The following is a 55,768-nucleotide window of genomic DNA, read 5'->3' as shown; positions in this document are numbered from 1 at the left end:
TCCGCCGCGATGGAGCGGCCGTTGCGGTCGGCGTGCACCACCGCCTGGTTGAGCAGCAGATCGGTGCCGATGTGCGCGTCGGTCAGCCGGATGCCGGCCGCGACGCGGCAGCGCGGCAGATGCAGATCGCCCTCGGTGCTCAGGCGGGCCGCCTCGATCCGGGGAATGGCGCAGCTCACCATGCGTACCGAGGTGAAGTGGGCCTCGGGGAAGAGGAGTTCGTTCTCGAAGCGGCAGCCGCTCAGCTCGACGTAGGGGGTGATCGTGCCGCCCGACAGATTGAGCGTGCCGGTGATCTGCACCCCGGTCAGCTTGAGCGCGGCGACCCGGCCCGGCAGCGCGGGCGGCCCGCTGAGCAGCAGCAGCGCCACGACCCTGGCCCGCACACTGCGCTCGGGACCCCACGCGCGCGCCGCGAACGGGTCGTCGCGCACCGGATTGCGGCTGCGCAGATCGTAGGTGGAGCCGTTGCGGAAGGCCCCCCACATGCCCAGCTCCGCCGGGCTGAGCCAGTCCGGTGCCTCCCCCGGATCGGGTGCCTCGGTCACTGCCGTCCCCTCGCCGTCCACCCTGACAGGAGGAACGCTAGTGGCCAGGGGTGACAGGGGGTGACGGCCGGGGCGCGTATCAGCCACTGATACGGGCGTCCAGTGCTCCGGAGCAGTCTGAGAGAATTGGACATGTGATCTCCCGAATCGATCTGCGCGGTACCGCCCTCCCCGAGGGCGGCGCCCTGCGCGACCTGCTGCCCCGTGCCGAGTTCGACGTGGAAGCCGCCCTGGAGAAGGTGCGGCCCATCTGCGAGGACGTGCGTCATCGCGGCACGGCGGCGCTGATCGAGTACGCGGAGAAGTTCGACGGCGTGCGCCTGGAGCAGGTCCGCGTGCCCGCCGAAGCCCTCAAGGACGCCCTGGAACAGCTCGACCCGCAGGTCAGGGCCGCTCTGGAGGAGTCGATCCGGCGCGCGAGGGCCGTCCACCGCGCCCAGCGCCGCACCGCCCACACCACCCAGGTCGTGCCCGGCGGCTCCGTCACCGAGAAGTGGGTGCCGGTCGGTCGCGTGGGCCTGTACGCCCCGGGCGGCCGCTCGGTGTACCCGTCCTCCGTGATCATGAACGTGGTCCCGGCGCAGGAGGCGGGCGTCGCCTCGATCGCGCTGGCCTCCCCGCCGCAGGCGGACTTCGGCGGCCTTCCGCACCCCACGATCCTGGCGGCCTGCGCGCTGCTGGGCGTCGACGAGGTGTACGCGGTGGGCGGCGCCCAGGCCGTCGCGATGTTCGCGTACGGCACCGAGGGCCCCGAGGGATGCGCTGCCGCGAACATGGTGACCGGCCCCGGCAACGTCTGGGTCGCCGCAGCCAAGCGCTACTTCACCGGCCGCATCGGCATCGACACCGAGGCGGGCCCGACCGAGATCGCGGTCCTCGCCGACGACACCGCCGACCCGGTGCACGTCGCCGCCGACCTGATCAGCCAGGCCGAGCACGACCCGCTCGCGGCCGCCGTCCTGGTCACCGACTCCCTGGCGCTCGCCGAGGCCGTGGAGAAGGAGCTGGCGCCGCAGGTCGCGGCGACCAAGCACATCGAGGACCGGATCAAGCCGGCGCTCGCCGGACGCCAGTCCGCGATCGTCCTGGTCGACTCCCTCGAGGACGGCCTCAAGGTCGTCGACGCGTACGGCGCCGAGCACCTGGAGATCCAGACCGCCGACGCCGCCGCCGTCGCCGACCGGGTCACCAACGCGGGCGCGATCTTCGTCGGCCCCTGGGCCCCCGTCTCGCTCGGCGACTACTGCGCGGGCTCCAACCACGTGCTGCCCACCGGCGGCTGCGCCTGCCACTCCTCGGGCCTGTCCGTGCAGTCCTTCCTGCGCGGCATCCACATCGTCGACTACACGCGCGACGCGCTCGCCGAGGTCACCCACCACGTGGTGACCCTGGCCGATGCGGAGGACCTGCCGGCGCACGGCGCGGCCCTGAAGGCGCGCTTCGGTTGGAAGGTGCCGACCCAGTGACCGGCATCGACGACCTCCCCGTCCGGGACGAGCTGCGCGGCAAGTCCCCTTACGGCGCGCCCCAGTTGGACACCCCCGTCCAGCTGAACACCAACGAGAACCCCTACCCGCTGCCCGAGCCGCTGGTGGCGCGGATCGCCGAGCGGGTCGCCGACGCGGCAAGGAACCTCAACCGCTACCCCGACCGCGACGCGGTGGAGCTGCGCACGGAGCTGGCGAAGTACCTCACCCGCACCGGCAAGCACCCTGTGGCGGTCGAGAACGTGTGGGCGGCCAACGGCTCCAACGAGGTCATCCAGCAGCTGCTCCAGACCTTCGGCGGCCCCGGCCGCGCCGCGATCGGCTTCGAGCCCTCGTACTCGATGCACGCGCTGATCGCCCGCGGCACCGGCACCGGCTGGATCCCGGGCCCGCGCCACGAGGACTTCACCATCGACCTCGCGGCGGCCGAGCGGGCCATCGCCGAGCACAGCCCGGACGTCGTCTTCATCACCTCGCCCAACAACCCCACCGGCACCGCGGTGGCCGCCGAGACGGTCCTCGCGCTGTACGAGGCGGCCCAGGCGGCGAAGCCGTCGATGGTGATCGTGGACGAGGCGTACGTCGAGTTCAGCCACCGCGACTCGCTGCTCCCGCTCATCGCGGGCCGCCCGAACCTGGTGATCTCGCGCACCATGTCCAAGGCGTTCGGCGCGGCCGGGCTGCGCGTCGGCTATCTCGCCGCGCACCCCGCAGTGGTCGACGCCGTGCAGCTCGTACGGCTTCCCTACCACCTGTCGGCCGTCACCCAGGCGACCGCGCTCGCGGCCCTTGAGTACACCGACACCTTGCTCGGCTGTGTCGAGCAGCTGAAGACCGAGCGGGACCGGCTCGTCACCGAGCTGCGCGGACTGGGCTACGAGGTGACCGATTCGGACGCCAACTTCGTCCAGTTCGGCCGCTTCGACGACAGCCACACCGTCTGGCAGCGGATCCTCGACCGGGGCGTCCTGGTCCGGGACAACGGAGTGCCGGGATGGCTGCGGGTCACCGCGGGCACCACGGCCGAGAACGACGCGTTCCTCGACGCGGTCCGTCAACTGAAGAAGGAGCAGAGCGCATGAGCCGCGTGGGCAGGGTGGAACGCACCACCAAGGAGACGTCCGTCCTCGTCGAGATCGACCTCGACGGCAGCGGAAAGGTCGATGTGTCGACCGGGGTCGGTTTCTACGACCACATGCTCGACCAGCTCGGCCGCCACGGCCTGTTCGACCTCACGGTCAAGACCGACGGCGATCTGCACATCGACACCCACCACACCATCGAGGACACCGCGCTCGCGCTCGGCGCCGCCTTCAAGCAGGCCCTCGGCGACAAGGTGGGCATCTACCGCTTCGGCAACTGCACCGTCCCGCTGGACGAATCCCTCGCCCAGGTGACCGTCGACCTGTCGGGCCGCCCCTACCTCGTGCACACCGAGCCCGAGAACATGGCGCCGATGATCGGTGCGTACGACACCACCATGACCCGGCACATCTTCGAGTCCTTCGTGGCCCAGGCGCAGGTCGCGCTGCACATTCACGTACCGTACGGACGCAACGCGCACCACGTCGTGGAGTGCCAGTTCAAGGCGCTCGCCCGGGCGCTGCGCTACGCCAGCGAGCGGGACCCGCGCGCCGCCGGAATCCTTCCTTCCACCAAGGGTGCCCTGTAAGCATGAACGGCCTCAACACCATCCTGATCGTCCTCGGCCTCTTCCTGGTCGGCGGCATCATCTCCTTCGTCAAGCAGGGGATGCCGAAGAGCCTGATCGTGGTCCTGTCCTTCGGCGCCGTGATGTGCCTGGCCGCCGGCATCCTGCGACTGGACGTGTGGTCATGAGCACGCCCGCCAAGAAGCCCGCCAAGAAGGTCGTCGTCTTCGACTACGGATTCGGCAACGTCCGCTCCGCCGAGCGGGCCCTGGCCCACGTCGGCGCGGACGTGGAGATCACCCGCGACTACGACCGGGCCATGAACGCCGACGGGCTGCTCGTGCCCGGCGTCGGCGCCTTCGCCGCCTGCATGAAGGGGCTGCGCGACGCCCGGGGCCACTGGATCGTGGGGCGCAGGCTCTCCGGCGGGCGCCCGGTCATGGGCATCTGCGTCGGCATGCAGATCCTCTTCGAGCGCGGCATCGAGCACGGCGTCGAGACCGAGGGCCTTGACGAGTGGCCCGGCACCGTCGAGCCGCTGAACGCGCCGGTCGTGCCGCACATGGGCTGGAACACGGTGAAGGCGCCGGGCGACAGCGAGCTGTTCGCGGGCCTGGACGCCGACGCCCGCTTCTACTTCGTCCACTCCTACGCCGTGCGCGACTGGAGCCTCGAAGTCACCAACCCCAAGATCCGTGCCCCGCGCGTCAGTTGGGCCACCCACGGGGAGCCGTTCGTCGCCGCGGTGGAGAACGGTGCGCTGTGGGCCACCCAGTTCCACCCCGAGAAGTCCGGCGACGCCGGAGCCCAGCTGCTCACCAACTGGATCGGAACCCTGTGATGGCTGTCCTCGAACTCCTCCCCGCCGTGGACGTCCGCGACGGCCAGGCCGTACGCCTGGTCCACGGCGAGTCCGGCTCCGAGACCTCCTACGGCTCGCCCCTCCAGGCGGCCCTCGCCTGGCAGCGCTCCGGCGCCGAGTGGCTGCACCTGGTCGACCTGGACGCGGCCTTCGGCACCGGGGACAACCGGGCGCTGATCGCCGAGGTCGCCGGCGCCATGGACATCAAGGTCGAACTGTCCGGCGGCATCCGCGACGACGCCTCCCTCAAGGCCGCTCTCGCCACCGGCTGCACCCGCGTCAACCTCGGCACCGCGGCCCTGGAGACGCCCGAGTGGGTCGCCAAGGTCATCGCCGAGTACGGCGACAAGATCGCGGTCGGCCTCGACGTGCGCGGCACCACGCTGCGCGGCCGTGGCTGGACCCGCGACGGCGGCGACCTGTACGAGACGCTGGCCCGCCTGGACTCCGAGGGCTGCGCGCGCTACGTGGTGACCGACATCGCCAAGGACGGCACGCTGACCGGCCCCAACCTGGAGCTCCTGAAGAACGTCTGCGCCGCCACCGACAAGCCGGTCGTGGCCTCCGGCGGGGTCTCCTCCCTCGACGACCTGCGCGCGATCTCCGAACTGGTCCCGCTCGGGGTCGAGGGCGCGATCGTCGGCAAGGCCCTGTACGCGAAGGCCTTCACGCTGGAGGAGGCGCTTGAGGTGGTGGCGGCATGAGTGACGAGATCCGCAGGACCTCCTGCGGCGACGCCTCCGAGGAGCGCTTCGGCTCCTCGCGCGTCGTGGAACTGCCGGGCGGCCTCGTCCTGGTCGGCGGCTGCACGTCGACGACGGCGGGCGGCCGCATCGACGAGGCGGGCCCCTACGAGCAGGCCGTCACCGCGTTCGGCCTCGCCATCAAGGCGCTGGAGTCCGTGGGGCTCGGCCGCCAGGACGTGGTGCGCACCCGTACGTACCTCACCCATGCCCGTGACGTCGACGAGGTGGGCCGCGCCCACAAGGAGCTCTTCGCCGACGTGCGCCCCGCCACCACGATGCTGATCGTGTCGGGGTTCGTCGACCCGAGCCTGGTCGTACAGGTCGAGGTCGAGGCGTACCGGGGAGGTACGGCGGCATGACTCTGGCGGTACGCGTCATCCCCTGCCTGGACGTGGACGGCGGCCGCGTCGTCAAGGGCGTCAACTTCCAGAACCTGCGCGACGCGGGCGATCCGGTCGAGATGGCCAAGCTGTACGACGCCGAGGGCGCGGACGAGCTGACGTTCCTCGACATCACGGCGTCGTCGGGCAACCGCGAGACGACCTATGACGTGGTGCGCCGCACGGCGGAGCAGGTCTTCATCCCGCTCACCGTCGGCGGCGGCGTACGCACCGCCGACGACGTCGACAAGCTGCTGCGGGCCGGCGCGGACAAGGTGGGCGTCAACACGGCCGCCATCGCCCGCCCCGATTTGATCCGCGAGATCGCCGAGCGCTTCGGGCGCCAGGTGCTCGTCCTCTCCGTCGACGCCCGGCGCACCGAATCCGGCTCCTTCGAGGTCACCACACACGGCGGCCGCAAGGGGACGGGCATCGACGCGGTCGAATGGGCGCACCGCGCGGCCGAGTTGGGGGCGGGGGAGATCCTGCTCAACTCGATGGACGCGGACGGCACGAAGGACGGCTACGACACGGAGATGATCGCGGCGGTCCGCCGTCACGTCAGCGTGCCGGTGATCGCCTCCGGCGGCGCGGGCGGCCTCGCCCACTTCGCCCCCGCGATCGAGGCGGGCGCCGACGCGGTCCTGGCCGCGTCGGTCTTCCACTTCGGGGACCTGCGCATCGGCGAGGTCAAGAACGCCTTGCGCGAAGCGGGCCACCCGGTCCGCTGACCCCGGGCCGCCCCGGGACACGGCACGGTGTCGCCGCGCGCGCCCCGGGGCCTGGGGCGCAGCCCCGGTGGAACACCCGGTCTCTCCCTCTTGCCCCCGGAGGGTTTCGGGAAGGGGCGGGGTGGGGAATGCCCAGCCGACCAGGTCGACGAGGCGGCCGAGCCCCAGGGCAGTGACGGGCGCGAGCGGTGGTGGCGTCCCGCGTCGGACGGCGTCAGCTACCGGCGCGAGGACTTCACGGACGCCCCCGAGAAGGTGGCCGCGCACACCTCGGTGACCCGGCTCCTGGTGGAGCAGCGCATGGAGCTCTACCGCGCCTTCCTCGACCAGCTGTCCGCCTGGAGCGCCGAGTGGACGGGCGCCGCGTTCAGCGGCGAGTACGCCACCCGGCTGACCCCCGCCGACGTGCGGGAGATGGAGGACGAACTGGACGCCGTGGTACGGAAGTTCAAGGAGCGCGGCGAGGCCGCGACGAAGGCGGGCGACACCGAGGGACGCGAGAACGTCGCGGTCCACCTGTACGGCTTCCCGTTCCGCGCCTGACCGTTCGGTGTCCGGCCGTTCGGTGTCTGGCCGTTCCGCGTCTGACGGTTCGGTGTCCGGCCGGCCGGTGTCTGGCCGTTCCGCGTCTGACCGTCCCGCGTCCGGCCGTTCCGTGTCCGACCTTTCCGCCCGCGTTCGAGAGGCCTGCCATGCCGAGCGCCACCCTCATACCCCCGGCCACCGCCGCACGCCCCGCCCACCGCGACGGCAACGTCCTGCGCTGGCTCGCCGCGTACACCTCGTCGCTCGTCGGCGACAGCGTGTACTACATGGCACTGGCCTGGGCCGCCGCCCGCTCCGGCAGCGCGGGCCAGGCCGGGCTCGTCCTCGCGGTCGGCGCCGTGCCCCGGGCGGTGCTCATGCTCGGCGGGGGAGTGATCGCCGACCGGTTCGGGCCCCGCCGGGTCGTCATCGGCAGCGACGCCGCCCGCAGCGTGATCATCCTGGCCATGGCCGGAGTGCTGCTCGTCACCGGGCCGCACTTGTGGCTCCTGATCGTCCTCGCCCTCGTCTTCGGCGCCGTGGACGCGGTGCTGCTCCCCGCCATCGGCGCGCTGCCGCCCAGGATCACCGGGCCCGGCGAACTCGCCCGGGTGCAGGGCCTCAAGGGGCTCGCCGCCCGGATCGCCAACATCACCGGGGCCCCGCTCGGCGGGCTCGCCGTGGCGCTCGGCGGCACCGCCGCCACCTTCGCCGTGGCGGGTGCCCTGTTCGCGGTCTCGACCGCGCTGCTCGTGCGGGTCCGTATCGCCCGGCTCGACGGCGACGGGGAGCCGATCAGGGAGCACCCGCTGCGCGAACTCACCGACGGCCTGCGCTACATCCGGGGCCACCGGGTGCTCGCCCCACTCATGCTGGTCATCGCCGTCGGCGAACTGGGCTTCGCGGCGCCGCTCAACATCGGGCTCACGCTGCTCGCGAAGGAGCGGGGCTGGGGCGCGGCCGGCATGGGCTGGATCGTGGCGGCGTTCGGCGCGGGCGCGGGGGCCGCGTCGCTGCTGCTCTCCGTCCGCGGCCGCGTCCCGCGCGCCGGCCTCGTCCTGCCGCTGTCCCTGCTCGGCGGCACCACCGCCATCGCGGGCCTCGCTTACGCCCCCTCGGTCGTCCTCGCCGCCGTCGCGGGGATCTTCATCGGCCTGCTCGCCGGGCTGAGCGGCGCCCTGTGCGGGGCGCTGACGCAGACCACCACGGAGCCCGCCTACCTGGGCCGGGTCACCGCGGTCGCCTCCCTGTTCACCATGGGCATCGCGCCGCTCGGCTATCCGCTGGCGGGCGCCGCGATCGGCGCCTGGGGCACAGGACCGGTCTTCCTGGCCGGCGCGGGCGTGTGCGCGACGGGCGCGCTGATCGGCCTCGCCTCCCGCCACCTGCGCCGCGCGGAACTCCCGGGCTGAGCGCGTCGGGCCCGGCGCGCGGTCCACGCCCGGCGGGATCCGCGCCCGGACCCCGCCCGGCGCGTCAGATCCCGAGCTTCGCCTCCAGCGCCCGCGAGGCCGCCTGCTTCTCGCCCTCGATCTCGACCCGCGCCGCGTCCTGGCGCCCGTACGCGAAGAGCGTCAGCTCGCCCGGCTCGCCGGTGACCGTCACCACCGGGGTGCCCTTGCGGGCCACCGCCGTCTGCCCATCGGGGCGGCGCAGCACGATGCCCACCGGGGACCTGCGGCCCACCACCCGGGCCGCCTTCTCCAGGCGGGACCAGAGCGCGTCGGAGAACACCGGGTCGAGTTCGCGGGGCGTCCAGTCCGGCTGCGCCCGGCGCACGTCCTCGGCGTGGACGTAGAACTCCACCGCGTTGGCGCCCTCGTCGACCTGCTTGAGGCTGTACGGCGAGAACTTCGGCGGACCGGTGCGGATGAGCTGGATCAGTTCTTCGTACGGCTTCTCCGCGAACTCGGCCTGCACCCGGTCGAGGCGGTTCTTGAGCGCCCCGATCAAGATCCCTCCGGCCGCGTCGAGGCGCCGTTCGCGCACCACGACGTGGGCCGCGAGTTCGCGGGCCGTCCAGCCCTCGCAGAGGGTCGGCGCCTCGGGGCCGGCCGCCTCCAACAGGTCGGCGAGCAGAAGCCGTTCACGCTTGGCATGGGTCGACATGTCCGCCAGCGTACGGCCGCCCGGGGCGTCCGGACAGTGGACGCACCGCCGGGCCCCCCGGCGGCCACGGCAGAATGGGAGCATGACCAGCAATCTCGACCCCGCCATCGCCGCCCGCCTCAAGCGCGGCGCGGATGGTCTGGTCCCGGCCATCGCCCAGCAGTACGACACCGGTGAGGTGCTGATGCTCGGCTGGATGGACGACGAGGCCCTGCACCGCACCCTGACCACCGGCCGCTGCACGTACTGGTCGCGCAGCCGTCAGGAGTACTGGGTCAAGGGCGACACCTCCGGGCATGTCCAGCACGTGAAGTCGGTGGCTCTCGACTGCGACGCGGACACGGTCCTGGTCAAGGTCGACCAGGTGGGCGCGGCCTGCCACACCGGGGACCGCACCTGTTTCGACGCCGACGTACTCGACCTCGGGAAGTAGCCACCAGCCATGGACCTCGACACCTTCCGCAAGCTCGCCGTGGACCGCCGCGTCATCCCCGTCCACCGCCGTCTGCTCGCCGACGGCGACACCCCCGTCGGCCTCTACCGCAAGCTCGCGGGCGAGCGCCCCGGCACCTTCCTGCTCGAGTCGGCGGACCGGGGCACCTGGTCGCGCTACTCCTTCGTCGGCGTGCGCTCCGCCGCCACCCTCACCGCACGCGACGGCGAGGCCCACTGGATCGGTACGCCTCCCGTCGGCGTCCCCACTTCGGGTGATCCGCTGGCCGCCCTGAAGGCGACCGTCGAGGCCCTGCACACCCCCCGGGACCTGGCGGCCGGGATGCCGCCCTTCACCGGCGGCATGGTCGGCTACCTCGGCTACGACATCGTGCGCCGCCTGGAGAAGATCAGCGAACACGGGCGCGACGATCTCCAACTCCCCGAGCTGACCATGCTGCTCACCTCCGACCTCGCGGTGCTCGACCACTGGGACGGCTCGGTCCTGCTCATCGCCAACGCGATCAACCACAACGACCTCGACACCGGGGTGGACGAGGCGTACGCGGACGCGGTGGCGCGGCTCGACGCGATGGAGGCCGACCTCGCCAAGCCGGTCGAGTACGCGCCGGTCGCGCTGCCCGCCTCCGAACTGCCCGCGTACACCGCGCTGTGGGGCGGCCGCGACTACCAGGGCGCCGTCGAGGACATCAAGGAGCGCATCCGGGCCGGCGAGGCCTTCCAGGTGGTGCCCTCGCAGCGCTTCGAAACCCCGTGCGCGGCAAGCGCGTTGGACGTCTACCGGGTGCTGCGGGCGACCAACCCCTCGCCCTACATGTACCTGTTCCGCTTCGACGGCTTCGACGTCGTCGGATCGAGCCCCGAGGCGCTGGTCAAGGTCGAGGACGGGCGGGCGATGGTCCATCCCATCGCCGGGACCCGGCCGCGCGGCGCCACCCCGCAGCGCGACCAGGCGCTCGCCGACGAGCTGCTTGCCGACCCCAAGGAGCGCGCCGAACACCTCATGCTCGTCGACCTCGGCCGCAACGACCTGGGCCGGGTGTGTGAACCCGGCTCGGTGGAGGTCGTGGACTTCATGTCGATCGAGCGGTACTCGCATGTGATGCACATCGTGTCGACCGTGACCGGCCGGGTCGCCGAGGGCCGTACCGCCTTCGACGTCCTGACGGCCTGCTTCCCGGCCGGCACGCTCTCGGGTGCCCCCAAGCCGCGGGCGATGCAGATCATCGAGGAGCTGGAGCCCAGCCGCCGAGGGCTCTACGGCGGCTGCGTCGGCTATCTCGACTTCGCCGGTGATTCCGACACCGCGATCGCGATCCGCACCGCCCTGCTGCGGGACGGCACCGCGTATGTGCAGGCCGGAGCCGGCGTGGTCGCCGACTCCGACCCGGTCGCGGAGGACGAGGAGTGCCGCAACAAGGCGGCCGCCGTCCTGCGCGCCGTCAACACGGCCAACCAGCTGGGCGCCCGGGCCTGAGCCCGGGGCGCCGGCGCCCGCGTATCAGCCGGTGAACGCGGCGGTCCCGTTCGGGGTGCCGAGCCCCGACGGGCCGTCGTAGCCGCCGGCTCCCGTGCACAGGTAGGACGGTGAGCAGCTGCCGTTGGACCCGCTCGTCACGTCGTTGAGCGAACCGGTGTGGGCGTAGGGGAACGAGGCCGGCGTGGAGCCCGACGAGGGGGTGCCCGCCAGCGCGTACACCGCGGCGATCAGCGGCGACGAGGCGCTGGTGCCGCCGAACACCTCCCAGCCCGGGTCGCCGCCGTAGGTGTCGTACACCGCGACGCCCGTGGCCGGGTCGGCGACCGCCGAGACGTCCGCCACCGTCCGCCTGGCGCAGCCGGTGTCCTTCTGCCAGCTCGGCTTCGCGTCGTAGGCCGAGCAGCCCGAACCGGCGCCGCTCCATACGCTCTCGCTCCAACCCCGGCTGGTGGAGGCCGGCTTGAGCGAGGTGCCGCCGACGGCGGTGACATAGCGGGAGGAGGCCGGGTACTCGACGCCGTAGCCGCCGTCGCCGGAGCTCACGGTGATGGCGACACCCGGGTGGTTGAAGTACTGGGTGTCGTAGGAGGTGTCGGAGGAGGACTCGCCGCCGCCGTAGCTGTTGGAGACGTACTTCGCGCCGAGCGAGACCGCGGTGTTGACGGCCGTGCCGAGGTTGGCCATCGAGGAGGACTTGGCCTCGACGAGCAGGATCTTGCAGTTGGGGCAGGCCGCGCTGACCATGTCGAGGTCAAGGGATATCTCCTCGGCCCAGCCGGCGTTCGCGCTCGGCAGCGTCGACGTGCCGGTCTGGCCGACCTTCTTGAAGCAGCCGTTGGCCGTGGTGCAGGCCGGAAGTCCGTACTGGGAGCGGTAGGCCGCGAGGTCGGACGCCGCGTTGGGGTCGTCGTAGGCGTCGACGATCGCCACCGTCCGGCCCGAACCGGCCGTCGCCGAGGGCAGTTTGTACGCGGACTGGAGCGAGGAGGGGCCGAGGCCCGAGGGTGCCGCCGCGCCGGTCGCGGTGCGCTCGGCGGCCGCCGGGGCGAGCGTGCCGCCGGTCACCTTGAGCGCCTGGCAGGCCATGACGTCCCGGTGCGTGGGCGCCGCGCAGGAGCGCACGGTCGTGACATGGGCCGCGTTCGCCGCGACGGAGGGGCTGGTGGCCGCCTGGGCGAGGGGAGTTGCCAGGGCGAGCGCCGCCGCGGCGAGCGCGGCGGATACGGCGGTGGGGGAGAGGGTTCTGCGCAACGTGACTCCTTGGGGATGCGGGTGGACCCGGAGTGCGTGGGGGGTGCGCCGTGCTGTCCGTGCGGCGTGGTGCGCGGCACGGACCGCGGTGAACGTAGACCTGACGCGCCCATGCCAACAAGCGCGCGGTGCGAATCTCTATCGCCGCTTTGCCTTCGAGGATGGTTCGGGGGGCGTTCTCGGCCCGTTCGGGAGAATGCGCTGACTGTTCGATGGCCGAGCGCTTGCCCGTTCTTGGTTTCCCGCGCGTCCACCGAGGGCCCCGGGTGCGGCTCCGGGCCGCGCGCAGGCGATAGTGGAGTACGTGAGTGCCGCATCCCTACCCGAGCCCCGTGCCGAAGCAGCCGCGCCGTCCGCCCGCGGCGGCGGCCGCCGCAGCCTGGCCGCCGCGCTGCTGGCCGGCGCCGTCGGCGCCGCCGTCGTCCTCATGGCCTCCGGGCAGACCTGGGCGCACGGCGACGCGAGTGTCGGCGGCGGCGCGCTGCCGCTGAAGGCGTCCGGCGGTGACATCACCGGCGTGCCCTCCGCCCTCGCGATCGTCGGGCTCGCCGCCCTGGTCGCGGTCTTCGCGGTGCGCGGCGCGGGCCGCGTCCTGGTCGCCGGCCTGCTCACGCTGAGCGGCGCGGGCGCCGCCGTGACCGCCTGGCTCGGTGTCGACGACAGCGCGGCCCTGGACGAGAAGGCGGCCAAGGCCAGCGGCGACGCCGCCGCCACCGTCACCGCGCTCACCCACACCGGCTGGCCCTACGCCGCCGTCGCGGGCGGCGTCCTGCTGCTGCTCGCCGGGCTCCTTGCGCTGCGCTTCGGGCCGGCCTGGCCCGCGATGGGCGGCCGCTACGAGCGCGACGGCACCCCGCGTCCCCGCAAGGCGCGCGCCGCGGTGGACCCCGAGCGCCCCGAGGAGATCTGGAAGGCGCTCGACCGGGGCGAGGACCCCACCCGCGAGAGCTGACCCCCGCACTCGGGCACACCTCGGCGTGCGGGACAATGGCGTGAGCGCCGGTTCGACGACAGCGGTGGCGGCGACACGGTCGCCGGCACCGCGCCGCCACCAGCGCCCGCCACGACGGCGAACCACGCACGGCACCCGCTACAACCGCGGAAACCGCGAACAACCGCGCGGCCACCGCGACCGACACGGAAACACTTACGAGGAGCATCCCCCATGGCGAAGAGCGGCCACGGCCACACCCCGGCAGCATGGACCGGGGTCATCATTGCCTTCATCGGATTCTGCGTGACCTGCGTCTTCATAGTGGCCGCCAACCCGGTGGGCTTCTGGGCCGGCATCGCCCTCCTCGCCGTCGCCGCCATCGTGGGCGGCGTCATGAAGATGGCGGGCCTGGGCACCCCGAAGGACACGCCCGAGATCCAGCGCATGCGTGAGGACGCCGCCGCCAAGGTCCGCGCCCGTCTCGAGGCCCAGGCCGGCTGAATCCTCCAGCCACCCCCGAAAGGCGCGGCCCCACCCGGGCTGCGCCTTCGGATCCGACCGGGGACAATCGCCGCGTGGACGCAGCCCAGCCGAACCCCGCGCCGTCACCGCCCCGTCCGGGCCGCCCCCCGGGCGCCGCGCCGCGCGCGCTCCTGGTGCCCCTGGCCACGCTCGCCGCGGTGGCCTCGGCGTTCGCCTACGTGGGCCTGGTCGACCCCAACGAGCCCGGCCACTACCCCGTCTGCCCGCTCTACGGCCTCACCGGCCTGTACTGCCCGGGCTGCGGCGGGCTGCGCAGCGCGCACGACTTCGTCACCGGCCACCTCGTCGCCGCCCTCGGCGCCAACGCGCTGGCCGTCGCCGGCTATCTCCTCTTCGCGGTGTGCTGGGTCCTGTGGGCGGTGCGCTCGGCCCGTGGCCGGCCCCTGCGGATCGAGCTGAGCGACCGGCAGTGGTGGCTCGTGGGGGCCGTCGTGGTGATCTTCTCCGTCGTCCGGAATCTGCCGTTCGGCTCCGTGATCGCGCCCTGACTGTGCGGCTGAGACGCAGGTGACGTCCACGTGCTGGGACGGGAATCAACCGGATGTGATCCCTTCGCCTCGGTACGGATACCATCGACATGGCTGATCGTGACCGTTTCCCGCGGTCACCCACGTCCTGACCGACATCACCGTCCCGGAAGGGGGCCGCTCGCGTGAGTGTGCTCGACGAGATCATCGACGGCGTTCGCGCCGACCTCGCGGAGCGGCAGGCGCGGGTCAGCCTCGACGAGCTGAAGGAGCGCGCCGAGAAGGCGCCCCCGGCCCGTGACGGGGTGGCGGCGCTGCGCTACGACGGCGTGAAGGTCATCTGCGAGGTCAAGCGCTCCAGCCCCTCCAAGGGCGCGCTCGCCGCGATCGCCGACCCCGCGGCGCTGGCCGCCGACTACGAGGCGGGCGGCGCGTCCGTCATCTCCGTGCTCACCGAGGAGCGCCGCTTCGGCGGTTCGCTCGCCGACCTGGAGGCCGTGCGCGCCAAGGTCGACACCCCGATCCTGCGCAAGGACTTCATCGTCACGGCCTACCAGCTGTGGGAGGCCCGGGCGTACGGCGCCGACCTGGCGCTGCTCATCGTGGCCGCCCTGGACCAGCCGGCCCTGGTGTCGCTGATCGAGCGCGCCGAGTCCATCGGGCTCACCCCGCTGGTCGAGGTGCACGACGAGGACGAGGCCGAGCGGGCGGTCGACGCCGGCGCCAAGATCATCGGCGTCAACGCGCGCAACCTGAAGGACCTCAAGGTCGACCGCACCACCTTCGAGCGGGTCGCCCCCGAGATCCCCGACCACATCGTCAAGATCGCCGAATCCGGTGTGCGCGGCCCGCACGACCTGATCGCCTACGCCAACGCGGGCGCCGACGCCGTACTGGTCGGCGAGTCCCTGGTCACCGGCAAGGACCCCCGCGCCGCCGTCGCCGACCTGGTCGCCGCCGGCGCCCACCCGGCCCTGCGTCACGGGCGGAACTGACCCATGGCCCTTGCCGTCCGCCTCGCACCCGGTTGCCGCCCCCGCGGCTGCCGCGCTCCGGCGCGCCGGGTGCGTGGACGGCGCGTGCGCTACGTGATCGGCTCGGAGCCCGGCCAGGTCAACGGCATGCGATGGCGCGGCGGCCCCGGTGCCGCCTGCGTGAGCGCCCCTTAGGGGCGCGAGGAACTGCGCGACCAGCCACAGTCGGACCTGTGGTCGCGCATCCACCTCATCACCTGCGGCGCTTGGGCGCATCCGCTCACCCAGCCAACCCAGGAACCGGGGCCGCGACGCCCCCGCGAGGTATCCGCATGTCCCACGAGAACGACTTCTTCGTACCCGACCCGGAGGGCCAAGTCCCCAGCCCCCAGGGCTACTTCGGCGCCTACGGAGGCAAATTCATCCCCGAGGCGCTGGTCGCCGCGGTCGACGAGGTGGCCGTCGAATACGACAAGGCCAAGCACGACCCCGCCTTCGCGGCGGAGCTCAACGAGCTGATGGCCAACTACACCGGCCGGCCGAGCGCCCTCACCGAGGTGCCCCGGTTCGCCGAGCACGCGGGCGGCGCCCGGGTCTTCCTCAAGCGCGAAGACCTCAACCACACCGGCTCGCACAAGATCAACAACGTGCTCGGCCAGGCGCTGCTCACCAAGCGCATGGGCAAGACCCGCGTGATCGCCGAGACCGGAGCCGGCCAGCACGGCGTCGCCACCGCGACCGCCTGCGCCCTGTTCGGCCTCGAATGCACCATCTACATGGGCGAGATCGACACCCGGCGCCAGGCCCTGAACGTGGCCCGGATGCGGATGCTCGGCGCCGAGGTCATCCCCGTCGCCTCCGGCAGCCGCACCCTCAAGGACGCCATCAACGAGGCGTTCCGCGACTGGGTCGCCAACGTCGACCGCACCCACTACCTCTTCGGCACGGTCGCCGGACCCCACCCCTTCCCCGCGATGGTGCGCGACTTCCACCGGGTGATCGGCGTCGAGGCCCGCCGCCAGATCCTGGAGCGCGCCGGCCGCCTGCCCGACGCGGCGGTCGCCTGCGTCGGCGGCGGCTCCAACGCCATCGGCCTCTTCCACGCCTTCATCCCGGACGCCTCCGTACGCCTCATCGGCTGCGAGCCCGCCGGCCACGGCGTGGAGAGCGGCGAGCACGCGGCGACCCTGACCGCGGGCGAGCCCGGCATCCTGCACGGCTCGCGCAGTTACGTCCTCCAGGACGAGGAGGGCCAGATCACCGAGCCCTACTCGATCTCGGCGGGCCTGGACTACCCGGGCATCGGGCCCGAGCACTCCTACCTCAAGGACATCGGCCGCGGCGAGTACCGCGCGGTCACCGACGACGCCGCGATGCAGGCCCTGCGCCTGCTGTCGCGCACCGAGGGCATCATCCCGGCCATCGAGTCGGCGCACGCGCTCGCGGGCGCGCTCGACGTCGGCAAGGAGCTCGGCAAGGACGGTCTGATCGTGATCAACCTGTCCGGCCGCGGTGACAAGGACATGGACACGGCCGCGCGCTACTTCGGCCTGTACGGCACCGACGCCGAGGTGGCCGCCGACGCCGCGGGCCTCGCCGAGATCGAGGGAGACGCCAAGTGAGCGGCAACGTGACCCTGCTGGACGCCACCTTGGCCAAGGCGAAGGCCGAGGACCGGGCCGCGCTCATCGCCTATCTGCCGGCCGGCTTCCCGACCGTCGACGGCGGCATCGAAGCGGTCAAGGCCGTCTTCGAGGGCGGCGCCGACATCGTCGAGGTGGGCCTGCCGCACAGCGACCCGGTCCTGGACGGCCCCGTCATCCAGACCGCCGACGACATCGCCCTCAAGGGCGGCGTGAAGATCGCCGACGTGCTGCGCACCGTCCGCGAGGCCCACGCGGCCACCGGCAGGCCCGTCCTGGTCATGACGTACTGGAACCCCGTCGACCGGTACGGCGTCGAGCGCTTCACCGCCGAGCTCGCCGAGGCCGGCGGCGCGGGCTGCATCCTGCCCGACCTGCCGGTCGAGGAGTCCGCAGTGTGGCGCGAGCACGCCGAGAAGCACGGCCTCGGCACGGTCTTCGTGGTCGCCCCCAGCAGCAAGGACCAGCGCCTCGCCACCATCACGGCGGCCGGCTCCGGCTTCGTGTACGCGGCCTCCCTGATGGGTGTCACCGGCACCCGGGAGTCGGTCGGCGCCTCGGCCGAGGACCTGGTGCGCCGCACCCGGGCCACCACGGACCTGCCGGTCTGCGTGGGCCTCGGCGTCTCGAACGCGGCGCAGGCCAAGGAGGTCGCCGCCTTCGCCGACGGCGTGATCGTCGGCTCGGCCTTCGTCAAGCGCATGCTGGACGCCCCCGACCACGCGGCGGGTCTCGACGCCGTACGGGAACTGGCGGGCGAGCTCGCCGAAGGCGTTCGCCGGGCGCACTAGCGCGCTCCTCGCACAGCTCACCCGTACGGGTGGAAGTGGGACCGGGGAGGCACGGGCGTGCCTCCCCGGTTCGTTGCTGCGGGTGTGAGTGACAAGAACCCCGATGCGAAAAGGGCCGCGCGTGACCGGCTCATCAAGGAACGAGAGCAGCGCAAGGCGGGCGAGCGGCGCCGCCGGCAGCTGATCGTGGCGGGCGCCGTGGTCGGCGTGCTGGCCCTGGCCGCGGTGATCGGCGTGATCGCCGCCAACGCGGGCGGCGGCGACAGCGCCAAGAGCGCGAGCACCGCCGGCCCGATGGTCGCCCCCAGCGGAGCCGATGCGAAGGACCAGCCGGCCATCCCGGCCGGCGCCGCCGACGCGCCCTCCACGCTCACGGTGTGGGAGGACTTCCGCTGCCCGGCCTGCGCCGCCTTCGAGAACGGCTTCCGCTCGACCATTCACGAGCTGGAGAAGAACGGCCAGCTCCGCGTCCAGTACCACCTGGCCACCCTGATCGACGACAAGACCCGGGGCGGCGGCTCGCTGCACGCGGCCAACGCGGCGGCCTGCGCGCAGGACGCGGGCAAGTTCACCGCGTACCACGACGTCCTCTACACCAACCAGCCCGACGAGACGGACGACGCCTACGCCGACAACAACAAGCTGCTCGACCTGGCCAAGAAGGTCCCGGGCCTGGACACCCCCGCCTTCCGCTCCTGCGTCCAGAACGGCACGCACAACAGCTGGGTGGTGAAGTCCAACGAGGCCTTCCAGGCGGGCAAGTTCAACGGCACGCCCACCGTGCAGCTCAACGGGGTGTCCATCTTCCCGATGAAGGGCAACGAGCAGATCAGCCCGGCCAACCTGAAGAAGTGGGTCGCTCAGGCCAACAAGGGCAAGGCGCCGGGCAAGACCACGGCCAAGGCCACGGCGCCCGCGTCCTGACCTCGGGGGCTCTCGTTACTCATACGTTGCCGGGCGGGTTGCCGCCGCGCCCGCCCGGCACGGTAGCGTCGACCCTGCCATGGAACTTGCCTTCATCCCCAGCCCGTCGACCGGGGTGCTCCACCTCGGGCCGATCCCGCTGCGCGGCTATGCCTTCTGCATCATCATCGGTGTCTTCGTCGCCGTCTGGTACGGCAACAAGCGGTGGATCGCCCGCGGCGGCCGCACCGGCACCGTCGCCGACATCGCCGTCTGGGCGGTGCCCTTCGGCCTGGTGGGCGGTCGGCTCTACCACGTCATCACCGACTACCAGCTCTACTTCAGCGAGGGCGAGGACTGGGTCGGCGCCTTCAAGATCTGGGAGGGCGGCCTCGGCATCTGGGGCGCGGTCGCGCTCGGCGCGGTCGGCGCCTGGATCGGCTGCCGCCGCCGGGGCATCCCGCTGCCGGCCTGGGCCGACGCGCTGGCCCCCGGTCTCGCCTTCGCCCAGGCGATCGGCCGCTGGGGCAACTGGTTCAACCAGGAGCTGTACGGCCGCCCCACCGACGTGCCCTGGGCCCTGAAGATCAGCGAGGGCCCGAACCGGATCGCGGGCACCTACCACCCGACGTTCCTGTACGAGTCGCTGTGGTGCCTGGGCGCCGGTTTCCTGATCATCTGGGCCGACCGCCGCTTCAAGCTGGGCCACGGCCGGGCGTTCGCGCTGTACGTCGCCACGTACTGCGTGGGCAGGTTCTGGATCGAGTACATGCGGGTCGACGAGGCCCACCACATCCTGGGCCTGCGCCTGAACGACTGGACGGCCGGCGGGGTCTTCCTGCTCGCGGTCGCCTACATCGTGATCTCGGCGAAGCTGCGCCCGGGCCGCGAGGAGATCGTCGAGCCCGGCGCCCTGGACGACGAGGCGCCGGTGTCCCTGGACAAGCCCAGCAGCGCGGGGGAGGCGGACAGCCCGGCGGAGCCGGAGACCGTGACCGGGGCCGGGACCAAGACCGCGACCGGGGCCGGGACCAAGACCGCGACCGGGGCCGGGACCAAGACCGCGACCGGGGCCGGGACCAAGACCGCGACCGGGGCCGCGACCGAGCCCAGGGACGAGCCGGTCACCGGGACGGTCTCCGAACCGAGGGACGAGCCGAAGGCGGAGTCGTCGGCGGCGCGACCGGAGCCGAAGAAGGCCTGAACGAGCCGGCCCGGGCAGCGGCAGGAAGCCCCGGCGGTACGAAGGCCCGTACAGCAGGAAGCCCCGGGCGGCACGAAGGCCCCGGCAGCGGGAAGGCCCGGGCGGCGCGAAAGTCCGTACAGCAGGAAGCCCGGGCAGCAAGCGCCCGGGCCCGCCCCTGCCACCCGCCCCCCGAGGCGCTACCCGTCGATCTCGGAGCGGTACGGCATCGACGTCGCCGCGCCCGGGCGCTGGACCGACAGCGCGGCCGCGCTGGACGCCCACGTCAGCGCGGCCGTCATCGGGCGGCCCTCGGCCAGCGCCACCGCGAGGGCGCCCACGAAGGTGTCGCCCGCGCCGGTCGTGTCCACGGCGGTGACGGGCGGCGCCAGCACCGCCACCGGCTCCGGCTGGGAGCGCGACGCGTACAGACAGCCCCGCGCGCCCAGGGTGATCACGACCTGGGGCACCTGCGCGAGGAGCGCCGCCGCCGCCCGCTCGGGGTCGCCCGAGATGCCGGTCAGCGTCGCCGCCTCGTGCTCGTTGGGCACCAACAGGTCGGTGTGGGCGAGGAGTTCGGGCGGCAGGGGCTGCGCGGGGGCGGGCGTGAGAATCGTGGGGACCCCGTTGCGGCGGGCCGTTTCGGCGCCTTCGAGTACCGCGCTCATCGGCAGCTCCAGCTGGAGCAGCAGCGACTGCGCCCCGGCGATCGAGGCCCGGTCGGCGTGGCTGAGCGAGGTGACCGACGCGTTGGCGCCGGGGATGACGACGATCGCGTTGCCGCCGTCGCCGTCCACCACGATGTGCGCGGTGCCCGAGGGGCCCTCGGTGGTGCGCAGCAGGTCGATGTCGACGCCCGCGTGTTCGAGGGTGGCGCGCAGCCGGTCGCCGAACTCGTCGGTGCCGACCGCGCCGATCATCGCGACCTCCGCCCCGGCCCGGGCCGCGGCGACCGCCTGGTTGGCGCCCTTGCCGCCGGGGACGGTGCGGAACTCGTGGCCGGTGACGGTCTCGCCGCTGCGGGGCGCGGTCGTGACGTAGGCGACGAGGTCCATGTTGGTGCTGCCGAGCACGGTGATCCGGGTCATGCCGGGATTGTCTCCCGAGGGCGCCCGGATATGTGCCCGCGCGCGGACGCGGCGCGTTCGGCGGGGCGGTCCGCCGGGGCGGTCCGCCGGGTCCACGGAGGTCACCCTTAGTGAGCCGACCCTCACTAAGTAAGGCCTTGCTTGCTGGCGCGGCCCTTACATCGAGCGTAGTTTCGACGCTGTTGAGGGGGCGCGGGACGTGGATGTGCCCGCTGCTAGACGCAAGGGGATAGCTGTGTCCATCATTGATACCGAAGCGACGCTGCACGAGGCGCACCGCGACAACCACACCCACCGTGACGTCAACGGTGGCTGGCTGCGCCCGGCCGTGTTCGGCGCGATGGACGGCCTGGTCTCCAACCTCGCCCTGATGACGGGTGTGGCCGGCGGCGCCGTCTCGCACCAGACCATCGTCATCACCGGGCTCGCCGGTCTCGCGGCCGGCGCCTTCTCGATGGCGGCCGGCGAGTACACCTCGGTCGCCTCGCAGCGCGAGCTCGTGGAGGCCGAACTCGACATCGAGCGGCGGGAGTTGCGCAAGCACCCGGCCGACGAGGAGCGCGAGCTCGCCGAGCTGTACATGTCGCGCGGCGTCGAGCCGGGCCTGGCCCGCGAGGTCGCCCGCCAGCTCTCGCGCGACCCCGAGCAGGCGCTGGAGATCCACGCCCGCGAGGAACTGGGCATCGACCCCACCGACCTGCCCTCGCCCCTGGTCGCCGCGGTGTCCTCCTTCGCCTCCTTCGCGCTCGGCGCGCTGCTGCCGCTGCTGCCCTATCTGCTGGGCGCGAGCGCGCTGTGGCCCGCGGTGCTGCTCGCCCTGGTGGGTCTGTTCGGGTGCGGCGCGGTGGTCGCCAAGGTGACGGCCCGCTCGTGGTGGTTCAGCGGCGTGCGCCAGCTGGCTCTCGGTGGCGCGGCGGCCGCCCTGACCTTCGGCCTCGGCCACCTCTTCGACACCGCCATCGGCTGACGGACGCCGCGCGGTAAGGACCACCTCGCGGGGGCGGAGCCGACCTGGCTCCGCCCCCGTGTGACATTCGTCCTGCCCGTGAGCGGGCCCCGGGCCGTAGAATGGCGGAGTATGCAGGCGGCCACATAACTAGTCGTTACTCGGCGGTTTCGAATCTGGTGGCCCCGGGCATAGGCCGTACACACCCAGCTCCCGCACTCCAGTGCGCCCCCGTGAGCAACGAAGCTCGCACCCGGGTGTCCGCATGCTGGAATGAACTATCCGGTTCCCGAGATACGTTCCATCATGTAACCTGCACCAAATTTCGCAGAGGGCCAACGTCGTCCCTCGGCTGTTCACATGCCACGACGACGACGGGAGTGCCGATGCGTTCCGACGCCTGGTCGCCCATGGACGGTCGCCCCGCCCAGCAGGGGATGTACGACCCCCGTAACGAGCACGACGCCTGTGGCGTCGGGTTCGTGGCCACCCTCACCGGTGTTGCCAGCCATGAGCTGGTCGAGCAGGCGCTGACCGTACTGCGCAATCTGGAACACCGCGGTGCCACCGGCTCCGAGCCCGACTCGGGAGACGGCGCGGGCATCCTGCTCCAGGTCCCCGACGCGTTCCTGCGCGAGGTCACGGACTTCGAGCTGCCCGAGGCCGGCGCGTACGCCGTGGGCATCGCCTTCCTGCCGCTGGAGGAGGCCGACGAGGCCGTCTCGGCGATCGAGACGATCGCGGCCGAGGAAGGCCTCACCGTCCTCGGCTGGCGCGAGGTGCCCGTCACCCCGGCCCTGCTCGGCAACGGCGCCCGCGCCACCATGCCCGCCTTCCGTCAGCTCTTCGTGGCCGGGGACACCTCCCCGACGGAATCGGGTCAGGACGCCCTGACCGGCATCGCACTCGACCGCAAGGCCTTCGTGCTGCGCAAGCGCGCCGAGCGGGAGGCCGGTGTCTACTTCCCCTCGCTCTCCGCCCGGACCCTCGTCTACAAGGGCATGCTGACCACCGGCCAGCTGGAGCCGTTCTTCCCGGACCTCTCCGACCAGCGCTTCGCCACCGCCGTCGCCCTCGTGCACTCGCGGTTCTCCACCAACACCTTCCCCTCCTGGCCGCTGGCCCACCCCTACCGTTTCGTCGCGCACAACGGCGAGATCAACACGGTCAAGGGCAACCGCAACTGGATGGTGGCCCGCGAGTCCCAGCTCGCCTCCAACCTCTTCAACTCCGGCGCCGGCAAGATCGACCGCATCTTCCCCGTCTGCACGCCGGACGCCTCCGACTCGGCGTCCTTCGACGAGGTGCTGGAACTCCTCCACCTCGGCGGACGCTCGCTGCCCCACTCGGTCCTGATGATGGTCCCCGAGGCGTGGGAGAACCACGAGTCGATGGACCCGGCCCGGCGCGCCTTCTACCAGTTCCACGCCACGATGATGGAGCCCTGGGACGGCCCGGCCTGCGTCACCTTCACCGACGGCACCCAGGTCGGCGCGGTCCTCGACCGCAACGGCCTGCGCCCGGGCCGTTACTGGGTGACCGACGACGGCCTCGTGGTCCTCTCCTCCGAGGTCGGCGTCCTCGACATCGACCCGGCCAAGGTCGTCCGCAAGGGCCGCCTCCAGCCCGGCCGGATGTTCCTGGTCGACACCGCCGAGCACCGCATCATCGAGGACGACGAGATCAAGGCGTCCCTGGCCGCCGAGAACCCGTACCAGGAGTGGCTGGAAGCCGGCGAGATCGAGCTGGAGGACCTGCCCGAGCGCGAGCACATCGTGCACACCCACGCCTCGGTCACCCGTCGCCAGCAGACCTTCGGCTACACCGAGGAAGAGCTCCGCGTCATCCTCGCGCCGATGGCCCGCACCGCCGGCGAACCGCTCGGCTCCATGGGCACGGACTCGCCGATCGCCGCGCTCTCCGCCCGCCCCCGGCTGCTGTTCGACTACTTCACGCAGCTGTTCGCGCAGGTCACCAACCCGCCGCTGGACGCCATCCGCGAAGAGCTCGTCACGAGCCTGCGCTCCACGCTCGGCCCCCAGGGCAATCTGCTGGAGCCCTCGGCCGCCTCGTGCCGCAACGTCACCCTGCCCTTCCCGGTCATCGACAACGATGAGCTGGCCAAGCTGATCCACATCAACGCCGACGGCGACATGCCGGGCCTGAAGGCCGTCACGCTCTCGGGTCTGTACCGGGTCTCCGGCGGCGGCGACGCGCTGGCCGCCCGCATCGACGCCATCTGCCAGGAGACCGACGCGGCGATAGAGGGCGGCGCCCGCCTGATCGTCCTGTCCGACCGGCACTCCGACGCCGAGCACGCGCCGATCCCCTCGCTGCTGCTCACCGCCGCCGTCCACCACCACCTCATCCGCACCAAGCAGCGCACCCAGGTGGGTCTGCTCGTGGAGGCCGGTGACGTGCGTGAGGTGCACCACGTCGCGCTGCTCATCGGATACGGCGCCGCCGCGGTCAACCCCTACCTCGCCATGGAGTCCGTCGAGGACCTGGTGCGGGCCGGCACGTTCATCGAGGGCCTTGAGCCCGAGCAGGCCATCCGCAATCTGATCCACGCGCTCGGCAAGGGCGTCCTGAAGGTCATGTCCAAGATGGGCATCTCCACGGTCGCCTCCTACCGGGGCGCCCAGGTCTTCGAGGCGGTCGGCCTCGACGAGGCCTTCGTGGCGAAGTACTTCATCGGCACCGCCACCAAGATCGGCGGCGCGGGCCTCGACGTCGTCGCCACGGAGGTCGCCGCCCGGCACGCCAAGGCCTACCCCGCCTCCGGCACCCCCTCCGCCCACCGCGCCCTGGAGATCGGCGGCGAGTACCAGTGGCGCCGCGAGGGCGAGCCGCACCTGTTCGACCCGGAGACGGTCTTCCGCCTCCAGCACGCCACGCGCACCAAGCGCTACGACATCTTCAAGCAGTACACGGACCGCGTGAACGAGCAGTCCGAGCGCCTGATGACGCTGCGCGGCCTGTTCGGCTTCAGCGGTGAGCGCCGCTCGATCCCCCTCGACGAGGTCGAGCCGGTCTCCGAGATCGTCAAGCGCTTCTCCACCGGCGCCATGTCCTACGGTTCCATCTCCCGCGAGGCCCACGAAACCCTCGCCGTCGCCATGAACCAGCTGGGCGGCAAGTCCAACACCGGTGAGGGCGGCGAGGACGCGGACCGCCTGTACGACCCGGCGCGCCGCTCCGCCATCAAGCAGGTCGCCTCCGGCCGCTTCGGTGTCACCAGCGAGTACCTGGTCAACGCGGACGACATCCAGATCAAGATGGCCCAGGGCGCCAAGCCCGGCGAGGGCGGGCAGCTGCCCGGCCACAAGGTGTACCCGTGGGTCGCCAAGACCCGGCACTCCACCCCGGGCGTCGGCCTCATCTCGCCGCCGCCGCACCACGACATCTACTCCATCGAAGACCTGGCCCAGCTGATCCACGACCTCAAGAACGCCAACCCGGCCGCCCGCATCCACGTGAAGCTGGTCTCCGAGGTCGGCGTGGGCACGGTCGCCGCCGGTGTCTCCAAGGCGCACGCGGACGTCGTCCTCATCTCCGGCCACGACGGCGGCACCGGTGCCTCCCCGCTGACCAGCCTCAAGCACGCGGGCGGTCCCTGGGAGCTCGGCCTCGCCGAGACCCAGCAGACGCTGCTGCTCAACGGCCTGCGCGACCGGATCGTGGTGCAGACCGACGGTCAGCTCAAGACCGGCCGCGACGTCGTCATCGCCGCGCTGCTCGGCGCCGAGGAGTTCGGTTTCGCGACCGCGCCGCTCGTCGTCTCCGGCTGCGTCATGATGCGCGTCTGCCACCTGGACACCTGCCCGGTCGGCATCGCCACCCAGAACCCGGTCCTGCGCGACCGCTTCTCCGGCAAGCCCGAATTCGTCGTGAACTTCTTCGAGTTCATCGCCGAAGAGGTCCGCGAGATCCTGGCCGGACTCGGCTTCCGCAGCATCGAGGAGGCCGTCGGCCACGCCGAACTCCTGGACACCGACCGGGCCGTGACGCACTGGAAGGCCCAGGGCCTCGACCTCGCGCCGCTGTTCCACGTGCCCGAGCTGCCCGAGGGCGCCGTGCGCCACGCGGTGACCCAGCAGGACCACGGCCTGGCGAAGGCGCTCGACAAGGAGCTCATCAAGCTCGCCGCCGACGCCCTGGAAGCCGAGACCCCCGAAGCCGCCCAGCCGGTCCGCGCGCAGATCGCGATCCGCAACATCAACCGGACGGTCGGCACCATGCTCGGCCACGAGGTGACGAAGAGGTTCGGCGGCGCGGGCCTGCCCGACGACACCATCGACATCACCTTCACCGGCTCGGCGGGCCAGTCCTTCGGCGCCTTCCTGCCGCGCGGCGTGACGCTGCGCCTGGAGGGCGACGCCAACGACTACGTCGGCAAGGGCCTCTCCGGCGGCCGCGTCGTCGTCCGGCCCGACCGGGGCGCCGACCACCTCGCGGAGTACTCCACGATCGCGGGCAACACCATCGCGTACGGCGCGACCGGCGGCGAGCTGTTCCTGCGCGGCCGCACCGGCGAGCGCTTCTGCGTGCGCAACTCGGGCGCCACGGTCGTCTCGGAGGGCGTGGGCGACCACGGCTGCGAGTACATGACCGGCGGTTACGCCGTCGTCCTCGGCGAGACCGGGCGCAACTTCGCGGCCGGCATGTCCGGTGGCATCGCCTACGTCATCGATCTGGACCGCGACAACGTCAACTCCGGGAACCTGGGCGCCATCGAGGCCCTGAGCGACACCGACAAGCAGTGGCTGCACGACGTCGTGCGCCGCCACTTCGAGGAGACCGGATCCACGGTCGCCGAGAAGCTGCTCGCCGACTGGTCCGCGCACGTGGACCGCTTCAGCAAGATCATCCCCACTACGTACAAGGCAGTGCTCGCCGCCAAGGACGCCGCTGAGCTCGCCGGTCTCTCCGAGCAGGAGACCACCGAGAAGATGATGGAGGCGGCGACCCATGGCTGATCCCAAGGGCTTTCTGACCACCGGGCGCGAGGTCGCCAGGACCCGCCCGGTGGGCGAGCGGGTCAAGGACTGGAACGAGGTCTACGTTCCCGGCTCCCTGCTGCCGATCATCAGCAAGCAGGCGGGGCGCTGCATGGACTGCGGCATCCCCTTCTGCCACAACGGCTGCCCGCTCGGAAACCTCATCCCCGAGTGGAACGACTACGCCTACCGCGAGGACTGGCGGGCCGCCTCCGAGCGCCTGCACGCCACCAACAACTTCCCCGAGTTCACCGGGCGGCTGTGCCCGGCGCCCTGCGAGTCGGCGTGCGTGCTCGGCATCAACCAGCCCGCCGTCACCATCAAGAACGTCGAAGTCTCCATCATCGACAAGGCGTGGGACACGGGCGACGTCCGGCCGCAGGCGCCCGAGCGCCTGTCCGGCAAGACGGTCGCGGTCATCGGCTCGGGCCCGGCGGGCCTCGCCGCCGCCCAGCAGCTGACCCGGGCCGGACACACCGTCGCCGTGTACGAGCGCGCCGACCGCATCGGCGGTCTGCTGCGGTACGGCATCCCCGAGTTCAAGATGGAGAAGGTGCACATCAACCGCCGCATCGAGCAGATGCGCGCGGAGGGCACCAAGTTCCGTACCGAGGTCGAGATCGGCCGTGACATCGACGCCGCCAAGCTGCGCAAGCGCTACGACGCGGTCGTCATCGCGGCCGGCGCCACCGTCTCGCGCGACCTGCCCGTGCCGGGCCGCGAGCTGAACGGCATCCACTTCGCGATGGAGTACCTGCCGCTCTCGAACAAGGTGCGGGAGGGCGACTTCGTCACCCCGCCGATCACCGCCGAGGGCAAGCACGTCGTGGTCATCGGCGGCGGCGACACCGGCGCGGACTGCGTGGGCACCGCCCACCGCCAGGGTGCGGCCTCCGTCACCCAGCTGGAGATCATGCCGAGGCCGGGCGACGAGCGGAACCCGAACCAGCCCTGGCCCACGTTCCCCATGCTCTACAAGGTGACCTCCGCGCACGAGGAGGGCGGCGAGCGGGTCTACTCCGTCTCCACCACCCACTTCGAGGGTGACGAGGACGGCAACGTGCAGTCGCTGCACCTCACCGAGGTCGAGTTCATCGACGGCAAGCTGACGCCGAAGCCCGGCACCGAGCGTTCCATCCCCGCGCAGCTGGTCACCCTCGCCATGGGCTTCACCGGCACCGACCAGTCCAACGGCCTGGTCCAGCAGTTCGGCCTCGAACTGGACGCGCGGGGCAACGTGGCGCGCGACGCCGACTTCGCCACCAACGTCGACGGCGTGTTCGTCGCCGGTGACGCGGGGCGCGGCCAGTCCCTGATCGTCTGGGCGATCGCCGAGGGCCGCTCCGCCGCCCGGGGCGTGGACCGCTACCTGACCGGCGCGAGCGACCTGCCCGCGCCGATCCGCCCGACCGACCGCGCCCTGACGGTCTGACCCCCATCGTCCCGTACAACGAGGTACGGAACTGACCGGCGCCCGCCCCACTGTCCCCGACCGGACGACTGGGCGGGCGTCGCGGCGTGTCCAGGATGCGTTCTGTGAAGGCGCTCGGCGCGTGGCGATGGCAGAGTGACGCCGACACATGACCAGGCAGCACATGACCAGGCAGAACTGACTGCCCATCAAGGGAGCGTCACTTCATGAGTGTTGAGTTCTTGATCACCGCGTTCATCATCGTGGTCTCGCCGGGAACGGGCGCGGTGTACACCGTCGGCACCGGCCTGACCCAGGGCTTTCGCAAGTCGGTCGTGGCGGCCTTCGGCTGCACGCTCGGGATCGTGCCGCACCTGGCCGCCGCGATCGCGGGCCTGGCCGCGATCCTGCACACCAGCGCCGTGGCGTTCGCGAGCTTCAAGTGGGCCGGCGTCGGCTACCTGCTCTTCCTCGCCTGGCAGACCGTGCGGGAGAAGGGGGCGATGAGAATAGACACGGAAGGCGACGGCGGGCAGCGGGAGCGGTCATCCGCGCAGATCACCGGGACCGCCATTCTGATCAACTTCCTCAACCCGAAGCTGTCCATGTTCTTCCTGGCGTTCCTGCCGCAGTTCGTCCCGGCGGACAGCGCGGGGTCGTTGGCGCCGATGCTGGAGCTGTCGGCCGTGTTCATGATCATGACGTTCGTCGTCTTCGTGATCTACGGTGCGTTCGCCGCCGGGGTGCGGGACCACATCATCTCCCGGCCCAAGGTGCTGGCCTGGATGCGGCGTACCTTCGCCGTCGCCTTCGTGGGCCTCGGCCTGAAACTGGCCACCGCCACCCGCTGACCGGGGTGCGGGCGCCACCTGGCCCCTTGCCAGGTGGCGTAACCTCGGCACACCGGCCCCGTCCCTGGGCGAGCGAACGGAGACAAGCCGCATGGCCACCGTGCCCCTGGAGCAAGTGGAGCGGACCGCGCCCGCGCTCGTCTCCCTCTACAAGAGCGCCGCCGCGTCCCTGGAACGGCACGGCCTGGACGACGAGACGGCGGCCGTCTATCTGGTCGTCGACCACTCCGGCTCCATGCGGCCCTACTTCAGGGACGGCAGCGTGCAAGAGCTCGCCGACCGGGTGCTGGGCCTCTCCGCCCACCTCGACGACGACGGCCGCGTCCCGGTGGTGTTCTTCTCCACGGACCTCGACGCCGAGACGGAGATCTCCCTGGACAACCACCAGGGGCGCATCGAACGGATCGTGGCCAACCTCGGCCACATGGGGCGGACCAACTACCACGTGGCGATGGACGCGGTGATCGACCACTACCTGGACAGCGGCGCGAGCGCTCCCGCGCTGGTCGTCTTCCAGACGGACGGGGGGCCCAGCAGCCGTCTCGCGGCCGAGGCCTACGTCTGCAAGGCGGCCGCGCTCCCGATGTTCTGGCAGTTCATCGGGTTCGGCGATCCGCGCGGCCACCACTTCGACTTCCTGCGCCGCCTGGACGAGCTGGCCGTCCCCACGCGACGGCGCGTGGACAACGCGGGGTTCTTCGCCGCCGGCCGCGACCCGCGCCGGATGACGGACGCCCAGCTGTACGACCGGCTGCTGGGGGAGTTCCCGCGCTGGCTGCGCTCGGCCCGGGCCGAAGGGATCGTGCGGTGAGGGTGTTGCGGGACGCGGCGCGGGTGAGGGTGGCGTGGAAGAACGGGGGCGGGGTGACGCGGAGCATCGCCGCGCATCCCGACGGCGCGGGGACCGGGGACTTCCAGTGGCGGGTCTCCCTCGCCGACGTCGGCGAGGGCGGCCCCTTCTCCGGCTTTCCGGGCGTGGACCGGATCCTCACCGTCGTCGAGGGGGCCGGCATGGACCTCACGGTGGGCGGCCGGCGCCGGCTGGTGGACGAGCCGTTCGTGCCCCAGCGCTTTCCCGGTGACGACCCCACCGACTGCCGCCTCCTGGGCGGCCCCGTCGTCAACTTCAACGTCATGTTCCGCCGGGGGTGCCCCGAGCCGTCGGTCGCCGTCGTACGGGGCGAGCTGAGCGTCGTGGGCCCCGCGCTGATCGTCGCGCTGGACGCCCCCGCCGACGTCGCCGGCGTACGCCTCGCCCGCTACGACGCGGTGCGGACGGGTGGGTGCGCGACACAGCTACGTGCCGCAGGCCACACCGCCGTGGTCACCCTCCCCCCACCTCCGGGGCTCCGCCCCGCACCCCGTCCGCCCTGACCGGCCCCGTCCTCAATCGCCGGACGGGCTGACTATGCGCATGCTGGCCCGCCCCAGCCCCGCCAGGGGCGCGGGGAACTGCGCGAGGAGCGACCACGGTCCGCAGCCGGGGCCCCTGGGGCTCCGCCCCAGACCCCGTTCGGCCTGAACGGCCTCGTCCTCAATCGCCGGACAGGCTGAGGTTGCCTGGCTGGGCCGGCATGAACCCTGCCCCGGATTGCCCACGGGTCAGCACCAGCCCCGCCAGGGGCGCGGGGAACTGCGCGACCAGCCACGCACGGCCCGCACGTGAAGCCTGTCAGGGGCGCGGGGAACTGCGCGCTCAGCCGCACGCGGCCCGCACGTGTGGGCCCCCAGGGGCGCGGGGAACTGCGCGAACCGGTGGGTGCGGGGGCCCGGGCTAGAGTCGCCGGGTACGTAACGCCCGCGCGAACCAGGGGAGTTCATGAACACCGACCACGACCGCACCCCCGTCACCCTCATCACCGGCGGAGCCACCGGCATCGGCGCCGCAACCGCCAAACGCCTCCTGGACGCCGGACACCGGCTTGCCGTCACCGGCCGCGACCAGGCCAAGCTCGACGCCTTCGCGGCCGAACAAGGCGCGGAGAAGCGGCTGTTGGCGCTCGCCGCCGACACCACCGACTTCGCCTCGATCGACGCCGCCGTCCAAAAGACGGTCAAGACGTTCGGCCGGCTCGACCACGTCGTCGCCAACGCCGGTTTCTCCACCCACGACAACCTCGCCGACGGCGACCCCGCGCACTGGCGCGACATGCTCCTGGTCAACGTGCTCGGCCCCGCCGTCCTGGTGAAGGCGGCGCTGCCCGCGCTCACCGAGAGCGGCGGCCGCGTCGTGATGGTGGGCAGCACCGCCGGCATCAAGAACACCCCGGGCAACATGTACTCCGTGACCAAGGGCGCGCTGACCTCCCTCGCCGAGAACACCCGCGTCCTGGTCACCGGCTCCGGCGTAGGCGTGACCCTGGTCGCCCCGGGTCGCGTGGACACCCCGTTCTGGTCGAGCCACCCCACCGGCGTCGTCCCGGGCGGCCCCGCGATGACCCCCGACCAGGTGGCCGAGGCGATCGTATGGGCCCTTGCGCAGCCGGCCGGGGTCGAGGTGAACCAGGTCGTGATCCGCCCCACCGGCCAGATCCACTGACGCTCAGCCCGCCAGGACCAGCGCCCTGCACTCCCCGGGCGTACCCCACGCGTTTTTGAGCGGACGCGCCTTGCGCAGCCAGAGCGACAGGTCGAGCTCCTGGGTGTAGCCCACCGCGCCGTGCAGACGCAGCGCCGTGCGGGCGGCGGCGTACGCGGCCTCCCCCGCGCTCACCTTCGCCGCGGCCACGTCGGCGGGCGCCAGACGCAGCGCGGCCCCGTACAGCAGGGGCCGGGCGAACTCCACCGCGACCAGCGTGTCCGCGAGCCGGTGCTTGACCGCCTGGAAGGACCCGACCGCCACCCCGAACTGGGTGCGCTGCTTGACGTACGCCACGGTCCGGCCGAGCAGCGCTTCGGCGACCCCGATGCACTGCCCGGCCGCCGCGAGCCGCGCCCAGACGGTGGCGTACTCAAGGGCCGCCCCCAACAGCGGCCCGGATGCCAGGAGTTCGCCCCCGGGCAGCGGACGCGACAGCCGCCGCGCGGGGTCGGCCGAGGGCTGCGGGGCGCCGTGGCCCGGCGCGAGCCGCAGCTGCGGGCCGTCCGGGGCCGGGGCGGTGTCCAGCGCGGCGTCCTGGGCGGCGTCCAGGACGAGGTCCGCCGCGTCCGCGTCGAGCGCGTAGGGGCCCGCGCCGGGAAACCGCACGCTCGCCACGCACGCGCCCGACACGAGCGAGGGCAGCAGCCGCTTGGCAAGACCCTCGTCGCCGAGCTGCGCGAGCCGGGTCAGCAGGGCGGCCGCCGCCACCGTCTCCACATAGGGGCCCGGCGCCGCGTGCCGCCCCAACTCCACGAAGGCCAGGGCGAGTTCGACGGACAACGGCCCGGCCCCCTCGTACGCCTCGGGCGCCGCGAGCGCGAACACCCCGGCGCCGGCGACCCGCGACCACAGCGCGCGGCCGGGGCCCGCGTCCCCCGCGCCCCAGGCCCGCGCCGCGGCCGCCGTGTCCGCGGCGCTCAGCATCGCGTCGAGGGAGCGCGTGAAGTCGCGCTGCTGCGCGGTGGGCGTGAACCTCATCGGCGGCCCTTCGGAAGGCCGAGCAGCCGCTCGGCGATGATGTCGCGCTGGATCTCGTTGGTCCCGGCGTAGATCGGCCCGGCCAGCGAGAACAGATGCCCCTCGGCCCAACTCCCGTGCGCGGGCGCCTCGTCGGCCTCGTCGGACAGCTCGCCCAGCGGCCCGAGCAGGTCGAGCGCGCACTCGTGCAGGGCGATGTCGTACTCCGACCAGAACACCTTGTTCAGACTGGACTCCGCGCCGATGGACTCGCCCCGCGCCACCCGGCAGGCGTGGGCGCAGGTGAAGAGCTGGTAGGCGCGCGCCCCGATCACCGCGTCCGCGACCCGGTCGCGCAGCGCGGTGTCCGCCGGGTCGCCCGCCGCGCGCCACAGGTCCACCAGGCGCGCCGCAGAGGCGAGGAAGCGGCCGGGGGAGCGCAGCATGAGGCCGCGCTCGTTGCCGGTGGCCGACATGGCGATCCGCCAGCCCGCGCCGGGCTCGCCGATGACGTCCTTCTCCGGCACGAAGACGTCGTCGAGGAAGAGCTCGGCGAAGGCGGGCTTGCCGTCGAGGCGGCCGATGGGGCGCACGCTCACGCCGGGCGCCCGCAGGTCGAACATCAGATACGTGAGGCCCTGGTGCGGCTCGGCGGCCCCCGGATCCGTACGGAAGATCCCGAAGGCGCGGTCGGCGAACGCGGCCCGCGACGACCACGTCTTGTGCCCCGAGAGCAGCCAACCCCCGTGCGTGCGAACCGCCTTGGAGCGCAGGGACGCGAGGTCGGACCCGGCCTCCGGCTCCGACCAGGCCTGCGCCCAGACCGTCGCGCCGCTCGCCATCGAGGGCAGGATCCGCGCCCGCTGCTCGGCGCTCGCGTGGTCGAACAGGGTGGGCGCGAGCAGATGGATGCCGTTCTGCGAGACCCGGCCGGGCGCGCCGGCCGCGTAGTACTCCTCCTCGAAGGCCAGCCACTCGAAGAGGGTCGCGCCCCGCCCGCCGTACTCCTCGGGCCAGGACACCACCGACCAGCGGTCACCGGCGAGTTCGGCCTCCCAGGCGCGGTGCGCGGCGAAACCCGCCTCGGTCTCAAGCGAGGGCAGCGGGGCACGGGGGACGTGCGCGGCGAGCCAGGCGCGCGCCTCGGCTCGGAAGGCCTCCTGTTCCGGCGTGGGATCCAGGTCCATGGGCGCGGCACATCCTTCCCTAACAAGTGTTTGGTAGGTTAACGTGACGCTGTGACGGACAACAAGGCTCAGCACAAGGCTCCGTGCAAGGCCCAGTACGTGCCGGGTCACGGCCTCCTGGACGGCCGCACCGCCGTCGTCACGGCCGCCGCCGGCGCCGGAATCGGCGGGGCCACCGCCCGCAGGCTCCTCGAAGAGGGCGCCCGCGTCGTCATCGGCGACGCCCACGCCCGCCGCCTGAAGGAGACCGAACGGACGCTCGCCGAGACGTTCGGCGCCCACCGCGTCGCCTCCCTGCCCTGCGACGTGACCGAGGAGGACCAGGTCGGAGCCCTCTTCGCGCTGGCCGCCCGCGCACACGGCGGCCTCGACATCGTCGTCAACAACGCGGGCCTCGGCGGCACCCGCGCCCTCGTCGACATGAGCGACCAGGAATGGGCCAAGGTCCTCGACGTCACCCTGAACGGCACCTTCCGCTGCACCCGGGCCGCCCTGCGCGCCTTCAAGGAGACCGGTCGCGGCGGCGTCATCGTCAACAACGCCTCCGTCCTCGGCTGGCGCGCCCAGGCCGGGCAGGCCCACTACGCCGCCGCCAAGGCCGGCGTCATGGCCCTGACCCGCTGCGCGGCCGTCGAGGCCGCCGACTACGGCGTACGCGTCAACGCGGTCGCGCCCAGCCTCGCCCTCCACCCCCACCTGGTGAAGGTGACCTCCGCCGAACTCCTCGAAGAGCTCACCGCCCGCGAGGCGTTCGGCCGCCACGCCGAACCCTGGGAGGTCGCCAACGTCATCGTCTTCCTCGCCAGCGGCTACTCCTCGTATCTGACCGGCGAGGTCGTCTCCGTCAGCAGCCAGCACCCCTAGCGACGGCAGCAGCACAATGGATCCTGTGCCGACGAACAAGAAGAAGACGCAGGTGGCCGCCTCGCCCGAGCGCAGGCGCGAACTCCTGGCCACGGCGGCCGAGGTGTTCGCCGCCCACGGCTACAACGCCACCACCGTGCGCCGCATCGCCGACGAGGCGGGGCTGCTCGCGGGCAGCCTCTACTACCACTTCGACTCCAAGGAGTCGATGCTCGACGAAATCCTCGCGACCTTCCTGAACGAGCTCTGGGAGGGGTACGACGCCGTGCTCGCCTCCGGCCTCGGGCCGCGCGAGACCATCGAGGCCCTGGTCACCGAGTCCTTCCGGGAGATCGACCGGCACCGCCCGGCCGTCGCGATCTACCAGAAGGAGTCCGGGCACCTGGCCGCGCTGCCCCGCTTCCACTACCTGGCCGACTCCCGGCAGAAGTTCGAGAAGGCCTGGCTCGGGACGCTGGAGCGGGGCGTCGAGGCCCAGGTCTTCCGCGCCGACCTGGACGTCCGCCTCACCTACCGCTTCGTGCGCGACACGGTGTGGGTGGCCGCGTCCTGGTACCGGCCCGGCGGCCTGCACAGCCCGGAGGAGATCGCCCGCCAGTACCTCTCGATGGTCCTTGACGGAATCGCCGTACGCGCATGACGGGACCGCCGAACGCACCCAACTGACCTCTGTATCAAGGGAGTTGCCATGGCCGAGGCCTACGTCGTCGAAGCGGTACGCACCCCGGTGGGCCGGCGCGGGGGAGCGCTCTCGGCCGTCCACCCCGCCGACCTCGGCGCCCACGTACTGAAGGCGCTCATCGAACGCGCCGGCGTCGACCCGGCCGCCGTCGAGGACGTCGTGTTCGGCTGCCTCGACACGGTCGGCCCCCAGGCCGGCGACATCGCCCGCACCTCCTGGCTCGCGGCCGGGCTGCCCGAAGAGGTCCCCGGCGTCACCGTCGACCGCCAGTGCGGCTCCTCCCAGCAGGCCCTGCACTTCGCGGCCCAAGGAGTGCTCTCGGGCACCCAGGACCTGGTGGTGGCCGGCGGCACCCAGAACATGTCGATGGTCCCGATCGCCTTCGCCTCCCGCCGGGCCGCCGAACCGCTGGGCCTGACCCAGGGCCCCTTCGCCGGCAGCCTCGGCTGGCGCGCCCGCTACGGGGACGCGCCCGTCGACCAGTTCCACGGCGCCCAGCTCATCGCCGAGCGGTGGCACATCACACGCGAGGACATGGAGGAGTTCGCCCTGCGCTCGCACCGGCGCGCGATCACCGCCATCGACGAGGGCCGCTTCACGCGCGAGACGGTGGCCCACGGCTCCCTCACCACCGACGAGGGCCCGCGCAGGGACACCACCTCGGCCAAGATGGCCGCCCTCAAACCCGTCATGGCGGGCGGCACGATCACCGCGGCCTGCTCCTCCCAGATCTCCGACGGCGCGGCCGCCCTCCTCATCGCCTCCGAGCGCGCCGTCGCCGAGCACGGCCTCACCCCCCGCGCCCGCGTCCACCACCTCTCGGTACGCGGCGAGGACCCGATCCGCATGCTCTCCGCGCCCATCCCCGCCACCGCGCACGCCCTGCGCAAGGCCGGCCTGAGGATCGACGACATCGACCTCGTCGAGATCAACGAGGCCTTCGCGCCGGTGGTGCTCGCCTGGCTCAAGGAGACCGGCGCCGACCCGGCCCGGGTCAACGTCAACGGCGGCGCGATCGCGCTCGGCCACCCGCTCGGCGCGACCGGCGCGAAGCTGATGACGACCCTGCTGCACGAACTGGAACGCACCGGCGGCCGCTACGGTCTGCAAACCATGTGCGAGGGCGGCGGCCAGGCCAACGTGACCATCATCGAGCGGCTGTGAGGCAGCGCCCGCCCGCGTGACCTACCCCACGGACGGCCCCGGGGCAGCCGTGCTATCGTGGTGGCTGTTGCAGTTTTGGTACCCATATACTTTATGTGCGCCTGACGGGAATGCTCCTCAGGCGCATATTTGTTTTCCGGGTTTCTCCGGATGGGCTCAATGCGGCGACGAGGAATCCGTAATTCCGCGGATTTCCGGAACTGCCCCTGTCTTAGGAGAAATGACATGGCTACTGGCACCGTGAAGTGGTTCAACTCGGAAAAGGGCTTCGGCTTCATCGAGCAGGACGGCGGCGGCCCCGACGTCTTCGCCCACTACTCCAACATCGCCTCCTCCGGCTTCCGTGAGCTCCTCGAGGGCCAGAAGGTATCCTTCGAGGTCACCCAGGGCCAGAAGGGCCTCCAGGCGGAGAACATCATCCCCGCCTGATCGCCGACGAGGGCGTATTTTGCAGCCACGGATCCAGTGGCTCGCGAATTTAGCAGCCGGGGCCCGCACCCTCAGGTGCGGGTCCCGGCTTGTGCTGTCTTGTCCCAGGAGGCAAAAACCGTATGACGCGCATGACCAGCAAGCGCTCCGGCGCGGGTTCCGGTGCCGGAGCCGGCGCACGTTCCGGTGCCCGTCAGGGGTCCGGCCGACCCGCCGCCAAGTCCGCCAAGTCCGCCAAGGGCCGGAGCGCGGCGGCGCCGCAGGGCGAATTCACGCTGCCGGAAACCCTCACCCCCGCGCTGCCTGCCGTCGAGGCCTTCGCCGACCTGGACATGCCCGCCGCGCTCCTCAAGACGCTCGACGCGCAAGGTGTGAGCGAGCCCTTCCCCATCCAGGGCGCCACCCTGCCCAACTCGCTGGCCGGACGCGACATCCTCGGCCGGGGCCGCACCGGCTCCGGCAAGACCCTCGCCTTCGGACTCGCCCTGCTCGCGCGCACCGCGGGCCGCCGCGCCGAGCCCACCGCGCCCCTCGCGCTCGTGCTGGTGCCCACCCGCGAGCTCGCCCAGCAGGTCACCGACGCGCTCACGCCGTACGCGACCGCGGTCAACCTCCGCCTCACCACCGTCGTCGGCGGCCTCTCCCTCACCAAGCAGGCGAACGCGCTGCGCCGCGGCGCCGAGGTCGTCGTGGCCACGCCGGGCCGCCTCAAGGACCTCATAGAGCGGGGCGACTGCTCCCTGGAGAACGTGAGCGTCACCGTTCTCGACGAGGCCGACCAGATGGCCGACATGGGCTTCATGCCGCAGGTCACCGCGCTGCTCAAGCAGGTCGAGCCGGACGGCCAGCGCATGCTCTTCTCGGCGACGCTGGACGCCAACATCGACCGCCTGGTGCGGATGTTCCTCACCGACCCGGTGGTGCACTCCGTCGACCCGTCGGCCGGCGCGGTCACCACGATGGAACACCACGTCCTGTACGTCATGGACGAGACCGACAAGAAGGCCGTCACCACGCGCATCGCGGCGCGCGACGGCCGCGTGATCATGTTCCTCGACACCAAGCGCTCCGTGGACCGGCTGGTCAAGCGGCTGCTCGCGAGCGGGGTCAGGGCGGCGGGGCTGCACGGCGGGCGTTCCCAGCCGCAGCGCAACCGCACGCTGGACCAGTTCAAGAACGGGCTGGTCACCGCGCTGATCGCGACGAACGTGGCGGCGCGCGGCATCCACGTCGACGACCTCGACCTCGTGGTCAACGTGGACCCGCCCACCGACCACAAGGACTACCTGCACCGCGGTGGGCGCACCGCGCGGGCCGGCGAGTCGGGCAGCGTCGTCACGCTCGTCCTGCCCGACGAGAAGCGCGAGATGGCCAAGCTCATGTCGTTCGCCGGGATCCGTCCCAGCACGGCCGAGATCAAGTCCAGCTCGCAGGAGCTGGCGCGGCTGACGGGGGCGCGCGAGCCGTCCGGGGTTCCGGTGGTCATCGAGGTCCCGCCCCAGCCCGAACCGAAGCGGGCCTCCACCGGCGGCCGCAGCCGCTCCCGCCGCGGCCCCCGCCCCGACGGCGCGGCGCCGCGCGCCGGCTCCGCCCGCGGACAAACCGGCACGCCCCGCACGACGGGCAGCACCTCCCGCACCCAGCAGGGAGCCACGTCCCGCACCCAGACCGGCACGCCCCGCACCCAGGGCGCCGCGTCCCGCACCCAGGCAAGCGGCGCGTCCCGTGCGCAGGGCGGCGGTGCGCGTGGCCAGGGCGGTACCGCGCGTGGCCAGGGCGGCCGAGGGCGAGGCCAGGGCGGCACGGGCCGGGGCTAACTTTTCCCCCACCCGCCCCTCCCCGAAACCCGCCGGGGGTATGAGTACGCGACCACAAGGCTGGGGCACGGGAAACCATCACGCCCCAGCCCCGCAGGGGCGCCAGGGGCGCGGGGAACTGCGCGCGCAGCCCCGCACGGCCCGCAGGCCGAGGACGGCCAGGCAAAGCGGGCCTGCACCCGCACGGGGCTGAAGCCCGGCCCTGCCAGGGGCGCGGGGAACTGCGCGCCCGGCCACACTCGGCCCGCAGATCGAGGACGGCCAGGCAAAATCCGGCTTGCACCCGCAGGGGGCTGGGGCCCCAGCCCCGTCAGGGGCGCGGGGAACTGCGCGCCCGGCCACACTCGGCCCGCAGATCGAGGACGGCCAGGCAAAATCCGGCTTGCACCCGCAGGGGGCTGGAGCCCAGCCCCGTCAGGGGCGCGGGGAACTGCGCGCCCAGCCACACTCGGCCCGCAGGCCGGGGACGGGCCAGGCAAAGCCAACCCGCACCCGCACGGGGCTATGGCCCAGCCCCGCACGGCCCGCAGGCCGAGGACAGCCAGGCAAAGCCGACCCGCACCCGCACGGGGCTATGGCCCAGCCCCGCACGGCCTGCGGGCCGAGGACGGCCAGAAGCATCCGGCCCGCACCCGCACGCCGCTTCACTCAGCCCCGCTCAAACCCCCCGCACCCCCTGAACAGGGCCGGGGCAGGGTACTCAGCGTGGACGACGCCTCCGCCATCACCCGGGTGATGAGCTCCGCGCAGCTGGGCAGATCCTCGATCACCCCGGCGACCTGGCCGGAGGCCATCACCCCGAGGTCGGTGCGGCCCTCGACCATGGACGCCCGCAACAGCATCGGCGCATTCGCCGCGAGCAGCGTCTGACTCCACGTCAAGTCCTTGCCGTGCTTGGCCGCCAGGCCGTCCCTGACCAGCCGCGCCCAGCTCAGCCCGGAGATCTTCCGGAAGCCGGACGCCCGGCGCAGCGCATGCGCGAGAGCCCGGGCGCGCCCGGCCCCCTCCAGCAACGCCACCAGCTCCGTGCGCAGCATGCGGTGCGGCAGACCGTCCACGGCCCGGGTCACCGTGACGTCGTTGACCGTGGCCGCCAGATAGCGCGCCTTCACCGCGTCGGGGACCGTCGAGTCGGAGGTCAGCAGGAAGCGCGTGCCCATCGCGATGCCCGCCGCCCCGTACGCGAGCGCCGCCACCAGGCCCCGCCCGTCGAAGAAGCCGCCCGCCGCGATCACCGGGATGTCCACCGCGTCCACAACCTGCGGCAGCAGCACGGTGGTTGCCACCTCCCCCGTGTGGCCGCCGCCCTCGCCGCCCTGGACGATCACCGCGTCCGCGCCCCACGCCGCGACCTTCTCCGCGTGCCGCCGGGCGCCGACGGAGGGGATCACCACGACGCCCGCGTCCTTGAGCTCGGCGATGAGCGCGCGGGAGGGGGCGAGCGCGAAGGACGCCACGCGCACGCCTTCCTCAATGATGATCCGTACCCGCTCGCGCGCGTCGCCGGCGTCGGCCCGCAGGTTGACCCCGAACGGCTGATCCGTACGGGAGGCGACCTCCCGTACCGCGCGGCGCAGTTCGCCGGTCGTCATCGTCGCGGAGGCCAGGATGCCGAGGGCGCCCGCGTCGGCGGCGGCCGACACCAGGCGGGGGCCCGCGACCCAGCCCATGCCGCTCTGCACGAGCGGATGCCGCACCCCGGTGAGCTCCGTCAGCGCCGTGTGGATACGGGGCTCCACGGCTAGTAGGCCCGGCGTCCCGGCGGGTCGGGGCGTCCCGGCAGGCCCGGGCATCCCGGCGGCCCCGGGCGTCACGGCCCGACCTCGCGTTCGCGCAGCCCGTCCGGATCGATGACCTCGCGGAGCAGCCGCAGCTCCTCGGCGCTCGGCTCCCGCGTGAACGCCGGGTCGTCGAGCCCGGCCAGCTCGAACGCCGTCGCCTCACGCACCTCGTCGGCGGTGACCCCCGGATGCAGCGACACCAGCCGCATCGCGTGGTCGCGCGTACCGAAGTCGAAGACGCCGAGGTCGCTCACGACGCGCGGGATGCGGTGGAAGCGGGTCGCGAAGGAACCGGCGGCCGCCGCGCTGTCGTAGCCGACCCCGCAGACCATGTCGACCTTCGGCACGAAGACCCGGCGCGAGTGCCGGGGCACCCAGTAACTGACCGGATGGTTCAGGGAGTTGACGGGGGCGCCGCGCACCCCGAGGAGCTGGCGCCGGGGCCGTGACCAGTCGCCGACGCAGGAGATGTTCTGATTGCCGAACCGGTCGATCTGGCTCGCCCCCATCATGACGTGCCGCCGCCCGCCGGTGACCAGGTCCAGATGCCTGCGGTAGGGCAGCCAGCCCTCGGTTTCGCCGTCCGGCCCCACCAGCATCGCCTCGCCGTCGGTGAGCAGCAGATCGGGTGAGAAGGTCCGCCGGGCCAGCCGGGCGGCGATGGAGGGGACCGGGCCCATGGGGCTGGCGAGGACTTCCCCGTTGTCGCGCCAGGCCTCGGCGCAGGCGATCACGCAGTACTCGGCGCGGGTCACGCGCGCGGTGTCCGCCGTCATGTCGCCTCCTGCTCGTACGGGCCCCGCGCGACCGGCCGGCGGGGCGCCTTCTCGTCGGGCCCGGAAAGGTAGCGCCGCGCGAACTGGGGCCAGGGCGTGGTCGCGTACAGCTTCTGAAGGGCCTCGTCCCGGCCGTAGTCGGGGGCGCAGGAGGTGAAGTGGGCGCCGCCGGGACACTCCACGACGCCGGTGACCGCGTGCCGCGCCACCAGCAGCGTCTGCGGGACGGCGGCGCGGAAGTCGTCCACGATGCGCTCGCAGGAGAGGTACGCGCTGTCGGCGGCCTCGCAGAACAGGTCGTCGAAGTAGGGGTCGGGGCCCAGGTACTGGCCGTTGCCGAACCGGTCGGCGCGATTGAGGTGGACGAACGCCACGTCCATGCGCAAAGCGGGCATCGCCACGAACGCCTCGCCGTCCTCGTAGGGCGAAGTGACCGTACGCAGCGCCGGGTTGACCCGCATCACGTCCGAGCCGATGCCCGCGCGGACCGGCAGGAACGGCAGCCGGTGGGCGGCGGCCCGCAGTCCCCACAGGAACATCGCCTCGTCCACCTCCATCAGCTCAAGGGTCCCGGCCTCGCGCGCCGCGCGGAAGTTCGGCTCGAGGGGGATCGAGTCGAGCGTGACGAAGGGCGCGACCAGCTTGCGGATCCGGCCGGCCGCGGCGAGCATGCCGACGTCGGGTCCGCCGCAGGAGATCACGGTGAGGTCGGTGACGGGGGAGCGCAGCAGGGCCCGGACCAGCGCCATGGGTTTGCGGCGCGAGCCCCAGCCGCCGATGCCGAGGGTCATGCCGCTGCGCAGCCGCGCGACGACCTCCTCGGGCGTCATGGTCTTGTCTCTCACGAGCGGGCCTCCTCGGCTTCTGCGCCATCGGCCCGCGCCGGAGCGCCGGGAGCCGCGCCGGACGGCTCCGTGGCCCGCGCCGCCCCGGAGCCACCCGCCCCGAACGTGTCCCGGACGCGGTCGCCGGCGCCCTCCAGGGCCGCCTCGAAGGTGAAACCCTGCTCGAAGCGGTAGCTGCGGCGTACGTCCACCGGGTCGATCCCGTTGATGGCGGCCTTCGCCAGCCGGATGAGCGTGCCGTCCTTGCGGGCGATCTCCGCCGCCAACTCCAGCGCCGCGTCCATCAGTCGATCGCGCGGGACGACCTTCCACACCGAGCCGTGGGCATGCAGCTCGGCCGCCGTCACCGTGCGCGCGGTGTAGTAAAGGACGCGCATCAGGTGGGCCGGGACCAGGCGGGCCAGGTGGGTGGCGGCGCCCAGTGCGCCCCGGTCCAGCTCGGGCAGGCCGAAGACGGCGTCCTCACTCGCCACGATCGCGTCCGCATTGCCGGCCAGGCCGATCCCGCCGCCCAGACAGAACCCGCCGACCGCCGCGACGACCGGCACCTCGCACTCGTACACCGCGGCGAACGCCTCGAAGCAGCCCCGGTTCGCGCCGATGAGGGCCGCCCGGCCCGGGTCGCGCCGCAGCTCCTTGATGTCGACGCCCGCGTTGAAGCCGCGCCCCTCGGCGGCGAGCACCACACAGCGGGTTCCCGGATCGCGGCTGGCGGCGCGGACCGCGTCGGCGAGGTCGTACCAGCCCTGTACGGGAAGGGCGTTGACGGGTGGGAAGTCGACGGTGACCAGGCACAGGCCCTGACCAGGTTTCGCGGTGGAGACACCCATGGGCGGATCAGCTACCTTTCCACCAAACGTTTGTTAGGTGAGGAAGGTAGCGCGGATGGAGCTGACCGGGAAGGCGGTCGTCGTCACCGGAGGTACCCGGGGCGTGGGCGCGGGGATCGCGAAGGCGTTCCTCGCGGCGGGCGCGGACGTCGTGGTCTGCGCCCGAAGACCGCCCGACACCCCGGTCCAACACGGCGGCCGCACCGCCGAGTTCCGCCCGCTGGACCTGCGCGACCCCGACGCCGTACGGGCCTTCTTCGCGGCGGTCGCGGCCGACATGGGGCGCCTTGACACGCTGGTCAACAACGCGGGCGGCACGCCCCACCGGCTGCTGGAGGAGTCCGAGGCCGAGCGCCACGCCCGCGTCGTGGAGCTCAATCTGACCGCCCCGCTCACGGCGTCGCTCGCGGCCAGGCCCCATCTGCGCCGGGCGCGCGGGTCGGTCGTGATGATCGGCAGCGTGAGCGGGACGCGGCCATCGCCGGGCACGGCGGCCTACGGCGCGGCGAAGGCCGGCCTGGAGAGCCTGGCCCGCTCGATGGCGGTGGAGTGGGCGCCCGAGGTCCGCGTCAACACCCTGGTCCTCGGCATGGTCCGCACCGAGCTGAGCGCGCTGCACTACGGCGACGGCGAAGGCCTGGCGCGGGTGGGCGCGACCGTGCCGCTCGGCCGGCTGGCCGAACCCGGCGAGGTCGGCGCGGCGGCCGTCTTCCTCGCCTCCGCGAGCGCGTCCTACATCAGCGGCGCGTCCCTCCTGGTCCATGGCGGTGGCGAGAGCCCGGCGTTCCTGGCCGCGGCCACGGTCAACCAGCGCGCACCGGCCGACCGGCCGGCCAACAAGCCTGAAGGAGACGGAAGATGAGCAGACTGTGCGAGGGCCGGGTCGTGATCGTGACCGGCGCGGGACGGGGGCTCGGGCGCGCCCACGCCCTCGCCTTCGCCGAGCAGGGGGCGCGGGTGGTCGTCAACGACCTGGGGGTCGCACTCGACGGCGCGGGCGGCTCGCGGGGCCCCGCCCAGGCGGTGGTCGAGGAGATCCGCGCGGCGGGCGGCGAGGCGATCGCGCACGGCGGCGACATCGCCACGACCGAGGGCGCGGCCTCCCTCGTCGCGAGCGCCCTGGACGCCTTCGGCGCGCTGCACACCCTGGTCAACAACGCCGGGTTCCTGCGCGACCGCACCCTGGTCAACCTGGACGAGGACGACTGGGACGCCGTGATGCGGGTCCACCTCAAAGGCCACTTCCTGCCCCTGAAGCACGCCGCCGCGCACTGGCGCGCCGAGGTGAAAGCGGGCCGCGAGGTGGCCGCGCGCGTGGTCAACACCAGCTCGGGAGCCGGACTGCTGGGCTCGGTGGGGCAGGGCAACTACAGCGCCGCGAAGGCGGGGATCGTGGGCCTGACCCTGGTCGCGGCCGCCGAACTGGGCCGCTACGGCGTCCAGGTCAACGCGATCGCCCCGGCGGCCCGCACCCGGATGACCGAGGGCACGTTCGCACAGGCGATGGCGGCGCCCGGCGGGGCGGGCGCCTTCGACGCGATGGCACCGGAGAACGTCTCACCCCTGGTGGTGTGGCTGGGCTCGGCGGCGTGCGAGGGCGTCACGGGCCGGGTCTTCGAGGCGGAGGCGGGCCGCATCACGGTGATGGAGGGCTGGCGCCCCGGGCCCACCCGCGACAAGGGGGCCCGCTGGAGCGCGCGGGAGGCCGGCGAGGCGGCCCTGGAACTCCTCGCGCGCGCCGAGCGGCCGGGGGCGGTGTACGGGTCGCGGTAGGGGGGAGCGGACGAGCCGGGGTTGCGTACGGCTTAACCCACCGTGGCTTGTTTGTGACGCACCGGTCGGGCCGGGTGAACAAGTGGAAAAATCAACGGAGTTGGCGTTGAAGGCGATGCTCTACGCGCGTCACCATGGGGCTCATGACGATCCCCCCACGCTTCAAGGCCCTGGCCGGCGCCGCGACGGCGGCCCTCGCGCTCCTCGCGGGACCCGCCGTCACCACCGCGTCCGCCGCCCCCGCGACCGCCCACGTGACGGCCTCCGTGTCCGTGCGTTCGGTCGGCAGTGTCTGTTATTCGACGCTGCCCTCGCAGGCGCACGACACCCTGGACCTCATCGACCAGGGCGGCCCCTTCCCGTACTCCCAGGACGGTGTCGTCTTCCAGAACCGCGAAGGCGTACTGCCCCAGGAGAGCAACGGCTACTACCACGAGTACACGGTGATCACCCCGGGCGCCCCGACCCGCGGCACCCGCCGGATCATCACCGGCGAGCAGTCCCAGGAGGACTACTACACCGCCGACCACTACGCCACGTTCCGCCTGGTCGACTTCGGCTGCTGAGCCGCCCCCACCCCATCCGTCCGGCCCGCCCCGCCCCCTTCCCCCGGGGGCCCGGCGGGCCTTCGCGCGCCCGTGAGGCGGGCGCCTCACTCCTGCTCGAACCGCCGCCCCAAAGCCCCCGCCCCCGTCGAGTTGTGGACGGTGAACGCCACCGTCCCCGGCAGATAGCGGTCCTGCGACCACTCCACCGGGGTGCCCGCCGGATCGGTGGAGCGGCGCCGCTCACGCAGCAGAGCGTCCCCCACCCGGCAGCCCAGAAGCGCCGCGTCGTCGGCGTCCGCGCGGCCCACGTCGATGGTGTGCCGCGCGTCGGTGAACAGCACACCCCGCAGCTCCAACTGCTCCGAGTGCGACACCTCGTCCACCGCCATCGCCGCCACCAGCCGCCCCACCCGCTCCGGGTAGGTTGAGCGCTCCACCATCACCGGCGCGCCCGACAAGGTGCGTACGCGACGGACGTGGAACACCGTTGCCCCGGGCGGGAGTTGGAGCTGGTGGGCCTCCTCCTGGGTCGCCCCGGCCCGCTCCACCGCCACCGTGCGTCCGCCCGGCTCCTCGCCGAGCGAACGGGCCCAGCGGGCGAAGGAGCGCAGCTCCCCGAAACCCTGCAAACGGGCCGCGCCCCCCAGCACCACCCGGCGGGTGCCGCGCCGCGAGGTCACCAGGCCGTCCGCGCGCAACGCCGCCAGCGCCTGGCGGACCGTCCCCCTGGACACGCCGTAGCGGCGGGCGAGTTCGTCCTCGGCGGGCAGACGCGCCCCCGAACCGTACTCACCCGCCGCTATGGCGCTCCGCAGATCCCCGGCCACTTTCCGGTACAGCGGCGACGTGCTGGACACCCCGGCCCCCTCGGCCTCAACTGCCAACCAGTGAGCGGAGCAAGGAGAGATCCGCCTCCTCCAGACTAGCCAGCACCGTACGGCCGGCGGCGCTCGCCATCGGCTCAACCGACGGCACCGCGAGCACCGCGCAGCCCGCAGCCTCCGCCGACGCCACCCCCGTCGCGGTGTCCTCCACGGCGACACAGTGCGCGGGGTCCGCGCCGAGCGCCCGGGCCGCCGCCAGATACGGATCCGGCGCGGGCTTGGTGCGCTGGGTGTCCTCGGCCCCGAACACCGCGTCGAAACGGTGACCGTCGAGCGAGACCGCGACCTCGCGGACGATCGCGCTCGGCGACGCCGACACCAGAGCCGTCAAGACCCCGGCCTGCCTGAGCTCGCGCAGGAGCCGGAGCGCCCCCGGCCTCGGCTGCGCGCCGCCCGCCAGGCGCGCCGCGAAGTTTGCGCCCAGCTCCGCCGCGAGCCGCGCGCGCGGGACGCCGAGCCGGGTGCCCAGGAGCTCGGCCGTGTCCCGCACCGAGCGCCCGTACACCGAGCGGCGCTCCTCACCCGCCAGGACGTGCCCGCGTCGGGCGGCGGCCTCCTCGACCACCTCCACCCAGGTCTCCTCGGTGTCCACCAGGGTGCCGTCCATGTCGAACAGGACCGCCCGCAGCCCGCTCACGCCGCCTCACCCGCCATGAGTACGGGACGCGTGTGCGGGCGTACGGTCACGCGCGCGCCCACGCCGAAGGAACCGGCGGCGTGCGAGGGCAGATCGGCCTTGACCTCGGTACCGTCCGCCAGACGCACCGCGAGACGGGTGCTCGCGCCGTGGAAGGAGCCGGCGAGCACCGTGTCGGGGCCGCCCGCACGCACCTCAAGGGCCTCCGGGCGCAGCAGGAACACCGCCGCCGGCCCCTTGGCGGGCCCGCTCGGACCGTCGACCGGCAGGCGCACGCCGAGCACGTCGGCGCGGCCGTCGCCGATCAGCGTGCCCGGGACACGGTTCATCGTGCCGATGAAGGACGCCACGAACGCCGTCGCCGGACGGTCGTACAACTCCGCGGGGGCCGCGCACTGTTCGAGCCGGCCGCCGCGCATCACCGCGACCCGGTCGGCCATCGACAGAGCCTCCTCCTGGTCGTGGGTGACGAAGACGGTGGTGATGCCGAGCTCCAGCTGGAGCCGGCGGATCTCCTCGCGCAACTGGACCCGGACCTGGGCGTCGAGCGCCGAAAGCGGCTCGTCCAGGAGCAGCAGCCTCGGCTGGAGCGCCAGCGCGCGGGCCAGCGCCACCCGCTGCTGCTGGCCGCCGGACAGCTGGTGCGGGAACCGGCCGCCGTGCTCGGGCAGACCGACGAGCTCCAGCAACTGGGCGGCCCGCGCCCGGCGTTGGGGCGCCGCGACCTTGCGCATCCGCATGCCGAACGCGACGTTGTCGGCCGCGCTCAGGTGCGGGAAGAGGCTGTAGGACTGGAAGACCATCCCGGTGTCACGCCGGTTGGCCGGCACCGGCACGATGTCCTCGCCGTCCAGCAGCACCTCGCCCGCGTCGGGCCGCTCGAAACCCGCCAGGACCCGCAGGGCCGTGGTCTTGCCGCAGCCCGAGGGGCCGAGCAGCGCGAGGAGTTCCCCCGGCGCGACGTCCAGATCGAGCCCGTCCAGGGCCACGGCGGACCCGAAGACACGGCGCAGATTCCGGATGGTCAGGGCGGTGCCGGTACGCGATGGTGCGATGGTCGTCATGAGACGGCTTCCTTCCGACGAAACGCGGGAGATGCCCCGGCGCGGGCACCCCGGCCGCCCCGGGTGCGGGCGAGGCCGGTCAGGGCGAGCAGCACGCCCCAGGTGAGCAGCAGACTGAGCAGCGAGACCGCCACCGACAGCTGGGCGTCGGCGCCCGAGGCCTGCACGATCCACACCGCGAACGGCTGGAACCCGAGCAGCGAGGCCACCGTGAACTCGCCCAGCACCAGGGCGAGCGTCAGGAACGAGGCGTTGAGCAGCGCGGTCCGCAGATTGGGCAGCACGACCGTGAACAGGGCCCGGGGCCAGGACGCGCCCAGATCGCGGGCCGCCTCCACCAGGGTGCGCACCTCCACCGCCCGCAGCCCCGCGTCCAGCGAGCGGTACACGAACGGCAGCGCCATCACGACGTACGCGAAGACGAGCACCAGCGGGAACGACGGGTTCTGGATCGCGACGAACGTGTCGTACAGCGGGGTCGTGGCCAGCTGGTCGGGGCCCCACTTCAAGACGGTGCCCAGGCCCGCGACCAGCGCCACCGGCGGCACCACGAGCGGCAGCGTGCACACCACTTCGAGCACCGCCCGCAGCCGCGCCGAGCCGGAGAGCCGCACCGCGAGCGCGGCGGGCACCGTCAGGGCCAGCGCGAGCGCCACCGTGGCGAGCGCCAGCCCGAGCGACCTGAGCAGGGCCGGGGTGAAACCGTCGGCGCCGAAGATCCGCGTGTACGAGTCCAGGGTGAAGCCCCGCCCCGGCACGTCCACCGTGAACACCAGGGACGCCAGCAGCGGCACCGCGAAGTACAGCCCGGCGACGAGCAGGACCGCGCCGCGCCACGGGCGCACGGGATGGGTCAGGCGAGCCATCGGGCGCTCCTTCGTTGCAGGGGCAGATGCACGGCCATCACAAGCAGGGCGACGATCACCATGTCGAGGCTGAGTGCGAGCGCCACGTTCTCCTGGCCGACCAGGACGTTGCCGGAGAGTGCGTCGGCGATCTGCATGGTGACCAGCGGCACCGAGCTTCCCACCATGGATGCGGCCGTCGCGTACGCGGCGAAGGCGCTGCCGAACAGCAGCACGAAACCACCGAGCAGGGTGGGGAGCAGGACCGGGACACCGACGTGGCGCCAGTACTGCCAGGCGCCCGCCCCGTTGTTCAGGGCCGCCTCGCGCCACTGCGGGCGCAGCCCGTCCAGAGCCGGCGCCACGGTGAGCACCATCAGCGGGATGAGGAAGTACAGATAGGTCAGGGCCAGGCCCCAGAAGCTGTAGAGACTCCAGCCGTGATCGGACAGACCCAGTTCTGTGGTGAGGACGCCCGCGTTGCCGAGGGTGGCGACGAAGGCGAAGGCGAGCGGCACACCGCCGAAGTTGGCGAGCACCCCCGAAGCGGTGAGGACGGCCTCGCGCAGCGCCTTGGAGCGCGAGGTGACGACGGCCTGGGCGAGCAGCAGGCCGAGCACGGCGGCGATGGCGGCGGTGGTGGCCGCGAGCTTCACACTGCCGAGCAGGGCCGTCCGGTAGGCGCCCTGCGTGGACCGGCTCAGGTTGGCGAGCCCGTGACCGCCGTCGACGGACAGCGCGCCGTTCAGCACGGCGAGGGCCGGCAGGCCGAAGGCGAGCGCGACGAAGGCGAGCAGGGGGACGGCGGCGAGCCAGGCACGGGGGCGACGGGCAACCCGGCGCCCGGCCGACCGCTCAACTCCCTTAGCGGCGGCGGCCGTTGCTGTGGTGGCGAGAGTCATGGCGGCGCGGTCAGCCCGAGATCGCCTTGGCCCAGCCATGGGCCAGAACCGTCTTGGCCTTGGTGTTCTGTGCCTCGGTGGGGAAGGCGGGCGCGCCGGTGACCTGGGGGAGCTTGGCGGCGGCGCTCTTGTCCAGGGTGCCGTCCTTGTCCATGGCCGCCATCAGCGCGGGGCGGGCGTACCCCTTCAGCCACAGGTTCTGGCCCTCGGTGGAGTACAGGTACTCCTGCCACAGGCGGGCCGCCGCCGGGTGCGGGGCGTCCTTGTTGATGGCCTGCGCGTAGTACTGCGCGTACACGCCGTCGGAGGGGACCGACGTCTTCCAGTCCAGGCCCTTGCTCTTGAACTGGTCGGCGTAGCCCGCGTTGAGATAGTCCCAGTCGATGCTGATCGGGGTCTCGCCCTTCTCGACCGTGGCCGGGGTCGACTCCACCGGGTTGTAGCTGCCGGCCTTCTTCAGCTTGGTGAAGAAGTCGAGGCCCGGCTGGATGTCGTCGAGCGAGCCGCCACTGGCGAGGGAGGCCGCGTACACCCCGGCGAAGGCCGAACCGGACTTGGTGGGGTTGCCGTTGAGGGCGACCTGGCCCTTGTACTCGGGCTTGAGGAGATCGGCGAAGGTCGTCGGGCACACCTTGACGCGCCCCGCGTCGCAGCCGATCGAGACGTAGCCGCCGTAGTCGTTGAACCAGCGGCCCCGCGGGTCCTTCTGCGCGGCGGGGATCTTGTCGAACCCCTCGACCTTGTACGGGGCGGTCAGGCCCTGGTCGCCCGCGGACTGCGCGAAGGAGGAGCCGAGGTCGAGGACGTCGGGGGCGCGGCCCTGGCCCTTGCGGGTCTTGACGGCGTTGATCTCGTCCGCGCTGGTCCCGTCGGGGTTCTCCACGGACACCTTCACGCCGTACTTCTTCTCGAAACCGTCGATGAGCGCGCCGTAGTTGGCCCAGTCGCGCGGGATGGCGATCGCGTTGAGCGTGCCCTCCTTCTTGGCGGCGGCGATCAGCGCGGCCATGCCGCCGGCGTCCTTGGCCGAGGCGGCCGCGGCGATGTTCTCGCCGCCCTTGCCCGAATCGGCCGCGGCGGTCGAGGCCCCGGACTTGGCGCCGCAGGCTGCGAGGGCGAACGCGGAGGCGGCCAGGGTCATGGCGAGGCCTGCGGTGCGCATGCGAGGGGTGATCACGGGAGCTCCAAGTTGTACGGACAACTGTTGTACAGACAACTCCATTACGAGGGGGACGGGTGTCGCGTCGGTGAACGCGGGGAGACGGGGGCGATGCGGTTGGCGGGCGGATCCGGTCACCGGGTTTCGGCCACGCGCCGGTCCCGCGCCCCGGGTTCCGCGCCGGTCCCGCGCCCCTGGGTTCCGCACCCCGCTCGGGTTTACGTGTCGCACTCCAGAACCGTGCGGCACACCCCGCACCGCGCCCGAACCCGGCCGCGCGCGGCGGCCAGGCGGATCCGCTGGCAGCAGGTCGGGCACGGGAAGGAGACCCGCAGCCCGTCCGGGCCGGATTCGAAGGAGTAGGGGGACGAGGGGGAGTGGGGGGAGTGGAGTGAGGTGGCATCGGCCCGGACGCCGCCGCCGTGCTCCTGGGCGTCCCGCCGGTCCTTCGCGTAGCGCCGCCGTCCCGCCCAGCCCGCCGCGGCGAGCGGAGGCCGCTGCCCGTCACGGCGGGCCAGGGCGGCGCCGGCCGTGTACGCGGGGTGGGCCTGGGGGCTGGTGAACCAGGGGGAGGGGTCCTCGCCGAACAGCGCGGCCCGCTTGGCCAGGACGTACCCGAACTCCTCGGGCGTCAGATAGCCCAGCTTCTGGCTGGACAGCGCGTCCTCGCGGAACGCGTCGAGCAGCAGCCAGCCCGCGCCCAGATAGGTGGTCGCGGTGTCGGTCAGGATCTCGTTGTCGCGGGTGCCGGGGAAGGAGAGGCCGAGGCGGTGGAGCAGCACGTGGGTGATCTCGTGCGCGAGGGCCGCGCCGATGTCCCTGCGGTGGGTACGGAAGCGGTCGTTCAGCTCGATGAAGTACTCGGGCCCCGAGGTCAGTTCGACGCCGGCCGCGTGGCGCATCTCGCGGAAGCCGACGATCATCCGGGCGTCGGGCAGCCGCAGGTGCTGGACCAGGGCGCGGGCCACGCGCTGGGCGCCCAGGTGCAGGTCGTCGTGGTCGGCGAAGGCGACGTCGGCGGGCAGGACGCTGGTGGCGTACGCGTGGAGTGCGTCGGGGGGCAGGCGGCGGTGCAGGGCAGTGAGGGCGGTGCGGATGGTTTCGAGGTGCGGGTACCCACGCGCGACCGGCGCCATTCCCATGCCTCGGCCCCCCGTCCCAACCCCCTCCACCCTAACCACCCCGGGGCATGCGGGCCAGCGCCAGCCCTGCCCAGGGGCGCGGGGAACCGCGCGCCCAGCCATGCACGGTCCGCAGCCGGGGCCCCGGGGGCTCCGCCCCCGACCCCGTTCGGCCTGAACGGCCTCGTCCTCAAACGCCGGACGGGCTGGGTGTGCCCACGCGGGCCCGCACGAGCCCTGCCAGGGGCGGACGGGCTGAGGATGCGCATGTGGGCCGCCCCCGGCCCCGCCAGGGGAGCGGGGAACTGCGCGAGAAGCGACCACGGCCCGCAGCCGGGGCCCCTGGGGCTCCGCCCCAGACCCCGTTCGCGCCTGAAGGGCGCTCGTCCTCAATCGCCGGACGGGCTGGGTGTGCCCACGCGGGCCCGCACGAGCCCTGCCAGGGGCGGACGGGCTGAGGATGCGCATGTGGGCCGCCCCCAGCCCCGCCAGGGGCGCGGGGAACTGCGCGAGGAGCGCCCACGGTCCGCAGCCGGGGCTCATGGGGCTCCGCCCCAGAGGCCGGACGGGCTCAGGTTGCCGATGTAGGCCAGCGCAAAACCCGCCAGGGGCGCGGGGAACTGCGCGACCAGCCCAGCACGGCCCGCGGGCGACCAGCGTCTTTCGGGGCGGGCCGGGCCGGGCCGGGCCGGGGCCGGGTCAGGGGGCCAGGGTTGGGGCGGTGGCGTCCTGCGCGCCCGTGAGCTCAAGCACCCACACCTCATTCACCCCCACCCCCAGCACTGCCCCCGGCACATACAGTCCCCCCTGCGGCCCGACCCCCCAATACCGGCCCAGACAGAACCCGTTCACCCACACGAACCCCCGCCCCCACCCCGGCAACCGCAGCCACGCGAACGACGCCCCGCCCACCCCGTCCGGCAGCAGCAGAACACCGCGATGCAACCCGGCACACCCCCACCCGCCCCGGGACCCCGGCCCGGACCCCGGGCCGAACGGGACCTTCGACACCGCCCCCGGGACGGAGAACGCGTCGAGCCGCAACCCCCGCGCCCGCACCCCGTGCAGATACTGCCGCTCATGCAGCACCCCACCCGTGATCCCCTTCGTCTCCCCGCCACGCGGCCCGTAGTTGACCCGGCCGAGCGACTCCACCCACAGCTCGACGGCCGCACCGCCCGGCACGGGGTCCGCGAGCGTCGCGTCCTCGGCGTCCAGGACACCCGCGCGCACCCCGTCGACGTACACCGTCGCCACATCACGCAGCCCCAGCACCCCCAGCGGATACGGCTGCCGGGGCCCGGGCACGTCCAGGCGGTAGCGGACCAGACCCCGGTCGACGTCAAGCTCCTCGAACGTGGGCGGCACCGGCGACTCGCTCTCCTCGCCGCCCAAGGTGTCCATGACGTCCCCGAGCGACGCCCAGCCCTCCCACCGCGCCGCGAACGTCCCCTCCAACGGCACTGGTTCCGGCGGGAGTTGAGGCATTGGACCGCCGTCGTCCCGGTAGCGCGCCAGCACCTCGCGCAGGCGCCAGAACTTCTCGGTGGGCCGCCCCGCCTCGTCGATGGGCGCGTCGTAGTCGTACGACGTCACCGTCGCCTCCAGCGCCCCGGTGTGCAGCTCCCCGGCCCGGTTCGCCCCCGACCAGCCGGCGAAATTGGTCCCGCCGTGCGCCATGTAGAGGTTGACGGACGCCCCGCACGCAAGGATCTCGCTCAGCGTCGCCGCCGCGTCGGCCGCGTCCCGCACCATGTGCTCCGCGCCCCAGTGGTCGAACCAGCCGCACCAGAACTCCATGCACATCAACGGCCCCGACGGCCGGTGCCTGCGCAGCACGTCGAAGCCCTGGCGCGCCGCGCTGCCGAAGTTCACCGTCGCGAGCACCCCGGGCAGCGAACCCCCCGTCAGCATGTGGTCCTCGGGCCCGTCCGATGTGAACAGCGGCACCGTGATCCCGCAGTCGCGCAGCAGATCGGCCAGGTGAAGCAGATACCCCCGGTCGCTGCCGTAACTGCCGTACTCGTTCTCCACCTGCACCATCAGCACCGGACCGCCCCGATCGACTCCCCGCTCGGCGACCTGGGGGAGCAGCGTGTGGAACCACCGGTTCACATGGACCAGATACTCCGGGTCGTCGGTGCGCGCCCGCCGCCCGAGCCGCCCCGTCAGCCAGTGCGGCAGCCCCCCGTTCTCCCACTCGGCGCAGATGTAGGGCCCCGGCCGCACGATCGCCCACAGCCCCGCGTCCCGCGCCGCGTCCAGGAACCGGCCGAGCGCCCCCACGTCCCGGTACCGGCCGAGGAAGGGCTCGTGCAGATTCCACGGCACGTACGTCTCGACGCAGTTCAGGCCCATCGCCCGCAGCATCGCGAGCCGGTGCCCCCACTGCGACTCGTGCACCCGGAAGTAGTGCAGCGCCCCCGACAGGAGCCGCACCGGCCGCCCGTCGAGCAGAAAGTCCTCGTTTCCCACCGCGAAGTCGGCCACCGGCCAGCCCGCCCCTCTCGCTCTGTTCCCACCCGGCCGCCGTACGGGCCGCCGCGCCACCTCACCTGGCCCGGTCACCGAGACCCGGTCACCGGGGCGCCCGGTCACCGGGACCCGGTTGTCGCGCCCGCCCACTCTTGCCCCTGGCGCGGCAGGGGTCCATGGACAAAGATCGGCGCTGTTTGGACGCAGGGGGGACCGGCAGAGAGCGGAAAGCGGATGTATCACACCTGGATGCGGTATTTCACCCCGAGTCCGGCTCACCACCGGCTCGGCCTTGTCTGCCTCGGCGTGGGACTGCAACACGGCGCCCTGCCCACCGTCGGGCCCCGCACCCTCGACCACCACGTCGCCGTCGTCATCGGCGCGGGCAGCGGCTGGTTCCGCGGCGCCGACGGCCGCCGGCTGCCCGTCACCGCGCCCGCCCTGATCTGGCTCACCCCGGGCGTACCCCACCACTACGGGCCCGACCCGGCCACCGGCTGGGACGAGTCCTTCGTCGACTTCACCGGGCCCGCCACCACCACCTACACCGAACTCGGCTACATCGACCCCGACCGGCCCGTCGTCCCGCTCAGCGACACCGCCGCCGCCCGCGCCGCCGTCGGCCGCATCGCCAGGGCCGCCCGGCACGGCAACCCGCTCCTGGAGGTCGAGACCGCCGCCGCCGTCCACGAACTGCTCGTCGCCCTGCGCCGCGCCCGCGCCGACGTCGCCCCCGACGGCGACCCGGTCCTGCAGGCCCTGGCCCGCGACGCCTTCGAGTCCCTGTCGGTCGCCGCCCACGCCGCCCGGCACGGCATGACCCCCGCCGAACTGCGCGGCGCGGTCCGCAGAGCCGCCGGGTGCAGCCCCAAGGACTACCTCCTCGGCATCCGCCTCGGCCGCGCCAAGGAACTCCTGGCCGCCACCGAACTGCCCGTCGCCGCCGTCGCCCGCCGCGTCGGCTACGACGACCCCGCCTACTTCTCCCGCCTGTTCACCCGCCGGGTCGGCATCGCGCCCGTACGCTTCCGTGAGCAGCAGAGCCGGGCCGTCCCCGGCGGCTGGAGCAGCCGGATCCCGGATCCTGAACACCCGCCGACGATCGCGGGCCACGCCACGTAAGCTCGCTGACCATGACCACGATCGACCCCGCCGTGCGGGCAGAGCTGTCCCGGCTGCGCGACAGCATCGACAACATCGACGCCGCCGTCGTGCACATGCTGGCCGAGCGCTTCAAATGCACCCAGCAGGTCGGCCACCTCAAGGCCGAGCACCGTCTTCCCCCGGCCGACCCTACGCGCGAAGCCGAACAGATCGCCCGCCTGCGCCGCCTCGCCGAAAGCGCCAAACTCGACCCGGCGTTCGCGGAAAAACTGCTCAATTTCATCATCGCCGAGGTCATCCGCCACCACGAGACGATCGCCAACTCCAGCTGAGGGCACCGCGTCGCACGCCAAAGGCCGGGCCCGCCGGCCCGGCCCACCCCTCCT

Annotated in this window: 56 protein-coding genes (1 of these 56 cut by a window edge); 38 read left to right on the top strand and 18 right to left on the bottom strand. The window is 72.8% G+C overall.

Going from position 1 to position 55,768, the window contains the following annotated elements:
* Window positions 1-548 carry the 5' portion of an oxidoreductase gene (locus ACFYM2_RS17565; RefSeq protein WP_359008176.1) on the bottom strand. 1,057 nt of this gene lie to the left of the window's left edge, so only the first 548 of its 1,605 coding nucleotides appear in the window; its start codon is at window positions 546-548; its stop codon lies off the left edge, out of view.
* A 134-nt stretch (window positions 549-682) separates the two neighbouring features.
* On the opposite strand from ACFYM2_RS17565, the gene hisD reads away from it, so the two are divergent.
* The 10 genes from hisD to ACFYM2_RS17515 all read left to right on the top strand — a co-directional run bounded on the left by hisD (window position 683) and on the right by ACFYM2_RS17515 (window position 8,342).
* Entirely contained in the window at window positions 683-2,014 is a 1,332-nt protein-coding gene (gene hisD / locus ACFYM2_RS17560) for a histidinol dehydrogenase (protein ID WP_388837084.1), read from the top strand.
* The gene (locus tag ACFYM2_RS17555) at window positions 2,011-3,117 is read left to right on the top strand and encodes a histidinol-phosphate transaminase (RefSeq protein WP_388837081.1); all 1,107 of its coding nucleotides are present in this window, start codon (window positions 2,011-2,013) and stop codon (window positions 3,115-3,117) included. The genes hisD and ACFYM2_RS17555 overlap by 4 nt, the downstream gene beginning before the upstream one ends.
* On the top strand, window positions 3,114-3,707 hold the full coding sequence (gene hisB, locus ACFYM2_RS17550) for an imidazoleglycerol-phosphate dehydratase HisB (RefSeq protein ID WP_359008170.1): 594 nt from the start codon (window positions 3,114-3,116) through the stop codon (window positions 3,705-3,707). Before ACFYM2_RS17555 ends, hisB begins: the two co-directional genes overlap by 4 nt.
* Window positions 3,708-3,709: 2 nt before the next feature.
* Window positions 3,710-3,874: a hypothetical protein gene (locus ACFYM2_RS17545; RefSeq protein ID WP_267053718.1), complete on the top strand. Its 165-nt coding sequence runs from the start codon at window positions 3,710-3,712 to the stop codon at window positions 3,872-3,874.
* Complete coding sequence (gene hisH, locus ACFYM2_RS17540) at window positions 3,871-4,527, top strand: imidazole glycerol phosphate synthase subunit HisH (protein ID WP_359008168.1); 657 nt, start codon at window positions 3,871-3,873, stop codon at window positions 4,525-4,527. Before ACFYM2_RS17545 ends, hisH begins: the two co-directional genes overlap by 4 nt.
* Window positions 4,527-5,252, top strand: a complete 726-nt coding sequence (gene priA / locus ACFYM2_RS17535; protein ID WP_359008165.1) for a bifunctional 1-(5-phosphoribosyl)-5-((5-phosphoribosylamino)methylideneamino)imidazole-4-carboxamide isomerase/phosphoribosylanthranilate isomerase PriA — start codon at window positions 4,527-4,529, stop codon at window positions 5,250-5,252. The genes hisH and priA overlap by 1 nt, the downstream gene beginning before the upstream one ends.
* Window positions 5,249-5,653 carry a Rid family hydrolase gene (locus tag ACFYM2_RS17530; protein WP_388837077.1) on the top strand — a complete coding sequence of 135 codons (405 nt, stop codon included), beginning with the start codon at window positions 5,249-5,251 and terminating at the stop codon, window positions 5,651-5,653. The genes priA and ACFYM2_RS17530 overlap by 4 nt, the downstream gene beginning before the upstream one ends.
* Window positions 5,650-6,405 (top strand): imidazole glycerol phosphate synthase subunit HisF, encoded by a 756-nt coding sequence (gene hisF, locus ACFYM2_RS17525; protein WP_359008159.1) that lies wholly within the window; start codon window positions 5,650-5,652, stop codon window positions 6,403-6,405. Before ACFYM2_RS17530 ends, hisF begins: the two co-directional genes overlap by 4 nt.
* Before the next feature lie 90 nt (window positions 6,406-6,495).
* Entirely contained in the window at window positions 6,496-6,948 is a 453-nt protein-coding gene (locus ACFYM2_RS17520) for a transcriptional regulator (protein WP_359008156.1), read from the top strand.
* 149 nt (window positions 6,949-7,097) lie between these two features.
* On the top strand, window positions 7,098-8,342 hold the full coding sequence (locus tag ACFYM2_RS17515) for an MFS transporter (RefSeq protein ID WP_388837072.1): 1,245 nt from the start codon (window positions 7,098-7,100) through the stop codon (window positions 8,340-8,342).
* 64 nt (window positions 8,343-8,406) lie between these two features.
* Here the strand turns inward: ACFYM2_RS17515 and ACFYM2_RS17510 are convergent, their stop codons facing one another.
* The gene (locus ACFYM2_RS17510) at window positions 8,407-9,039 is read right to left on the bottom strand and encodes a TIGR03085 family metal-binding protein (RefSeq protein WP_388457219.1); all 633 of its coding nucleotides are present in this window, start codon (window positions 9,037-9,039) and stop codon (window positions 8,407-8,409) included.
* Window positions 9,040-9,121: 82 nt separating this feature from the next.
* On the opposite strand from ACFYM2_RS17510, the gene hisI reads away from it, so the two are divergent.
* Both hisI and ACFYM2_RS17500 read left to right on the top strand, forming a co-directional pair.
* The gene (gene hisI / locus ACFYM2_RS17505) at window positions 9,122-9,472 is read left to right on the top strand and encodes a phosphoribosyl-AMP cyclohydrolase (protein WP_100574534.1); all 351 of its coding nucleotides are present in this window, start codon (window positions 9,122-9,124) and stop codon (window positions 9,470-9,472) included.
* A gap of 9 nt (window positions 9,473-9,481) precedes the next feature.
* The gene (locus tag ACFYM2_RS17500; protein WP_388837069.1) at window positions 9,482-10,969 is read left to right on the top strand and encodes an anthranilate synthase component I; all 1,488 of its coding nucleotides are present in this window, start codon (window positions 9,482-9,484) and stop codon (window positions 10,967-10,969) included.
* 24 nt (window positions 10,970-10,993) lie between these two features.
* On the opposite strand, the gene ACFYM2_RS17495 is transcribed toward ACFYM2_RS17500, so the two are convergent.
* Entirely contained in the window at window positions 10,994-12,223 is a 1,230-nt protein-coding gene (locus ACFYM2_RS17495) for a peptidase S8 (RefSeq protein WP_388837066.1), read from the bottom strand.
* Window positions 12,224-12,518: 295 nt separating this feature from the next.
* Between ACFYM2_RS17495 and ACFYM2_RS17490 the strand changes: the two genes are divergently transcribed.
* The 9 genes from ACFYM2_RS17490 to lgt all read left to right on the top strand — a co-directional run bounded on the left by ACFYM2_RS17490 (window position 12,519) and on the right by lgt (window position 19,682).
* Entirely contained in the window at window positions 12,519-13,175 is a 657-nt protein-coding gene (locus ACFYM2_RS17490; RefSeq protein ID WP_359008146.1) for a TIGR02234 family membrane protein, read from the top strand.
* A gap of 213 nt (window positions 13,176-13,388) precedes the next feature.
* Window positions 13,389-13,658, top strand: a complete 270-nt coding sequence (locus ACFYM2_RS17485; RefSeq protein ID WP_350229776.1) for an HGxxPAAW family protein — start codon at window positions 13,389-13,391, stop codon at window positions 13,656-13,658.
* 74 nt (window positions 13,659-13,732) lie between these two features.
* On the top strand, window positions 13,733-14,188 hold the full coding sequence (locus ACFYM2_RS17480) for a DUF2752 domain-containing protein (protein WP_359008143.1): 456 nt from the start codon (window positions 13,733-13,735) through the stop codon (window positions 14,186-14,188).
* 164 nt (window positions 14,189-14,352) lie between these two features.
* On the top strand, window positions 14,353-15,162 hold the full coding sequence (trpC, locus tag ACFYM2_RS17475) for an indole-3-glycerol phosphate synthase TrpC (protein ID WP_359008140.1): 810 nt from the start codon (window positions 14,353-14,355) through the stop codon (window positions 15,160-15,162).
* Window positions 15,163-15,165: 3 nt separating this feature from the next.
* The gene (trpM, locus tag ACFYM2_RS17470) at window positions 15,166-15,336 is read left to right on the top strand and encodes a tryptophan biosynthesis modulator TrpM (protein WP_388457225.1); all 171 of its coding nucleotides are present in this window, start codon (window positions 15,166-15,168) and stop codon (window positions 15,334-15,336) included.
* A gap of 137 nt (window positions 15,337-15,473) precedes the next feature.
* A complete protein-coding gene (gene trpB / locus ACFYM2_RS17465) occupies window positions 15,474-16,763 on the top strand; it encodes a tryptophan synthase subunit beta (protein ID WP_359008137.1) in 1,290 nt (429 codons plus the stop codon).
* Window positions 16,760-17,575, top strand: coding sequence for a tryptophan synthase subunit alpha (gene trpA, locus ACFYM2_RS17460; RefSeq protein ID WP_359008135.1), 816 nt, complete (start codon window positions 16,760-16,762; stop codon window positions 17,573-17,575). The genes trpB and trpA overlap by 4 nt, the downstream gene beginning before the upstream one ends.
* 84 nt (window positions 17,576-17,659) lie before the next feature.
* Entirely contained in the window at window positions 17,660-18,499 is an 840-nt protein-coding gene (locus tag ACFYM2_RS17455; protein ID WP_359008132.1) for a thioredoxin domain-containing protein, read from the top strand.
* A 79-nt stretch (window positions 18,500-18,578) separates the two neighbouring features.
* On the top strand, window positions 18,579-19,682 hold the full coding sequence (gene lgt / locus ACFYM2_RS17450) for a prolipoprotein diacylglyceryl transferase (RefSeq protein ID WP_388837063.1): 1,104 nt from the start codon (window positions 18,579-18,581) through the stop codon (window positions 19,680-19,682).
* Between the two features lie 179 nt (window positions 19,683-19,861).
* Here lgt and rbsK read toward each other — a convergent pair whose 3' ends face one another.
* Window positions 19,862-20,749: a ribokinase gene (gene rbsK / locus ACFYM2_RS17445; protein ID WP_359008126.1), complete on the bottom strand. Its 888-nt coding sequence runs from the start codon at window positions 20,747-20,749 to the stop codon at window positions 19,862-19,864.
* Between the two features lie 235 nt (window positions 20,750-20,984).
* Here rbsK and ACFYM2_RS17440 point away from each other — a divergent pair, with 235 nt between their 5' ends.
* The 7 genes from ACFYM2_RS17440 (at window position 20,985) to ACFYM2_RS17410 (ending at window position 31,496) form a co-directional block, all read left to right on the top strand.
* Window positions 20,985-21,716: a VIT1/CCC1 transporter family protein gene (locus ACFYM2_RS17440; protein WP_359008123.1), complete on the top strand. Its 732-nt coding sequence runs from the start codon at window positions 20,985-20,987 to the stop codon at window positions 21,714-21,716.
* Window positions 21,717-22,081: 365 nt separating this feature from the next.
* A complete protein-coding gene (gltB, locus tag ACFYM2_RS17435) occupies window positions 22,082-26,674 on the top strand; it encodes a glutamate synthase large subunit (protein WP_388837061.1) in 4,593 nt (1,530 codons plus the stop codon).
* Window positions 26,667-28,127: a glutamate synthase subunit beta gene (locus tag ACFYM2_RS17430; protein ID WP_359008117.1), complete on the top strand. Its 1,461-nt coding sequence runs from the start codon at window positions 26,667-26,669 to the stop codon at window positions 28,125-28,127. The genes gltB and ACFYM2_RS17430 overlap by 8 nt, the downstream gene beginning before the upstream one ends.
* A gap of 206 nt (window positions 28,128-28,333) precedes the next feature.
* Window positions 28,334-28,957 carry a LysE family translocator gene (locus ACFYM2_RS17425; RefSeq protein WP_350229764.1) on the top strand — a complete coding sequence of 208 codons (624 nt, stop codon included), beginning with the start codon at window positions 28,334-28,336 and terminating at the stop codon, window positions 28,955-28,957.
* Window positions 28,958-29,048: 91 nt separating this feature from the next.
* A complete protein-coding gene (locus tag ACFYM2_RS17420; protein ID WP_388457230.1) occupies window positions 29,049-29,768 on the top strand; it encodes a vWA domain-containing protein in 720 nt (239 codons plus the stop codon).
* Window positions 29,765-30,331, top strand: a complete 567-nt coding sequence (locus ACFYM2_RS17415; protein WP_388837058.1) for a HutD family protein — start codon at window positions 29,765-29,767, stop codon at window positions 30,329-30,331. Before ACFYM2_RS17420 ends, ACFYM2_RS17415 begins: the two co-directional genes overlap by 4 nt.
* Window positions 30,332-30,776: 445 nt before the next feature.
* Complete coding sequence (locus ACFYM2_RS17410; protein ID WP_388837055.1) at window positions 30,777-31,496, top strand: SDR family oxidoreductase; 720 nt, start codon at window positions 30,777-30,779, stop codon at window positions 31,494-31,496.
* Window positions 31,497-31,499: 3 nt separating this feature from the next.
* Here the strand turns inward: ACFYM2_RS17410 and ACFYM2_RS17405 are convergent, their stop codons facing one another.
* Window positions 31,500-32,516 carry an acyl-CoA dehydrogenase family protein gene (locus ACFYM2_RS17405; RefSeq protein ID WP_388837052.1) on the bottom strand — a complete coding sequence of 339 codons (1,017 nt, stop codon included), beginning with the start codon at window positions 32,514-32,516 and terminating at the stop codon, window positions 31,500-31,502.
* On the bottom strand, window positions 32,513-33,682 hold the full coding sequence (locus ACFYM2_RS17400; protein ID WP_359006409.1) for an acyl-CoA dehydrogenase family protein: 1,170 nt from the start codon (window positions 33,680-33,682) through the stop codon (window positions 32,513-32,515). Before ACFYM2_RS17400 ends, ACFYM2_RS17405 begins: the two co-directional genes overlap by 4 nt.
* Before the next feature lie 51 nt (window positions 33,683-33,733).
* Here ACFYM2_RS17400 and ACFYM2_RS17395 point away from each other — a divergent pair, with 51 nt between their 5' ends.
* From ACFYM2_RS17395 to ACFYM2_RS17375, 5 genes are all read left to right on the top strand, one after another.
* Window positions 33,734-34,546 (top strand): SDR family oxidoreductase, encoded by an 813-nt coding sequence (locus ACFYM2_RS17395; protein WP_359006406.1) that lies wholly within the window; start codon window positions 33,734-33,736, stop codon window positions 34,544-34,546.
* A 25-nt stretch (window positions 34,547-34,571) separates the two neighbouring features.
* A complete protein-coding gene (locus ACFYM2_RS17390) occupies window positions 34,572-35,186 on the top strand; it encodes a TetR/AcrR family transcriptional regulator (RefSeq protein ID WP_359006403.1) in 615 nt (204 codons plus the stop codon).
* 48 nt (window positions 35,187-35,234) lie between these two features.
* Window positions 35,235-36,392, top strand: coding sequence for an acetyl-CoA C-acetyltransferase (locus ACFYM2_RS17385; RefSeq protein WP_388837048.1), 1,158 nt, complete (start codon window positions 35,235-35,237; stop codon window positions 36,390-36,392).
* A 225-nt stretch (window positions 36,393-36,617) separates the two neighbouring features.
* Complete coding sequence (locus tag ACFYM2_RS17380; protein WP_030794464.1) at window positions 36,618-36,821, top strand: cold-shock protein; 204 nt, start codon at window positions 36,618-36,620, stop codon at window positions 36,819-36,821.
* 122 nt (window positions 36,822-36,943) lie between these two features.
* Window positions 36,944-38,638 carry a DEAD/DEAH box helicase gene (locus ACFYM2_RS17375; protein WP_388837045.1) on the top strand — a complete coding sequence of 565 codons (1,695 nt, stop codon included), beginning with the start codon at window positions 36,944-36,946 and terminating at the stop codon, window positions 38,636-38,638.
* 644 nt (window positions 38,639-39,282) lie between these two features.
* Here ACFYM2_RS17375 and ACFYM2_RS17370 read toward each other — a convergent pair.
* From ACFYM2_RS17370 to ACFYM2_RS17355, 4 genes are all read right to left on the bottom strand, one after another.
* Window positions 39,283-40,365 (bottom strand): NAD(P)H-dependent flavin oxidoreductase, encoded by a 1,083-nt coding sequence (locus ACFYM2_RS17370; protein WP_388837146.1) that lies wholly within the window; start codon window positions 40,363-40,365, stop codon window positions 39,283-39,285.
* Window positions 40,366-40,448: 83 nt separating this feature from the next.
* Entirely contained in the window at window positions 40,449-41,195 is a 747-nt protein-coding gene (locus ACFYM2_RS17365) for a CoA-transferase (protein WP_359006394.1), read from the bottom strand.
* The gene (locus ACFYM2_RS17360) at window positions 41,192-42,040 is read right to left on the bottom strand and encodes a CoA-transferase (RefSeq protein WP_359006391.1); all 849 of its coding nucleotides are present in this window, start codon (window positions 42,038-42,040) and stop codon (window positions 41,192-41,194) included. The genes ACFYM2_RS17365 and ACFYM2_RS17360 overlap by 4 nt, the downstream gene beginning before the upstream one ends.
* Window positions 42,037-42,870 carry an enoyl-CoA hydratase family protein gene (locus ACFYM2_RS17355; protein ID WP_388837042.1) on the bottom strand — a complete coding sequence of 278 codons (834 nt, stop codon included), beginning with the start codon at window positions 42,868-42,870 and terminating at the stop codon, window positions 42,037-42,039. Before ACFYM2_RS17355 ends, ACFYM2_RS17360 begins: the two co-directional genes overlap by 4 nt.
* 55 nt (window positions 42,871-42,925) lie before the next feature.
* On the opposite strand from ACFYM2_RS17355, the gene ACFYM2_RS17350 reads away from it, so the two are divergent.
* The 3 genes from ACFYM2_RS17350 (at window position 42,926) to ACFYM2_RS17340 (ending at window position 45,209) form a co-directional block, all read left to right on the top strand.
* Entirely contained in the window at window positions 42,926-43,732 is an 807-nt protein-coding gene (locus ACFYM2_RS17350; protein ID WP_359006418.1) for an SDR family oxidoreductase, read from the top strand.
* The gene (locus ACFYM2_RS17345) at window positions 43,729-44,643 is read left to right on the top strand and encodes an SDR family oxidoreductase (RefSeq protein ID WP_388837039.1); all 915 of its coding nucleotides are present in this window, start codon (window positions 43,729-43,731) and stop codon (window positions 44,641-44,643) included. Before ACFYM2_RS17350 ends, ACFYM2_RS17345 begins: the two co-directional genes overlap by 4 nt.
* Window positions 44,644-44,786: 143 nt before the next feature.
* The gene (locus tag ACFYM2_RS17340) at window positions 44,787-45,209 is read left to right on the top strand and encodes a ribonuclease domain-containing protein (protein ID WP_388837036.1); all 423 of its coding nucleotides are present in this window, start codon (window positions 44,787-44,789) and stop codon (window positions 45,207-45,209) included.
* A gap of 86 nt (window positions 45,210-45,295) precedes the next feature.
* Here the strand turns inward: ACFYM2_RS17340 and ACFYM2_RS17335 are convergent, their stop codons facing one another.
* The 8 genes from ACFYM2_RS17335 to ACFYM2_RS17300 all read right to left on the bottom strand — a co-directional run bounded on the left by ACFYM2_RS17335 (window position 45,296) and on the right by ACFYM2_RS17300 (window position 54,293).
* Entirely contained in the window at window positions 45,296-46,048 is a 753-nt protein-coding gene (locus tag ACFYM2_RS17335; RefSeq protein ID WP_359006380.1) for a GntR family transcriptional regulator, read from the bottom strand.
* 16 nt (window positions 46,049-46,064) lie between these two features.
* Window positions 46,065-46,712, bottom strand: a complete 648-nt coding sequence (locus ACFYM2_RS17330; protein ID WP_359006377.1) for an HAD family phosphatase — start codon at window positions 46,710-46,712, stop codon at window positions 46,065-46,067.
* Window positions 46,709-47,776 (bottom strand): ABC transporter ATP-binding protein, encoded by a 1,068-nt coding sequence (locus ACFYM2_RS17325; RefSeq protein ID WP_388837032.1) that lies wholly within the window; start codon window positions 47,774-47,776, stop codon window positions 46,709-46,711. Before ACFYM2_RS17325 ends, ACFYM2_RS17330 begins: the two co-directional genes overlap by 4 nt.
* Window positions 47,773-48,642 (bottom strand): ABC transporter permease, encoded by an 870-nt coding sequence (locus ACFYM2_RS17320; protein ID WP_388837029.1) that lies wholly within the window; start codon window positions 48,640-48,642, stop codon window positions 47,773-47,775. Before ACFYM2_RS17320 ends, ACFYM2_RS17325 begins: the two co-directional genes overlap by 4 nt.
* A complete protein-coding gene (locus tag ACFYM2_RS17315) occupies window positions 48,630-49,523 on the bottom strand; it encodes an ABC transporter permease (protein WP_388837026.1) in 894 nt (297 codons plus the stop codon). The genes ACFYM2_RS17320 and ACFYM2_RS17315 overlap by 13 nt, the downstream gene beginning before the upstream one ends.
* Before the next feature lie 10 nt (window positions 49,524-49,533).
* Complete coding sequence (locus tag ACFYM2_RS17310; protein WP_388837023.1) at window positions 49,534-50,685, bottom strand: ABC transporter substrate-binding protein; 1,152 nt, start codon at window positions 50,683-50,685, stop codon at window positions 49,534-49,536.
* 215 nt (window positions 50,686-50,900) lie between these two features.
* Window positions 50,901-51,824, bottom strand: coding sequence for a hypothetical protein (locus tag ACFYM2_RS17305; protein ID WP_388837020.1), 924 nt, complete (start codon window positions 51,822-51,824; stop codon window positions 50,901-50,903).
* Between the two features lie 678 nt (window positions 51,825-52,502).
* Entirely contained in the window at window positions 52,503-54,293 is a 1,791-nt protein-coding gene (locus tag ACFYM2_RS17300; protein WP_388837017.1) for a beta-galactosidase family protein, read from the bottom strand.
* A 219-nt stretch (window positions 54,294-54,512) separates the two neighbouring features.
* Between ACFYM2_RS17300 and ACFYM2_RS17295 the strand changes: the two genes are divergently transcribed.
* Together ACFYM2_RS17295 and ACFYM2_RS17290 are read left to right on the top strand one after the other, a co-directional pair.
* Window positions 54,513-55,400 (top strand): helix-turn-helix domain-containing protein, encoded by an 888-nt coding sequence (locus ACFYM2_RS17295; protein WP_388457259.1) that lies wholly within the window; start codon window positions 54,513-54,515, stop codon window positions 55,398-55,400.
* Between the two features lie 11 nt (window positions 55,401-55,411).
* The gene (locus ACFYM2_RS17290) at window positions 55,412-55,714 is read left to right on the top strand and encodes a chorismate mutase (protein WP_388837014.1); all 303 of its coding nucleotides are present in this window, start codon (window positions 55,412-55,414) and stop codon (window positions 55,712-55,714) included.
* Window positions 55,715-55,768: the final 54 nt, after the last annotated feature.

This window comes from Streptomyces sp. NPDC006711 (assembly GCF_042869775.1).
Classification (GTDB): Bacteria; Actinomycetota; Actinomycetes; order Streptomycetales; family Streptomycetaceae; genus Streptomyces.
The sequence above is the reverse complement of the archived record's forward strand: the minus strand, read 5'-3'. Positions and strand labels throughout refer to the sequence as shown.

Bases quoted from the DNA above. Each gene is read 5' to 3' on its own strand.
- hisB (WP_359008170.1), top strand. From the start codon at position 3,114: ATGAGCCGCGTGGGCAGGGTGGAACGCACCACCAAGGAGACGTCCGTC.
- ACFYM2_RS17545 (WP_267053718.1), top strand. From the start codon at position 3,710: ATGAACGGCCTCAACACCATCCTGATCGTCCTCGGCCTCTTCCTGGTC.
- hisH (WP_359008168.1), top strand. From the start codon at position 3,871: ATGAGCACGCCCGCCAAGAAGCCCGCCAAGAAGGTCGTCGTCTTCGAC.
- priA (WP_359008165.1), top strand. From the start codon at position 4,527: ATGGCTGTCCTCGAACTCCTCCCCGCCGTGGACGTCCGCGACGGCCAG.
- ACFYM2_RS17530 (WP_388837077.1), top strand. From the start codon at position 5,249: ATGAGTGACGAGATCCGCAGGACCTCCTGCGGCGACGCCTCCGAGGAG.
- hisF (WP_359008159.1), top strand. From the start codon at position 5,650: ATGACTCTGGCGGTACGCGTCATCCCCTGCCTGGACGTGGACGGCGGC.
- ACFYM2_RS17515 (WP_388837072.1), top strand. From the start codon at position 7,098: ATGCCGAGCGCCACCCTCATACCCCCGGCCACCGCCGCACGCCCCGCC.
- ACFYM2_RS17510 (WP_388457219.1), bottom strand. From the start codon at position 9,039: ATGTCGACCCATGCCAAGCGTGAACGGCTTCTGCTCGCCGACCTGTTG.
- hisI (WP_100574534.1), top strand. From the start codon at position 9,122: ATGACCAGCAATCTCGACCCCGCCATCGCCGCCCGCCTCAAGCGCGGC.
- ACFYM2_RS17500 (WP_388837069.1), top strand. From the start codon at position 9,482: ATGGACCTCGACACCTTCCGCAAGCTCGCCGTGGACCGCCGCGTCATC.
- ACFYM2_RS17485 (WP_350229776.1), top strand. From the start codon at position 13,389: ATGGCGAAGAGCGGCCACGGCCACACCCCGGCAGCATGGACCGGGGTC.
- trpM (WP_388457225.1), top strand. From the start codon at position 15,166: ATGGCCCTTGCCGTCCGCCTCGCACCCGGTTGCCGCCCCCGCGGCTGC.
- trpB (WP_359008137.1), top strand. From the start codon at position 15,474: ATGTCCCACGAGAACGACTTCTTCGTACCCGACCCGGAGGGCCAAGTC.
- lgt (WP_388837063.1), top strand. From the start codon at position 18,579: ATGGAACTTGCCTTCATCCCCAGCCCGTCGACCGGGGTGCTCCACCTC.
- rbsK (WP_359008126.1), bottom strand. From the start codon at position 20,749: ATGACCCGGATCACCGTGCTCGGCAGCACCAACATGGACCTCGTCGCC.
- gltB (WP_388837061.1), top strand. From the start codon at position 22,082: ATGCGTTCCGACGCCTGGTCGCCCATGGACGGTCGCCCCGCCCAGCAG.
- ACFYM2_RS17430 (WP_359008117.1), top strand. From the start codon at position 26,667: ATGGCTGATCCCAAGGGCTTTCTGACCACCGGGCGCGAGGTCGCCAGG.
- ACFYM2_RS17425 (WP_350229764.1), top strand. From the start codon at position 28,334: ATGAGTGTTGAGTTCTTGATCACCGCGTTCATCATCGTGGTCTCGCCG.
- ACFYM2_RS17420 (WP_388457230.1), top strand. From the start codon at position 29,049: ATGGCCACCGTGCCCCTGGAGCAAGTGGAGCGGACCGCGCCCGCGCTC.
- ACFYM2_RS17410 (WP_388837055.1), top strand. From the start codon at position 30,777: ATGAACACCGACCACGACCGCACCCCCGTCACCCTCATCACCGGCGGA.
- ACFYM2_RS17405 (WP_388837052.1), bottom strand. From the start codon at position 32,516: ATGAGGTTCACGCCCACCGCGCAGCAGCGCGACTTCACGCGCTCCCTC.
- ACFYM2_RS17400 (WP_359006409.1), bottom strand. From the start codon at position 33,682: ATGGACCTGGATCCCACGCCGGAACAGGAGGCCTTCCGAGCCGAGGCG.
- ACFYM2_RS17385 (WP_388837048.1), top strand. From the start codon at position 35,235: ATGGCCGAGGCCTACGTCGTCGAAGCGGTACGCACCCCGGTGGGCCGG.
- ACFYM2_RS17380 (WP_030794464.1), top strand. From the start codon at position 36,618: ATGGCTACTGGCACCGTGAAGTGGTTCAACTCGGAAAAGGGCTTCGGC.
- ACFYM2_RS17375 (WP_388837045.1), top strand. From the start codon at position 36,944: ATGACGCGCATGACCAGCAAGCGCTCCGGCGCGGGTTCCGGTGCCGGA.
- ACFYM2_RS17365 (WP_359006394.1), bottom strand. From the start codon at position 41,195: ATGACGGCGGACACCGCGCGCGTGACCCGCGCCGAGTACTGCGTGATC.
- ACFYM2_RS17355 (WP_388837042.1), bottom strand. From the start codon at position 42,870: ATGGGTGTCTCCACCGCGAAACCTGGTCAGGGCCTGTGCCTGGTCACC.
- ACFYM2_RS17350 (WP_359006418.1), top strand. From the start codon at position 42,926: ATGGAGCTGACCGGGAAGGCGGTCGTCGTCACCGGAGGTACCCGGGGC.
- ACFYM2_RS17345 (WP_388837039.1), top strand. From the start codon at position 43,729: ATGAGCAGACTGTGCGAGGGCCGGGTCGTGATCGTGACCGGCGCGGGA.
- ACFYM2_RS17340 (WP_388837036.1), top strand. From the start codon at position 44,787: ATGACGATCCCCCCACGCTTCAAGGCCCTGGCCGGCGCCGCGACGGCG.
- ACFYM2_RS17325 (WP_388837032.1), bottom strand. From the start codon at position 47,776: ATGACGACCATCGCACCATCGCGTACCGGCACCGCCCTGACCATCCGG.
- ACFYM2_RS17320 (WP_388837029.1), bottom strand. From the start codon at position 48,642: ATGGCTCGCCTGACCCATCCCGTGCGCCCGTGGCGCGGCGCGGTCCTG.
- ACFYM2_RS17315 (WP_388837026.1), bottom strand. From the start codon at position 49,523: ATGACTCTCGCCACCACAGCAACGGCCGCCGCCGCTAAGGGAGTTGAG.
- ACFYM2_RS17310 (WP_388837023.1), bottom strand. From the start codon at position 50,685: ATGCGCACCGCAGGCCTCGCCATGACCCTGGCCGCCTCCGCGTTCGCC.
- ACFYM2_RS17305 (WP_388837020.1), bottom strand. From the start codon at position 51,824: ATGGGAATGGCGCCGGTCGCGCGTGGGTACCCGCACCTCGAAACCATC.
- ACFYM2_RS17295 (WP_388457259.1), top strand. From the start codon at position 54,513: ATGTATCACACCTGGATGCGGTATTTCACCCCGAGTCCGGCTCACCAC.
- ACFYM2_RS17290 (WP_388837014.1), top strand. From the start codon at position 55,412: ATGACCACGATCGACCCCGCCGTGCGGGCAGAGCTGTCCCGGCTGCGC.